General features: G+C 62.0%; 56 protein-coding genes, 1 tRNA gene, 1 pseudogene and 2 riboswitches (1 of these 60 cut by a window edge). Of the genes and pseudogenes, 23 read left to right on the forward strand and 35 right to left on the reverse strand.

What is annotated here, in order from left to right:
- The first annotated feature begins 191 nt into the window (after positions 1-191).
- The 7 genes from V5B39_RS08330 to V5B39_RS08360 all read left to right on the forward strand — a co-directional run bounded on the left by V5B39_RS08330 (position 192) and on the right by V5B39_RS08360 (position 5,390).
- Positions 192-419 (forward strand): helix-turn-helix domain-containing protein, encoded by a 228-nt coding sequence (locus V5B39_RS08330; protein ID WP_332342432.1) that lies wholly within the window; start codon positions 192-194, stop codon positions 417-419.
- Between the two features lie 173 nt (positions 420-592).
- Complete coding sequence (locus V5B39_RS08335) at positions 593-892, forward strand: helix-turn-helix domain-containing protein (RefSeq protein ID WP_332342433.1); 300 nt, start codon at positions 593-595, stop codon at positions 890-892.
- Positions 885-1,757 carry a toprim domain-containing protein gene (locus V5B39_RS08340; protein WP_332342434.1) on the forward strand — a complete coding sequence of 291 codons (873 nt, stop codon included), beginning with the start codon at positions 885-887 and terminating at the stop codon, positions 1,755-1,757. Before V5B39_RS08335 ends, V5B39_RS08340 begins: the two co-directional genes overlap by 8 nt.
- Entirely contained in the window at positions 1,754-3,667 is a 1,914-nt protein-coding gene (locus V5B39_RS08345; protein ID WP_332342435.1) for a DUF927 domain-containing protein, read from the forward strand. The genes V5B39_RS08340 and V5B39_RS08345 overlap by 4 nt, the downstream gene beginning before the upstream one ends.
- Positions 3,668-3,909: 242 nt before the next feature.
- Complete coding sequence (locus V5B39_RS08350; RefSeq protein ID WP_332342436.1) at positions 3,910-4,260, forward strand: hypothetical protein; 351 nt, start codon at positions 3,910-3,912, stop codon at positions 4,258-4,260.
- Complete coding sequence (locus tag V5B39_RS08355; RefSeq protein ID WP_332342437.1) at positions 4,257-4,724, forward strand: hypothetical protein; 468 nt, start codon at positions 4,257-4,259, stop codon at positions 4,722-4,724. The genes V5B39_RS08350 and V5B39_RS08355 overlap by 4 nt, the downstream gene beginning before the upstream one ends.
- 24 nt (positions 4,725-4,748) lie before the next feature.
- Positions 4,749-5,390 carry a hypothetical protein gene (locus V5B39_RS08360; protein WP_332342438.1) on the forward strand — a complete coding sequence of 214 codons (642 nt, stop codon included), beginning with the start codon at positions 4,749-4,751 and terminating at the stop codon, positions 5,388-5,390.
- Positions 5,391-5,535: 145 nt separating this feature from the next.
- On the opposite strand, the pseudogene V5B39_RS22165 reads toward V5B39_RS08360, so the two are convergent.
- The 6 genes and pseudogenes from V5B39_RS22165 to uvrA form a co-directional block, all read right to left on the reverse strand.
- Positions 5,536-5,625 (reverse strand): annotated as a pseudogene (locus V5B39_RS22165) (PEP-CTERM sorting domain-containing protein); the annotation flags it as partial.
- Positions 5,626-5,698: 73 nt separating this feature from the next.
- Positions 5,699-6,700, reverse strand: coding sequence for an HAF repeat-containing protein (locus V5B39_RS08370; RefSeq protein WP_332342439.1), 1,002 nt, complete (start codon positions 6,698-6,700; stop codon positions 5,699-5,701).
- 136 nt (positions 6,701-6,836) lie between these two features.
- Positions 6,837-6,912 (reverse strand) — tRNA-Ala (locus V5B39_RS08375).
- A 97-nt stretch (positions 6,913-7,009) separates the two neighbouring features.
- Positions 7,010-7,606 (reverse strand): hypothetical protein, encoded by a 597-nt coding sequence (locus V5B39_RS08380; RefSeq protein ID WP_332342440.1) that lies wholly within the window; start codon positions 7,604-7,606, stop codon positions 7,010-7,012.
- Between the two features lie 114 nt (positions 7,607-7,720).
- Positions 7,721-8,065 carry an HU family DNA-binding protein gene (locus V5B39_RS08385; RefSeq protein WP_332342441.1) on the reverse strand — a complete coding sequence of 115 codons (345 nt, stop codon included), beginning with the start codon at positions 8,063-8,065 and terminating at the stop codon, positions 7,721-7,723.
- 164 nt (positions 8,066-8,229) lie between these two features.
- Positions 8,230-11,115 carry an excinuclease ABC subunit UvrA gene (gene uvrA / locus V5B39_RS08390; RefSeq protein WP_332342488.1) on the reverse strand — a complete coding sequence of 962 codons (2,886 nt, stop codon included), beginning with the start codon at positions 11,113-11,115 and terminating at the stop codon, positions 8,230-8,232.
- Positions 11,116-11,193: 78 nt separating this feature from the next.
- Between uvrA and V5B39_RS08395 the strand changes: the two genes are divergently transcribed.
- Both V5B39_RS08395 and ssb read left to right on the forward strand, forming a co-directional pair.
- A complete protein-coding gene (locus V5B39_RS08395; protein WP_332342442.1) occupies positions 11,194-12,405 on the forward strand; it encodes an MFS transporter in 1,212 nt (403 codons plus the stop codon).
- A gap of 73 nt (positions 12,406-12,478) precedes the next feature.
- Positions 12,479-12,952: a single-stranded DNA-binding protein gene (gene ssb / locus V5B39_RS08400; protein WP_332342443.1), complete on the forward strand. Its 474-nt coding sequence runs from the start codon at positions 12,479-12,481 to the stop codon at positions 12,950-12,952.
- A gap of 306 nt (positions 12,953-13,258) precedes the next feature.
- On the opposite strand, the gene V5B39_RS08405 is transcribed toward ssb, so the two are convergent.
- On the reverse strand, positions 13,259-15,625 hold the full coding sequence (locus tag V5B39_RS08405; RefSeq protein ID WP_332342444.1) for a methyl-accepting chemotaxis protein: 2,367 nt from the start codon (positions 15,623-15,625) through the stop codon (positions 13,259-13,261).
- Between the two features lie 259 nt (positions 15,626-15,884).
- On the opposite strand from V5B39_RS08405, the gene V5B39_RS08410 reads away from it, so the two are divergent.
- The gene (locus V5B39_RS08410) at positions 15,885-16,523 is read left to right on the forward strand and encodes an FMN-binding negative transcriptional regulator (RefSeq protein WP_332342445.1); all 639 of its coding nucleotides are present in this window, start codon (positions 15,885-15,887) and stop codon (positions 16,521-16,523) included.
- Positions 16,524-16,929: 406 nt separating this feature from the next.
- Here V5B39_RS08410 and V5B39_RS08415 read toward each other — a convergent pair whose 3' ends face one another.
- Positions 16,930-17,637, reverse strand: a complete 708-nt coding sequence (locus tag V5B39_RS08415) for an FCD domain-containing protein (RefSeq protein ID WP_332342446.1) — start codon at positions 17,635-17,637, stop codon at positions 16,930-16,932.
- A 218-nt stretch (positions 17,638-17,855) separates the two neighbouring features.
- Here V5B39_RS08415 and V5B39_RS08420 point away from each other — a divergent pair, with 218 nt between their 5' ends.
- The 5 genes from V5B39_RS08420 (at position 17,856) to V5B39_RS08440 (ending at position 21,657) form a co-directional block, all read left to right on the forward strand.
- Positions 17,856-18,638, forward strand: coding sequence for a (Fe-S)-binding protein (locus V5B39_RS08420; protein WP_332342447.1), 783 nt, complete (start codon positions 17,856-17,858; stop codon positions 18,636-18,638).
- Positions 18,635-19,315, forward strand: a complete 681-nt coding sequence (locus V5B39_RS08425; RefSeq protein ID WP_332342448.1) for a LutC/YkgG family protein — start codon at positions 18,635-18,637, stop codon at positions 19,313-19,315. The genes V5B39_RS08420 and V5B39_RS08425 overlap by 4 nt, the downstream gene beginning before the upstream one ends.
- Positions 19,312-20,751: a LutB/LldF family L-lactate oxidation iron-sulfur protein gene (locus tag V5B39_RS08430; protein ID WP_332342449.1), complete on the forward strand. Its 1,440-nt coding sequence runs from the start codon at positions 19,312-19,314 to the stop codon at positions 20,749-20,751. The genes V5B39_RS08425 and V5B39_RS08430 overlap by 4 nt, the downstream gene beginning before the upstream one ends.
- A gap of 6 nt (positions 20,752-20,757) precedes the next feature.
- Complete coding sequence (locus V5B39_RS08435) at positions 20,758-21,213, forward strand: hypothetical protein (protein WP_332342450.1); 456 nt, start codon at positions 20,758-20,760, stop codon at positions 21,211-21,213.
- A gap of 150 nt (positions 21,214-21,363) precedes the next feature.
- Positions 21,364-21,657, forward strand: a complete 294-nt coding sequence (locus tag V5B39_RS08440; RefSeq protein WP_332342451.1) for a hypothetical protein — start codon at positions 21,364-21,366, stop codon at positions 21,655-21,657.
- Between the two features lie 272 nt (positions 21,658-21,929).
- Here V5B39_RS08440 and V5B39_RS08445 read toward each other — a convergent pair whose 3' ends face one another.
- From V5B39_RS08445 to V5B39_RS08485, 9 genes are all read right to left on the reverse strand, one after another.
- Positions 21,930-22,673: an alpha/beta hydrolase gene (locus V5B39_RS08445; RefSeq protein ID WP_332342489.1), complete on the reverse strand. Its 744-nt coding sequence runs from the start codon at positions 22,671-22,673 to the stop codon at positions 21,930-21,932.
- Positions 22,674-22,803: 130 nt separating this feature from the next.
- Positions 22,804-23,805 (reverse strand): ATP-dependent Clp protease ATP-binding subunit ClpX, encoded by a 1,002-nt coding sequence (clpX, locus tag V5B39_RS08450; RefSeq protein WP_332342452.1) that lies wholly within the window; start codon positions 23,803-23,805, stop codon positions 22,804-22,806.
- A gap of 150 nt (positions 23,806-23,955) precedes the next feature.
- Positions 23,956-24,210: a hypothetical protein gene (locus tag V5B39_RS08455; RefSeq protein WP_332342453.1), complete on the reverse strand. Its 255-nt coding sequence runs from the start codon at positions 24,208-24,210 to the stop codon at positions 23,956-23,958.
- A 141-nt stretch (positions 24,211-24,351) separates the two neighbouring features.
- Positions 24,352-24,930, reverse strand: coding sequence for a DUF2946 family protein (locus V5B39_RS08460; protein ID WP_332342454.1), 579 nt, complete (start codon positions 24,928-24,930; stop codon positions 24,352-24,354).
- Between the two features lie 75 nt (positions 24,931-25,005).
- Complete coding sequence (locus V5B39_RS08465; RefSeq protein ID WP_332342455.1) at positions 25,006-25,488, reverse strand: glutathione peroxidase; 483 nt, start codon at positions 25,486-25,488, stop codon at positions 25,006-25,008.
- Between the two features lie 2 nt (positions 25,489-25,490).
- Entirely contained in the window at positions 25,491-28,403 is a 2,913-nt protein-coding gene (gene gcvP / locus V5B39_RS08470) for an aminomethyl-transferring glycine dehydrogenase (protein WP_332342456.1), read from the reverse strand.
- Positions 28,404-28,421: 18 nt separating this feature from the next.
- Positions 28,422-28,805, reverse strand: coding sequence for a glycine cleavage system protein GcvH (gcvH, locus tag V5B39_RS08475; RefSeq protein WP_332342457.1), 384 nt, complete (start codon positions 28,803-28,805; stop codon positions 28,422-28,424).
- A gap of 46 nt (positions 28,806-28,851) precedes the next feature.
- On the reverse strand, positions 28,852-29,940 hold the full coding sequence (gene gcvT / locus V5B39_RS08480; protein ID WP_332342458.1) for a glycine cleavage system aminomethyltransferase GcvT: 1,089 nt from the start codon (positions 29,938-29,940) through the stop codon (positions 28,852-28,854).
- Between the two features lie 74 nt (positions 29,941-30,014).
- A riboswitch (glycine riboswitch) is annotated at positions 30,015-30,121 on the reverse strand.
- Positions 30,122-30,124: 3 nt separating this feature from the next.
- A riboswitch (glycine riboswitch) is annotated at positions 30,125-30,210 on the reverse strand.
- Between the two features lie 2 nt (positions 30,211-30,212).
- Positions 30,213-30,470 carry a hypothetical protein gene (locus tag V5B39_RS08485; RefSeq protein ID WP_332342459.1) on the reverse strand — a complete coding sequence of 86 codons (258 nt, stop codon included), beginning with the start codon at positions 30,468-30,470 and terminating at the stop codon, positions 30,213-30,215.
- A gap of 60 nt (positions 30,471-30,530) precedes the next feature.
- Between V5B39_RS08485 and V5B39_RS08490 the strand changes: the two genes are divergently transcribed.
- From V5B39_RS08490 to V5B39_RS08510, 5 genes are all read left to right on the forward strand, one after another.
- Positions 30,531-31,247 carry a PEP-CTERM sorting domain-containing protein gene (locus tag V5B39_RS08490; protein ID WP_332342460.1) on the forward strand — a complete coding sequence of 239 codons (717 nt, stop codon included), beginning with the start codon at positions 30,531-30,533 and terminating at the stop codon, positions 31,245-31,247.
- Between the two features lie 158 nt (positions 31,248-31,405).
- On the forward strand, positions 31,406-32,959 hold the full coding sequence (locus V5B39_RS08495; RefSeq protein ID WP_332342461.1) for an MraY family glycosyltransferase: 1,554 nt from the start codon (positions 31,406-31,408) through the stop codon (positions 32,957-32,959).
- A gap of 6 nt (positions 32,960-32,965) precedes the next feature.
- A complete protein-coding gene (locus tag V5B39_RS08500; protein ID WP_332342462.1) occupies positions 32,966-33,406 on the forward strand; it encodes a low molecular weight protein-tyrosine-phosphatase in 441 nt (146 codons plus the stop codon).
- A gap of 58 nt (positions 33,407-33,464) precedes the next feature.
- The gene (locus V5B39_RS08505; protein ID WP_332342463.1) at positions 33,465-34,664 is read left to right on the forward strand and encodes a polysaccharide export protein; all 1,200 of its coding nucleotides are present in this window, start codon (positions 33,465-33,467) and stop codon (positions 34,662-34,664) included.
- A 365-nt stretch (positions 34,665-35,029) separates the two neighbouring features.
- A complete protein-coding gene (locus tag V5B39_RS08510; protein ID WP_332342464.1) occupies positions 35,030-37,234 on the forward strand; it encodes a polysaccharide biosynthesis tyrosine autokinase in 2,205 nt (734 codons plus the stop codon).
- Here the strand turns inward: V5B39_RS08510 and rlmB are convergent.
- From rlmB to V5B39_RS08550, 8 genes are all read right to left on the reverse strand, one after another.
- Positions 37,216-38,010, reverse strand: coding sequence for a 23S rRNA (guanosine(2251)-2'-O)-methyltransferase RlmB (gene rlmB, locus V5B39_RS08515; RefSeq protein WP_332342465.1), 795 nt, complete (start codon positions 38,008-38,010; stop codon positions 37,216-37,218). The two genes, V5B39_RS08510 and rlmB, sit on opposite strands and share 19 nt — an antisense overlap.
- Positions 38,011-38,077: 67 nt before the next feature.
- Entirely contained in the window at positions 38,078-39,145 is a 1,068-nt protein-coding gene (locus tag V5B39_RS08520) for a hypothetical protein (protein WP_332342466.1), read from the reverse strand.
- A 15-nt stretch (positions 39,146-39,160) separates the two neighbouring features.
- Positions 39,161-40,450, reverse strand: coding sequence for a sulfate adenylyltransferase subunit 1 (locus V5B39_RS08525; RefSeq protein ID WP_332342467.1), 1,290 nt, complete (start codon positions 40,448-40,450; stop codon positions 39,161-39,163).
- A complete protein-coding gene (gene cysD, locus V5B39_RS08530; protein WP_332342468.1) occupies positions 40,450-41,379 on the reverse strand; it encodes a sulfate adenylyltransferase subunit CysD in 930 nt (309 codons plus the stop codon). Before cysD ends, V5B39_RS08525 begins: the two co-directional genes overlap by 1 nt.
- Positions 41,376-42,122: a phosphoadenylyl-sulfate reductase gene (locus tag V5B39_RS08535; protein WP_332342469.1), complete on the reverse strand. Its 747-nt coding sequence runs from the start codon at positions 42,120-42,122 to the stop codon at positions 41,376-41,378. Before V5B39_RS08535 ends, cysD begins: the two co-directional genes overlap by 4 nt.
- On the reverse strand, positions 42,119-42,640 hold the full coding sequence (locus V5B39_RS08540) for a DUF934 domain-containing protein (protein ID WP_332342470.1): 522 nt from the start codon (positions 42,638-42,640) through the stop codon (positions 42,119-42,121). Before V5B39_RS08540 ends, V5B39_RS08535 begins: the two co-directional genes overlap by 4 nt.
- A complete protein-coding gene (locus V5B39_RS08545) occupies positions 42,633-44,342 on the reverse strand; it encodes a nitrite/sulfite reductase (protein ID WP_332342471.1) in 1,710 nt (569 codons plus the stop codon). Before V5B39_RS08545 ends, V5B39_RS08540 begins: the two co-directional genes overlap by 8 nt.
- Positions 44,343-44,394: 52 nt before the next feature.
- Positions 44,395-45,171, reverse strand: coding sequence for a sulfite exporter TauE/SafE family protein (locus tag V5B39_RS08550; RefSeq protein WP_332342490.1), 777 nt, complete (start codon positions 45,169-45,171; stop codon positions 44,395-44,397).
- 104 nt (positions 45,172-45,275) lie between these two features.
- On the opposite strand from V5B39_RS08550, the gene cysB reads away from it, so the two are divergent.
- Positions 45,276-46,223, forward strand: coding sequence for an HTH-type transcriptional regulator CysB (gene cysB, locus V5B39_RS08555; RefSeq protein ID WP_332342472.1), 948 nt, complete (start codon positions 45,276-45,278; stop codon positions 46,221-46,223).
- Between the two features lie 184 nt (positions 46,224-46,407).
- Positions 46,408-46,665 carry a hypothetical protein gene (locus V5B39_RS08560; protein ID WP_332342473.1) on the forward strand — a complete coding sequence of 86 codons (258 nt, stop codon included), beginning with the start codon at positions 46,408-46,410 and terminating at the stop codon, positions 46,663-46,665.
- 229 nt (positions 46,666-46,894) lie between these two features.
- On the opposite strand, the gene V5B39_RS08565 is transcribed toward V5B39_RS08560, so the two are convergent.
- Genes V5B39_RS08565 through V5B39_RS08610 form a run of 10 tightly spaced genes read right to left on the reverse strand, consistent with a single transcriptional unit; the run spans position 46,895 to position 55,015 of the window.
- Positions 46,895-47,338 (reverse strand): nuclear transport factor 2 family protein, encoded by a 444-nt coding sequence (locus V5B39_RS08565; RefSeq protein ID WP_332342474.1) that lies wholly within the window; start codon positions 47,336-47,338, stop codon positions 46,895-46,897.
- 1 nt (position 47,339) lies between these two features.
- Positions 47,340-48,095: an SDR family NAD(P)-dependent oxidoreductase gene (locus tag V5B39_RS08570; protein WP_332342475.1), complete on the reverse strand. Its 756-nt coding sequence runs from the start codon at positions 48,093-48,095 to the stop codon at positions 47,340-47,342.
- A complete protein-coding gene (locus tag V5B39_RS08575; protein ID WP_332342476.1) occupies positions 48,092-48,613 on the reverse strand; it encodes a DUF3833 domain-containing protein in 522 nt (173 codons plus the stop codon). The genes V5B39_RS08570 and V5B39_RS08575 overlap by 4 nt, the downstream gene beginning before the upstream one ends.
- Positions 48,610-49,833 (reverse strand): MFS transporter, encoded by a 1,224-nt coding sequence (locus V5B39_RS08580; RefSeq protein ID WP_332342477.1) that lies wholly within the window; start codon positions 49,831-49,833, stop codon positions 48,610-48,612. The genes V5B39_RS08575 and V5B39_RS08580 overlap by 4 nt, the downstream gene beginning before the upstream one ends.
- A gap of 4 nt (positions 49,834-49,837) precedes the next feature.
- Positions 49,838-50,374, reverse strand: coding sequence for a chalcone isomerase family protein (locus V5B39_RS08585; RefSeq protein ID WP_332342478.1), 537 nt, complete (start codon positions 50,372-50,374; stop codon positions 49,838-49,840).
- The gene (locus V5B39_RS08590; RefSeq protein WP_332342479.1) at positions 50,343-51,527 is read right to left on the reverse strand and encodes a cyclopropane-fatty-acyl-phospholipid synthase family protein; all 1,185 of its coding nucleotides are present in this window, start codon (positions 51,525-51,527) and stop codon (positions 50,343-50,345) included. The genes V5B39_RS08585 and V5B39_RS08590 overlap by 32 nt, the downstream gene beginning before the upstream one ends.
- Positions 51,524-52,297 carry a DUF1365 domain-containing protein gene (locus tag V5B39_RS08595; RefSeq protein ID WP_332342480.1) on the reverse strand — a complete coding sequence of 258 codons (774 nt, stop codon included), beginning with the start codon at positions 52,295-52,297 and terminating at the stop codon, positions 51,524-51,526. The genes V5B39_RS08590 and V5B39_RS08595 overlap by 4 nt, the downstream gene beginning before the upstream one ends.
- A 7-nt stretch (positions 52,298-52,304) precedes the next feature.
- Entirely contained in the window at positions 52,305-53,615 is a 1,311-nt protein-coding gene (locus V5B39_RS08600; RefSeq protein WP_332342481.1) for an NAD(P)/FAD-dependent oxidoreductase, read from the reverse strand.
- A gap of 9 nt (positions 53,616-53,624) precedes the next feature.
- A complete protein-coding gene (gene folE2 / locus V5B39_RS08605; protein WP_332342482.1) occupies positions 53,625-54,425 on the reverse strand; it encodes a GTP cyclohydrolase FolE2 in 801 nt (266 codons plus the stop codon).
- A gap of 32 nt (positions 54,426-54,457) precedes the next feature.
- Positions 54,458-55,015, reverse strand: a complete 558-nt coding sequence (locus V5B39_RS08610) for a glutathione peroxidase (protein ID WP_332342483.1) — start codon at positions 55,013-55,015, stop codon at positions 54,458-54,460.
- 107 nt (positions 55,016-55,122) lie between these two features.
- Between V5B39_RS08610 and V5B39_RS08615 the strand changes: the two genes are divergently transcribed.
- Positions 55,123-55,708, forward strand: partial view of a MerR family transcriptional regulator gene (locus tag V5B39_RS08615; RefSeq protein ID WP_332342484.1) — the 5' portion only. The gene runs 323 nt beyond the window's last position; only the first 586 of its 909 coding nucleotides appear in the window; it begins with the start codon at positions 55,123-55,125; its stop codon lies beyond the right edge, outside the window.

Consider the following 55,708-nt stretch of genomic DNA (forward strand, 5'->3'; position numbering starts at 1 on the left):
GCCTGTGGGCCGCCAGTATCGGGTAGATCGCCTCCCATTCTTCGTCGCTGATTTCGAGCCGGTTCACCATCGCCAAAAGGCTTTAACCTTCGCAGTAAACGGTGCTTGTGTCAACAGAACCTAGTCTTCGCTCCATGAACTGCGCTGTGCAGTTCTGAACTGCCTCGTGTGGTTCCCCACTGGAGCGAATGATGACAAGCAAAAACCTCTGCAACCTGATTGCCGCAGGCGCTGACCTGCTTGACGAGCAAGCGGCGGCGCAACTGCTGACCGTGGCACCCGGCACGCTTGGCGTTTGGCGCAGTACCGGCCGCTACAACCTACCCTTCCTGAAAGTCGGCCGGGCCGTGCGCTACCGGCGTGCCGATCTGCTTGCCTGGCTGGAAAAGCGCACCCGCGAAACCGGCGCGACGGCCTGAACCATGGCGACGGCCAGCAAAAAGCCGTGGCAGGCGGGCAACCTGCGCACGGCTTCAAAGACATTCGACCGCCCGAATCATAACCCGAACAGCATCCTGTCAGGCGGATTCTTCGCCAAGCCAAGCCGCATCGGCCGGCGACCAAAACGCGGTTGGCAAAGAGGGGGGCGAGCATGAGCAACGCAAATCACGTCAGGCCACCGATGGTCACCGGGCAGTGCGCCGAAGTCCTGCACTTGCTGCGCACGCTTCAGCCCGTGGCATCCTTCACCCTGACGGCTGACCATGCCATCCCCGAAACGGCGGCGCGCATTCACGAATTGCGGGGCAAGGGGTTCAACATCCTGACGGTGATCGAGCCGGAGTTTGAATTCCGTGGTGTCATCCGGCGCAATGTCGCGCTGTACTCGATGGGTACACCGGAATGGCCGGCGCCTGGCTTCCTTGACGATCAAGGGGGCGGCGATGAATGACCCACTCCAAGAATTCCGCGAAGCGATGCGCCTGGCCGGGCTGCTTCCCTCTGAAGCGATCGAGGCGGACGGGCTGCTGCATCGCTTCCATGCCGATGGCGACCGGAGCGGAACCCGCAACGGCTGGTACTGCCTGCACACCGATGGCCGGGCCGCGGGCATCTTCGGCAGTTGGAAAACCGGATTCCGTTCGACCTGGGCGGCGGACGGCAAGCGCCTGAACGATGCTGAACATGAAGCTTTCGCCGAACTGATACGGGCGGCGCGGACGAAAGCGCAAGCCGAACGGCGGGCCGAACACGAGGCGCGGGCAATCGAGGCGCGGGCGATCTGGGCGGCGGCGGGTACTGCCAACCCGACACACCCCTACCTGATCGCCAAGGGCGTACAGGCGCACGACTTGCGGCAAGCCGGCTGGGCGCTGGTGGTTCCCCTGTTCGACATTCACGGGATGCTGTGGAATGTGCAGCGAATCATGCCCGATGGCGACAAGCGATTCCGGCCGGGCCGGGCCGGCGGGCTGTTCTCGCCAATCGGTGATCTGACGGACCCGGCGCTGCTGCTGATCTGCGAAGGCTGGGCGACCGGCGCGACGCTGTTCGAGGAATCCGGGCACCCGGTGTTGTGCGCGATGAACGCCGGCAACCTGCTGCCGGTGGCGAAGGCGGCGCGCGCTGCCTGGCCAGCTGCGGAGTTGCTGATCTGCGCGGACAACGATCGCAAGACAGAAGGCAACCCCGGCTTGACGGCGGCGCGGGCGGCGGCGAAGGAAACCGGCGCGCGGCTGGCGGTTCCCGAGTTTCCCGAAGGCGCGGCCGGATCTGACTTCAACGACCTGGCGAACCTGCGGAGGGCGGCGCGATGAATGATGAACTTCTCGACGCTTTACCGAATTGCGGCGTATCAGGAGTATCAGGGGTGCAAGCCAGTATTGGCCGGGCTTCCGCTGATACCCCGGCTGAAACTGATGGAGTATCAGGGGTATCAGGGCTGTCTGATCTGCTCGCCAGTGCGGTGGAACCAGGCGAAGGCGAGGCGCAACAGGAGATAATCAAGCCCGTACCCGCGGAAGATCGCCCTTGCTTTCGAGTCTACGACGGATGGGCGACGCTCGACACCGGGCGCAAGTTGAGGCCGGGCGTTTGGCTTCATGCCATGAGCGCACCCAAGAAAGAAGAGCCGTCCGTTCCAGTGGATACCTGGATATGCGGGCCGCTGTACGTTGAAGCGCAAACCTTCGACGGTTCCAGCAACAATTTCGGGCGGCTGCTGCGCTTCAAGAATACGGCGGGCCGCTGGCGAGATTGGGCCATGCCGATGGAACTGTTGCGCGGATCGGGCGAGGAACTGCGCGGCGAACTGCTTGCTATGGGGCTGGAAATCGACCCGAAAGGGCGTTTTACGCTGGCACTCTACCTGCAAGAGCGACCGCCAAAAAAGAAGGTGCGTTGCGCCCTTCAAGTGGGCTGGTGCGGCGCGGTATTCGTTCTGCCCGATGCGGTAATCGGGCCAGATGCGGCGGGCGTGATTTTCCAATCCGGCGAACGCGGGCACGAGGAACACGGGCAGAAAGGCACGCTCGACGGCTGGCGGGCAGAGGTTGCGGCGCGCGCCGTCGGCAATCCCCTGTTCGCCCTGGGCTTGTCGGCTGCCTTTGCCGGGCCGCTGCTGGCGCGCTGCAATGCTGAAGGCGGCGGGCTGCACTTCGTTGGCGATTCGAGCACCGGCAAAACCACGATTCTGGAAGCGGCGGCTTCCGTGTGGGGCGGGGCGAACTACCGGCGCAGTTGGCGGGCAACGGCCAACGGCATGGAAGGGGCGGCGGTACTGTTCAATGATTGCCTGCTCGCCCTCGATGAAATCAGCGAATGCGACCCGCGCGAGGTCGGCAACATCGTTTATTCGCTGGGCAACGGGCGGGGCAAGCAACGGGCAAGCCGAACCGGCGCGGCGCGGCCGGTGACTCGCTGGCAGGCTTTCATTGTCTCGACCGGCGAACGCACTATTGCCACGACGATGGCCGAAGGCGGGTACAGATCGAAGGCCGGGCAATCGGTTCGACTGCTCGACATTCCAACGGCGCGGCAGCATGGATGCTTCGATGTGCTGCACGATCACGCCAGCGGGGCGGCGCTGTCGGATGCGATCAAGCGGGCTGCGGTCACGCACTACGGGCGACCGGGCCGGGCGTTCCTGGAGCGGCTGACGCACGATCAACGCGACTTCGCGGCGCGGCTGGAGATCCTGAAGGGCTTGCCGGACTTCAACCGCCAAGATTTCGAGGGGCAAGACAAGCGGGCGGCGGGCCGGTTCGCGCTGCTCGCGCTGGCCGGCGAACTGGCGACCGAGTACGGGCTGACCGGCTGGCCGGAAGGCGAAGCGGTCAAAGCGGCGGTGATCGGGTTCAATGCCTGGCGATCCCTGCGCGGGCGGGGCAACGACGAGCGGCGGCAAATCCTGCAACGGGTTTCCGACTTCATCGAACGGCATGGCGACGGGCGCTTTTCCGATGCGGACGGAACCCGCGAAAGCCAAACACGCGACCGGGCCGGCTGGTGGCGCGATACCCCAGACGGGCGGCTTTACCTCTTCACGACGGAAGGAATGAACGACGCATTGAAAGGCTTCGACTTTCGGCGGGCGCTTGATGAACTGGAAGCGTGCGGAGTGCTTCCCAAGCCGGGCGCGGACGGCAGGCGGGCACGCTTCGTGCGCATCGGTGGGCGTGGAATGAAACTCTACCCGATCAATGCGGACAAGCTGACAGAGGGCTAAACATGGGCCTTGATGATCTGCTCGCCAAGCTGAAACGCGAAGCTGATACCCCTGATACCCCAGAATACCCCGGCGGGGTATCAGTGAAACCCTTGCCATTGCTGGGCTGCACCCCTGATACCCCTGATACCCCACAAAACAGCAATGCGGGAGAGAAAGCCGAACCGGGACACTCAAGACGGGCGGAAACCGGAAAAAGTCTCACGCGACCTTACCTTGCAGGGGGTTCAGGGGTATCAGGGGTGCAAGCCAGTATTGGCAAGGCTTGCGCTGAAACCCCTGGCGGCAATCATGGGGTATCAGGGGTATCAGCAAGAGGCGAATTGCCGACCCTTGCCGCCGAACCGATCGAGCGCACCGGCGACGACCCCGACGAGCGGCGATTCTGTACGCAATGCCTGAACCTGCGCGGCGGTGCGTGCATCATCGCCAAGCCGGGCGGGCTGGTGTCGGCAATCGTCGGCTATCGGCCGGCACTGCCCGAGATGCTGCAACGCTGCGCGGGCTACTCGCCGAATGCCGATGACCCAGACCAACGACCTGGCCACGAACGCTGGCCGGGACTGAGCAATTACCCCAAGGGGGCGAAATGACGACGAAGCGCAAGCAAGAATCTTTCATCCGCGGTACGGCAGCGCATCGGCGCACCGAAAGCGATTACATGGGGACGCTGCTCGAAACCGTAACTCTGGACGATTGGCGGGACGTGGTAGCGGGCGCACTGCAAGCGGCGAAGGGCGGTGACCCCGCGGCGCGGGCCTGGCTGGGTCAATATCTCGTCGGCAAGCCAGAGACAAAGGCGCCAAGCGCGTTGACCGTCGTCGTTCAGCAATGGAGCGGGGGCGATCCGCTGGCCGAAAGGTTGGCGAAGCCGATCATTCACCGGGCGAAATACCCAACGATGCACGAAAACGACGCCTTGGAAGACACCATCAGGACCATGATTACCGCAGAATTGACGCAAAAATTGCCCGCACCGGAAACTGCCGAAAAGCCAGCAACGGCGGGCGATTCCAGTGAATCGGCGGTGGTGATACCGATGCAACTTGCCAAATGATTTCGGAAAATCTGCGAGGCGACGATGGGCGGATACGGTAGCGGGCGACAGTGGGGAAAGGCCACGACGAGCGGCAGCTATCCGCTTGACGTGCGGCATCTGCAACGGGCTGGACTGCTGACACAGGGCCAGTGCTTCAGCTTGAACTGGTCACGCAACGGTGAACAAGTGGCATCGATCCAAGCGCGGCCGGAAGATGATCGCGTGACCCTGAACTATCGCCACAAGACTGGCGGCGCAGACTGGCAGGCGATGGATTACCCGGTACGGTTGGAATGGACGGCTTGCACCCTGGGCGGCCGGCGGGCGTGGTTTCGCTGCCCTGCGAACGGATGCGGCCGGCGCGTGGCGCTGCTGTACCTGGGCGGCGCCGGCATCTTCGCCTGTCGACATTGCCACCGGCTGGCGTATGCCTGCCAACGGGAAACCGTAGACGATCGAGCCATGCGGCGGGCCGACAACATCCGTGAACGGCTGGGCTGGCCGGCTGGCATTGCGAACCCCAACGGCGGCAAGCCCAAGGGGATGCACTGGCGGACCTTTGAACGGCTGAAAGCGAAGCATGATTCATCCGTCAGGGTAGTACTGGCGGGAATGACGAAGTGGATTGACTTGACGAATCGGCGACTTGCTGGCGTCCATGATGCTCTAAATAGAAACGCTTGAGCGGTGGCGGTTGTCCGATATGCTGGTACTGGTTCTGGAGTCGCTCGACCTGGTACTGTAGATCGCCAAAGTGTTGGAGAACGTAGTCCGGAAAAGACAAACTTCGCCAGAGTAAGGTGGATCAGATTCTTGAAGCAAATACGGCTTACGCGGCCTGTTTCTTGCGCCGGTCGATGACTCCGATGAGGCCAAGTCCAGCGACCATCAAGGCATAGGTTTCAGGCTCGTAGACGGCGAAATTCGGTTCGGGTACGGCGGAAATCAGGTACGCGTGTCCGTCGACGGCGTTAGCAATAATCTGCCCGTGGTCATTGTCGTACTGCGGTATGAAAATAATTCCAACCCCTACCGGGAAGTGTCAACAGCGAATTAAGGTCGGTCATGCCGACCCCATTCGGGCCGGTGATGAAGGCATGACGAGGACCAAGGGGACCAGGAGGAGGGCCGTTGCCGCTGAAAGTTGAATATGCGGTTCCTACCACCTGCCCGAAGGAGTTGATGCCGTAGGCAATGGTTACTGAGGAACTGCCAAGTGTCCCGAGATCGGTCATACCGATCCCATTCGGGCCGGTAATAAAGGCATGAGAGTCGCCGCTGAGTGTACGCACCGTGCCTATCACTTGCCCGGATGCGTTAATGCCATTAGCATTGCTAGATGAACCACCAAGTGTCCCGAGGTCGGTCATGCCGACCCCATTTGGGCCGGTGATGAAGGCATGGAAAGCGTTACCTGTTTGTGCACTCCCCACCACTTGCCCGGAGGAGTTGATGCCGCGAGCTATGCTAGATGAACCACCAAGTGTCCCGAGATCGGTCATACCGATCCCATTCGGGCCGGTGATGAAGGCATGAGAGTCGCCGTTCAGTGTGGTTGCGATCCCCACCACTTGCCCGGATGCGTTAATGCCATTAGCATTGCTAGATGAACCACCAAGTGTCCCGAGATCGGTCATACCGACCCCATTCGGGCCGGTGATGAAGGCATGAGAGTCGCCGTTCAGTGTGGTTGCATACCCTACCACCTGCCCGAAGGCATTGACACTGGTGGCACGACTGAATGAACCACCAAGTGTCCCGAGGTCGGTCATGCCGACCCCATTCGGGCCGGTAATAAAGGCATGAGCGGAGGGTGTAAACGCCGTCCCCACCACCTGCTCGGATGCGTTGATGCCGGTGGCAGGACCGTCAAGGGTAGATCCGCCGAAGGTCCCGAGATCCAGGGCAGACCAAGTCAAGGCGCTGGTCGAGGTGGAAAGAACGAGCCCAACGCTCAGTGCGGCAACCAGGGTCAAAGAACGGCGAGTAGTCATCGAAAAAGACCCCGGAGGATACAGATTGGCGACTATGATTTTCCCGGAAAAACCTGTCGAAGCGCGGCAAATGTAACCCCGGCGTAACCCCGGCAAAAAACAAAAAGGGCAAGATTTTGCTAACTATTTGATTTCTTGGTGGAGACAGGCGGGATCGAACCGCCGACCTTCTGATTGCGAACCAGACGCTCTCCCAGCTGAGCTATGCCCCCAAATACGCTTGCATTCTATTCTGCACGATTTTCTGCGTCAATCCCGTGGATCGCCAAGGGATTGCGATTCCTCCGATCGTGCGGCGGAAAGAAGAGTTTATTTTTTTGCCTTGGCAGGCACAACCGCGACAGCAACCGCTTCAGCAAAGATGCCCTCCACCTGATCTCCCTTGCTGATCAGTTTGAGTTGTTCCGGGTCCCGGATCTTCAGGGTAACCGTCTTCTTCGCGCGTCGTAGCGTCACGGTCCGCTTCTTGAGATCAACCTGTTGCACATCGGCAATAAAGGCAACCTCCTTCGCCTCATAGGCTGCCGGTTTCTGGCCGGCAGCCGCCGAGCCCTGCTGCGAACTGTCGATACGCTCGCGAAGCGCGCCGCCGCCCTTCTTGAGCGTCATCATCAGTTCCTGGGTGTAAGTGGTAACGACCTGGTCACCAGTCTTGATCTGGTCGAAATTCTTGATCTCATCGCCGGCAATGACCTTCATCTGTTCGCCCTTGGCGTTCTTGAGAACGATGCTGCGCGAGGCCTTGTCGATGGACTCTACGACCAGGGTTGCTCTGGCTTCAAGCAGACCGGCGAACTGACCAGGACCGACGGCGGCCATGACTTCGGCGACGGCAGGTTGCTGCGCGGATACGGCAAGTGGCGAAAGGATCAGGGCGACTGCAGCCAGTGCGGCACATATACGCATTGAGGACTCCGATAGTGGGAAATGTAAATGTTTAGTGGGAAATGTTGCGAAGATGGGTGGATCATACTGCTACAGGCCTGCTGACTTCAACGGGTTCCCGAACCCGTTGACAAGTTACTCGTCCTTACCTGCAACCCTGGCCTTGAAGGTTGCGCCGGCGGCGAACTTCGGAACGACGGTTTGCGGGATCAGAATTTTTGCACCAGTCTTCGGATTCTTGCCTTCCCGTGAAGCGCGCTCGCTCGCCTTGAAGGAACCAAAACCAACCAGGGTCACTGCTTCGCCCTGAGCAACCGATTCAACGATAGTCTCGATTACAGCATCCAGCGCTTTTGCCGATGCGACCTTTGACAGGTCGGTACGAGCAGCAATGGCATCAATCATTTCAGACTTGTTCATAGTATCTCCTCTGGTAATGAAGGGTATTCCTTTGGCCGAATTCTGGCATTTAACGGCCATCTAGGGAAGGGTAGGGTCAAGATTGGAAGGCTGTAATTCTGGCATGGATTCCATCGCCGCAAACAAGTTTCTGTGCTTGCCGACGGCAGACAGCGCATCACGAAGGTGAATGGCTTGGTGGAACGACTTCCGTCTGGCACCCAGCAAATGTCGTGGCTGCCCGTTCAGCGGTCGGTTTCGCCGGAGTTCGAAGCTTTCGCTATGGTGCTGACCTGGCGGTAACGCGTGAGCAGCAGATTCAGAAAGCGGCCACTATGGCTGGCCGGCACCATGGCAAGCTGCTCCGGGGTGCCGACTGCAAGGATGCGGCCGCCGCCGGCGCCACCTTCGGGGCCGAGGTCGACCAGCCAGTCGGCCGTCTTGATGACATCAAGATTGTGCTCGATGACCACCACGGTGTTGCCGTGGTCAACCAGGCGATGGAGCACCGTCAGCAGCATCTCGATGTCCTGGAAATGCAGCCCGGTCGTTGGTTCGTCGAGAATGTACAGGGTTCTGCCGGTGTCGCGTTTCGACAGCTCGAGCGCCAGCTTGACGCGTTGTGCCTCACCGCCCGACAACGTGGTGGCCGCCTGGCCCAGGGTGATATAGCTGAGACCGACATCGACCAATGTCTGCAGCTTGCGGGCCACCACCGGTACGGCGTCAAAGAAGTCGCGCGCGACCTCGACTGTCATCTGCAGGATTTCGTGAATGTTTCTGCCCTTGTACTGGACTTCCAGCGTCTCGCGGTTATAACGCTTGCCGTGGCAAACGTCGCAGGCGACGTAGATATCGGGCAGGAAGTGCATCTCGACCTTGATCACGCCGTCGCCCTGGCAGGCTTCGCAGCGACCGCCCTTGACGTTGAACGAAAAACGGCCCGGGCCGTAGCCACGCGAACGGGCTTCCGGAACACCCGCGAACAATTCGCGGATCGGCGTCAGCAAGCCCGTGTAGGTTGCCGGGTTGGAGCGCGGCGTTCGCCCGATCGGACTCTGATCGACGTTGATCACCTTGTCGAAATGTTCGAGGCCGACGATCCGGTCGTGCTCGGCCGGATCGGCCGACGATCCGTAGAGATGCCTGGCCGCGGCCGCGTACAGCGTGTCGTTGATCAGCGTCGATTTGCCTGAGCCGGAGACACCGGTGATGCAGGTGAACAGGCCGACCGGGATGTCGACACTGACGTTCGCGAGGTTGTTGCCGCGTGCGCCGACGATCTGCAGCAGGCGCGCGGTATCCGGCTGGCGTCGCTCGCCGTGCATGCCGATGCGTCGTCGCCCGGCCAGGTAGTCGCCGGTCAGTGAGGCCGGGTTGTCGATGATTGCCTGCGGTGTTCCTTCGGCAATGACATAGCCGCCATGCACGCCGGCGCCAGGGCCGATGTCGACCACGTAATCGGCGCTGCGGATGGCTTCCTCGTCGTGTTCGACGACGATCACCGTATTGCCGATGTCCCTGAGCTGTTTGAGAGTCTTCAACAGGCGTTCATTGTCGCGCTGATGCAGGCCGATCGAAGGTTCGTCCAGCACGTACATCACGCCGGTCAGCCCGGAACCGATTTGCGACGCCAGGCGGATGCGCTGTGCTTCTCCGCCCGAGAGCGTTTCTGCCGAGCGGTCGAGCGACAGGTAGTCGAGGCCGACGTTGATCAGGAATTGCAGGCGATTGCCGATTTCCTTGAGCACCTTCTCGGCGACCTGCGCCTTGTTGCCGGGAAGTTTCAGCGCCAGAAAATAGTCGCGTGCATCCTGCAATGGCTGACGACTGATTTCGTGCAGGGTACGTGCATGGTCTTTGCTGCCGATGCGTACGTGACGTGCTTCCTCGCGTAAACGGCTGCCCTGGCAGGTCGGGCAGGTCTGATTGCTGATCAATCGCGCCAGATCCTCACGAACGGCGAGTGAGTCGGTTTCCTTGTAACGGCGTTCGAGGTTAACCACGATGCCTTCAAAAGCATGCTCGCGCAGGGTCATCTGACCACGTTCGTTGACATAGTTGAACGGCACTTGCACGCGCCCCGAACCATAAAGCAGAATCTGCTGGACGTTCTCGGGCAGTTCGTTGAACGGAGTATCGATCGCAAAGGCATAGTATGCGGCGAGCGAGCAGAGCATCTGGAAGTAGAAGGGATTGCGCCGGTCCCAGCCGCGAATGGCGCCGGCAGCCAGAGACCGTTCCGGATGAGACACAATGCGTTTCGGATCAAAAAACTGGATGACGCCAAGGCCGTCGCACTTCGGGCAGGCACCCAGTGGGCTGTTGAACGAGAAAATCCGGGGTTCGAGTTCGGATAGCGAGTACGAACAGACCGGACAGGCAAACCGGGCAGAGAAGAAATGCTCGCGTTCGTTGTCCATCTCGTAGGCAATGGCGCGGCCATCGGCGTGGCGCAGCGCGGTTTCAAAAGACTCGGCAAGGCGCTGGCGGATGTCGTCACGAATCTTGAGCCGGTCAACGACCACGTCGACGCTGTGTTTGTGTGTCTTGGCGAGTTTGGGAACGGCATCGATCTCGTAAATCTGGCCGTCAATCCGCAGGCGGGCAAAACCCTGTGCCCGCAACTCGGCAATCAGCTCAAGCTGCTCGCCCTTGCGGTTGGTGACCACCGGTGCGAGGATCATCAGCCGGCTCCCCTCGGGCAAGGCCAGAACATGATCGACCATCTGCGATACCGTCTGCGCTTCGAGCGGCTGCTGGTGTTCGGGACAGTACGGCGTGCCGACGCGGGCGAAGAGCAGACGCAGGTAGTCGTGGATTTCGGTGACCGTGCCGACCGTCGAACGCGGATTGTGACTGGTCGCTTTCTGCTCGATCGAGATTGCCGGGGAAAGTCCCTCGATCAGATCGACCTCGGGTTTCTCCATACGCTGCAGAAACTGCCGCGCATAGGCCGACAATGACTCGACATAGCGGCGCTGTCCCTCGGCATAGAGGGTATCGAAAGCCAGCGAAGACTTCCCGGAACCTGAAAGACCGGTGATCACGATCAGTCGGTTGCGAGGCAGGTCGAGGTTGATGTTCTTCAGATTGTGCGTGCGTGCGCCGCGGATCCTGATCTCTCGCATCTCGTCCATGGGGGCTGACCTGAGGGGCTTGGGCAAACCTGTTAATATACGCAATTCCGAAGTCCGGCAGCAAATTCCATGTCCCTCCCCCATACCGACCGCATGAGCAGCCAGGAGAAACGCACCGGCATCAGTCTGGCGGCAGTTTTCGCCCTGCGCATGCTCGGCCTGTTCCTGATCCTGCCGGTGTTCTCGATCTACGCCAGGGAATTGCCTTCAGGGAATGACATGGCGCTGGTCGGCATCGCGCTCGGCGCCTATGGGCTGACCCAGGCCTGTCTGCAAATCGCCTTCGGGGCCGCGTCCGATCGTTTCGGGCGCAAACCGGTGATCGTCTTCGGGCTACTGCTTTTTGTTGCCGGCAGTTTCGTGGCCACGGTGGCCAACGACATCCATGGGATCATCGCCGGACGCGTACTCCAGGGTGCCGGAGCAATTTCGGCTGCGGTCACGGCACTCGCCGCCGATCTCACCCGCGAGCAGCATCTCACCAAGGTCATGGCGATGATCGGCTCGTCGATTGGTCTGGTGTTCGCCATTTCGATGGTCGGTGCACCACTGCTGTACGTGTCGGTCGGCATGCCTGGCATTTTTGCGCTGACCGGGATTCTGGCACTGCTGGCGGTGGTCGTCGTACTCAAGGTGGTGCCTGCAGCACCGAAGGTGCCACGGCAACCCGTGTGGCAGAGCTTTGTCGAAGTCCTGACGAATCGCCAGTTGCTGCGTCTGAACTTCGGCGTCTTCGCGCTGCACATGATGCTCACATCGATGTGGGTGTTGCTGCCGGTCAAACTGATCAGCACGGGAGGCCTGCCGGTTGCCGAACACTGGAAGGTGTATTTGCCGGCGCTACTGATTTCCTTCGTCATCATGGTCCCGGCGATCATTCTCGCTGAGCGATTCGCCCGCATGAAGCTGATCTTCAATGCTGCGATCGTGCTGCTGCTGGCGGTGCAGATGGGTTTCGGCCTGCTTGCCGGCGGACTCTACGGCCTGGCTTTCTGGCTGACGCTGTTCTTCGTTGCTTTCAATATCCTCGAAGCCACGCAGCCATCGCTGATTTCGCGGATTGCCCCGCCGCATGCCAAAGGCGCGGCACTCGGTGTGTACAATACCACGCAGTCCATGGGGCTGTTTCTCGGCGGCCTCATCGGCGGCATTCTGGCCAAGTATGCTGGCGCCGGCGCCGTCTGGCTGGCCGGAGCCGTGCTGTCCTTCGTCTGGCTTCTGCTCGGACTGACCATGTCGATGCCACCACCGCGCAGCCGGCCGGCACCGGTGCCGGCATAAGCCCCTATAATCGCGCTTATCGCCTGTCCGCTCATCTTTTCTCGTCCATCGTACACCAATTCTGGGAGGCAACATGGCTTCGGTCAATAAAGTGATTCTCGTCGGCAATCTGGGTGCTGATCCGGAAACCCGCTATCTGCCCAGCGGCGACGCCGTCTGCAACATCAGGATCGCAACCACCGATCGTATTCGCGACAAGACCTCGGGCGAGTACAAGGAGAGCACCGAGTGGCACCGCATCGTTTTTTTCGGCAAGCTCGCAGAAACGGCCGGCCAATACCTGAAAAAAGGCCGTCAGGTCTATGTGGAGGGGCGTATCCGGACCAATAAGTGGCAGGATAAGGAAGGTAACGAACGCTATACGACCGAGATCATTGGTAACGAAATGAAAATGCTCGGCAGCCGCGAAGGCATGGGTTCGCCGTCAGCCAGCGAAGGCGAATACGGAGGCAGCATGCCATCGGCGCCTGCTGCTGGCGCCAGCCGTCAGGCGCCGGCCAAGAAGACTCCGAGTTTTGAGGACATGGACGACGACATTCCGTTTTAATGTGAAAGTCGCGTCAGCGACTCACGAATCTCCCCCTCCCCACTCGCGGGGGAGGGGCCGGGGGGAGAGGGAAACGGTCATGACTTTCATGATCGGGGGTGCCTGGAAAAGTCATGACCGTTAGGCCTCTGCCTGCCATGAATCCTGTCTGGCTGCCCGAGCGAGCAAACTTCCCCTGACGACCAGTCCACCGCCACCATGTGAAAAGCGCATGAGTGACTGGTGCGGACTGGTTCCGACAGCACGGAATGAAAACCAGTGCACGAACCTTCAGGCTGGAGAGACGTCGTGTGGTGAACCAAAATTTCAGTGCTGGCTGGACTTGTTATAGTAGGCGAAGACGGTCTTCAGATGCTCCCGGTCGTGAGGCGACAGGTTCACGAATTCGATGCCACAGAGCAGACGTTCGTCGTGTTGTCGCTGCCACTTGATCTGCCCCTGCAAGGTCACTGGTTTCTGACTTCGATAGTGTTCGAGGCTCGGTTGCGGAAGATAAAGCGAGAAGCCCACCCGGGCATGTTCCGGCAAGGCGCGATTCAGTACCAGCCGCGCTCCGACGAGACTGAGATCCTGGGTCAGGCAGTCCTGACTGGCACCATCTGCAGTTTCCAGCCTGGCCAGTAACCCACGTTCCAAACGTGGGTAGCGTCGTTTCTCATGCACTCCCCGACTCGTGATGCTGGTATCGTGCCGGAAGCTGAAACCGGCCATGAGATCGTTCAGACCGCAAGAGACCTTGTGCAGATCGACCCCGATCACCGCGGTTGCCTCGACCTTGGTCGAACTCTCGCTGAGCGTGGCGAAGAGACTGTTCAGCGAGGCTTCGAGCTGTTCGAGCTGGGTCATTTGCCGCCGGCTGTCCGCAGCAATGGCGTCGTTGTTGCGTGCCGCGTCCGACACACCGTGCGCCATGGAACTCATCGCCTGGGCGGTTTCTGCCGCTACCCCCTGACTGCCGCTCACCCGATCGACAACGGCCGCCATGGCTTCGCGCAGATACTTGACCCGGCTGGTAATGGCCTCGACGATGTCGCCGACCTGGAGCGACGACGAGGTCGTACGCTCGGCCAGTTTGCGCACTTCGTCGGCCACGACCGCAAAACCGCGCCCCTGTTCGCCGGCACGCGCAGCCTCGATCGCCGCGTTCAGTGCCAGGAGATTGGTCTGTTCGGCGATCTCCCGGATCGTGTCGATGATGTGCGTGATCCGCTCGGCGGCCTTGGTCAGTTCGTTGACCTCGCCTGACGCGCGTGTGACTTCGTTGGTGGCGCTCGCCAGTTCGGCCATGTTCCTTTCCACCGAAACAACGCCATCCTGTGCTGCCTGCTCGACCTCGCGCGTCTTCCCGGCCGCCTCTTCCGCGCGTGACTTGACCTCGCGTGCAATGGCGGTCAGCGCATTCGTCGCTGTCGTCACTTCGGCCGAGCGTGATTCCTCCTGCCGGGTGACATCGGCAATACTCTGCGAAATGGTCGAGATCTGGAAAGCGGACTGTCCCATCTGCTTGCCGCTCTCTTCGATGTTGACGAGAATGCGCGACAGTTTTCCGTGCATCGTTTGCATGGCTGCCATCAGGCTCGTCTGATCGCTGCCAGCCACCTCGATGTCATGCGACAGATCGCCGTCGGCAATCTGTCGCGCAATCTGCACCGCCTGCTCGGGTTCGCCGCCGATCTGTCGCAGAATCTGGCGGATCAGGCGCATGCCGATCAACGAAGTCAGTACCAGAGCCAGCAGCGTCAGGCCGAGCGTGATCATCATGCTCAGCCGAGCCTCGGACAGCCGCGCCGCGGCCAGACCCAGCAGATCGCCGGCAAGGCCGTCCTCGACGGCTTTCAGCAGATTGATGCGCTCGGTTGCCTTGGCAAACCAGCTCCGGGCATCCATGCCAAGCGCCGGGCTGAGCATGTTGTCGATGGCAGTCTGCTTGATTCTGGCCACTTCGTCGACGGCCGCACCCGCTACCTTGTTCGAGAAATCAGCGGCCTGTTGCGGCGTCGCGTAGAGGCGAAAGACCGAAAACCAGGTCTGTTGCGCGGCGGAGATCGAAAGAAAACGGACCAACATCTCGGGCGTAAACCTGTCCGAGCCGAAGACGTTTGAAAGCGTTGCGCGCTCAATGCCAGCATACTCCTTGCCTTGCAACACGGCGTTGTAGGCACTGGCCGCACGCGCCACCTGGGGGTCGCTGGAAACCGAGGACGCCTGTCCGACCACCGCCAGCAGGCTGGCAATCGTTTTGCTGTAGTACGAAATGGCCTCGGAGCCACCGATCGCCAGAGCCGACACGGCGTTGCGCTTTGCCGGCAGATCGGCGAGTTGCTTGCCAATGTCGGCGAGATCGCCCTGCAACTTCTCCCCATATCTCGCGGCGGAAAAGCCGGTCAGTTGCTTGTCCAGCAGCGCCCGTTGCTTATCCACTTCGGCGCGCTGTATGGGAAGATCGTTACCAAAGTTGCTGCCCTTGCTGCCGATGAAACCGGCGCTCATCCCCCGCTCTTTCTGCATTTCATGAACCAGGCTGCCGATCGCGGCAGAAACTCCGGCCACTTCCTGGAGAGCCGTCATTTCCTGCGTCTGGCGTATCTTCTCGAGCGTCGTGCGCACCGAGAAAACGAGGAGGAAGAGCATGGGAACAAAAGTCAGTGCGAACAGTTTATGCTTGAGGCGCATCGGTCCTGTTTCCTGAGAGGGGCAATTCGAAGGGGTCAGAGGAGCATGGAGGGAACGGGTGCTTCAGTACGTCGTATCAATCCGTTTTGTCTCTGGGGAGAATCGGCGCAAGTATAGTTTCACGCATCAATCATCGTCAATTCGGGGGGCGGATGAATGTGGCGCCAAAGCTGTCGGCAACGAAGCAGGTTTGCCCCGTTATTCCACCCTTTTGGGTTCCGGCCTGGCCGGTTTGGAAACTCGTTGAGGCCCCAAGGCAATGTATGTACCCAAACACTTCGCAGAAAACCGACCGGAAGCGCTACATCGCGTAATCCGTGAGTATCCCCTCGGAATCCTGGTTCTGAACGGGGCCAATGGCCTCGACGCCAATCACCTTCCCTTCGAATTGAGCGAAGCGAATGGTCAACCTGTGCTGCTCGCCCACGTGGCAAGGGCTAACAGCCTGTGGCAAGAAGCGAGTGACGGAGACGAAGCGCTAGTCATCTTCCGAGCAGCCAGTGCCTACATTTCTCCGAACTGGTACCCCAGCAAACAGGAGTTCCACAAGCAGGTTCCCACCTGGAACTATCAAGCCGTCCACGTCCACGGAAAGATCAACATCCGCGATGACGAGAAATTTGTGCGAGCCGTAGTTGCACGGCTGACCCGAACTCATGAGACGCGCTCCGGACAGAACCGGCCTTGGAAGATGAGCGACTCCTCGAAAGACTACATCGACCAGATGATTGCAGCCGTCGTTGGAATCGAAATCAGGATCGAAAAAATTGTCGGCAAGTGGAAACTTAGCCAGAACAAGGAAGAAAGAGACCGCTCCACTGCTGCCACCGAGTTGGAGAAGCGCGGTGACAGCCTCACTTCCGCCGCCATGCTCGCAACCCTGCAATCCGGTGCCTGATGCCGCCCGACCCGCCCCTGGAGCGGACACCTCTGTGCTTCTCGCTCCGGCACTACTCAACGGCACATAGGAGCGCCATTTCACAACGCACAACGGAGTGCCGATATGAGAATCGATATCAAATTCGTCGCCCTGGGAGGCATGCTTTCCGTCTTCCACCAAGTCATGAAGTGACGGCCGCCGGTGGGCCGCTGTCACGGGAACGTAGCGCCCATGTCCGGGTACTCTATGACGAGATTCTCACCGAAGGCGAAGCCGCCAACCCACGCTCGCCACCGTCTGGCGCACGCGGGCGCACCAAGCAAAGCCACCAACCTGTCCAAGGGCACGTTTCCCAGCCACGCTTCGCTTGAAACCCAGCCGCACTCCCCGGAGCGGGTACCCGGGTAGTGACCAACGGGGTTGATCAACGCTCGCCGAGGCGTTGCCGGACATAGTGGATATGGGTTTGCGCAGCCAGCCGCGCGGCCTCGGGTCTGCGCTCGACGATCGCATGGTGAATGGCCTGATGCTGCTCCATCAGTTGCCGCCCGGTGTCGGGGTTGACCGCCATCTCCCGGAGGCTGCGCCGGACATGTTCGTGCAGCAGGCGCAGGACGCTGGCCAGAAGGTGTCCGTACAAGGCATTGTGTGCTGACTCGGCAACCGTCAGATGAAAAGCGACATCGGCAGCGACCTGCGCACTCCGGTCTGCGCCCAGATAGGCGGCGTCAAGGCGGGCGTAAGCTGCATCGAGACGTTGCAGGTCCGCGTCGGTGGCCCGCTGTGCGGCCAGCTCGGCTGCCGACGCCTCGAGCAAATGGCGGAACTCGAGCATGTCATCCTGCAGCGACGGGTGCTGATCGATCAATTGTTGCCAGGGATCCATGAAACTGGTGTCGAGCCGGTCGGTGACGTAGGTGCCGCCGCCGTGGCGACTGACCAGCAGCTCGCGCGAGACCAGTTGCTTGATCGCTTCCCGCAGTGACGGGCGGGAGACTCCCAGTTCCACCGCCAGTTCGCGTTCGGCCGGCAGGCGGTCGCCCGGTTTCAGCGAGCCCTCCAGAATGCGCGTCTCGAGTTGGTGGGCGATGGTGTCGGGGATGCGTGGCAGGTTGAGCTTGCTGTAGCCCATGCAGGTCGGTCGATAGGGAGGGTCTGCCCGGGATTATGGCAGGAATTCAGTGGTCTGACCAGTGATCCCGGTCAGGGCGGCCGATCGGCCAGACAGGCTTCGTTGGGCGATTCTCCGGCGCCGAGAGCTGCGCGGAGATTGACAAAACGCACGGGCCGTCTTAGAGTGCGAAAAATTGGTCTTACCACTTTTCCCTGACGCGACGAGAGGAGTCCACCATGGAAGAAACAGGCAGCCGCCAATACCCCGAAAAACCGGCCAGGGTCTATCTTTTTGGGACTTGTCTGGTCGATCTTTTCTGTCCGGAGGCCGGCATCGATACGGTTCGCCTGCTTGAACGCGAGGGAATCGAAGTCCATTTTCCTGCTGACCAGACCTGCTGTGGGCAACCGGCACACAGCAGCGGCTTTCCCGAGCAGACCCGTGCGGTGGCGCTGTCGCAGTTGCGCCTGTTTCCCGAAGCGTGGCCGGTGATCGTTCCTTCCGGTTCCTGCGCCGGCATGATGCGTCACCATTACCCCAAGATCTTCGCTGACGATGCGCGTCTCCTGTCCGAGGCCAGGGCACTGGCCGAGCGGATTTTCGAACTCTCCGAGTTTCTTCTGCATGTCGTCAAGATCCGGCTGATCGATCAGGGCGCCCCCGCGCGCGTGGCGTTACATACCTCCTGCGCCGCCCGCCGAGAGATGGGCACGCACCTGCATGCGCGCGCACTGCTGGGTCAATTGCCGGGAGTCGAGGTTGCCCTGCATGAACACGAATCCGAATGTTGTGGTTTCGGTGGCACCTTCTCGCTCAAACACCCGGCGATCTCGTCGGCGATGGCCAGCGACAAGGTCGATGCCATCCAGGAAACCGGTGCCCAGACCTTCGTGTCCGCAGACTGTGGCTGCATGCTCAACCTCAACCACACCCTGCAGAAACGTGGGGACAGCTTGCAGGGCCAGCATCTGGCCTCTTTCCTGTGGCAACGCAGCGCTGGCGAAAGGGGGCAGCGATGAGCGCGCGCGACCGTATCCTGCAACGCCTGTGCGCGGCAGCACCGGGCATCACCCCTCTGCCGCCCGATGTGCATGCCTTTCACGCCGCCAGTGACGCTGAGCAGCCGGCCAGCAGTCACGCCGCGCGTATCAAACTGTTCTGCGAGAAGATGGCTTTCTGGCACGGCGAAGTGGTGCCGGCGACGCACGCCAACTGGCCGCAAAAGCTGCGCGAACTCTGCGCGGCCAAAGGAGTCCGTTCGCTGCTGCACGCCGAGCCGCATGCAACGGTGCTGCAGGCCGCCGGGATCGGCGGGCTGAAACCTTATGACCGACCGGTCGAGGGGTGGAAAAGGGATCTCTTCGAGAATACCGACGCCAGCCTGACCTCGACGCGCGGCGGCATCGCCGAGACCGGCACGCTGATCATCTGGCCGGACGCCAGCGAACCGCGCCTGATGTCGCTGGTGCCACCGATCCATTTTGCGCTGCTGGATGCACGGCAGCTTTACGACAATCTTTTCGCGGCCATGACCGATCAGGGCTGGAGTGAGCACCTGCCGACCAATGCGCTGCTCGTCTCGGGCCCGTCGAAGACCGCCGACATCCAGGTGACGCTCGCTTATGGTGCGCATGGCCCGAAAGAATTGATCGTCCTGTTGCTGCTCGAAGAGGGCGAAAAGGAGGATCTGCAATGAACGCGACGCCACTACAGTTCGTTCCCGCCAGCGAATTCAAGCAGCGTGCCGCGACGGCGGTCGCCAACGAGCATCTGCGCCGCAGCTTCCGCGGCGCCATGGACTTTCTGATCGGCAAACGCGCAGCGCAATTCCCCGACGCCGCTCTGCTCGAACGCCAACGCGCGCTTGCCGAACACATTCGCAAGTACAGCCTGGCGCGGCTGCCCGACTTGCTCGAACAACTCGAGCGCAAGCTGACCGAGAACGGTGTGCAGGTGCATTGGGCCGAGAACGCAGAGCAGGCCAACCGGATCATCATCGACATCGCCCGGCGACATTCGACGAAGCTGATGGTCAAGGGCAAGTCGATGGTCAGCGAAGAGATCGAGCTCAATCACGCGATGGCCGATGCCGGCATGGAGGCCCTTGAGAGCGACATGGGCGAATACATCGTCCAGCTGGATGGCGAAAAACCCTCGCACATCATCATGCCGGCGATCCACAAGACAAAGGAAGAGATCGCCCGCCTGTTCGCTGCAAAAGTGCCGGGCGCCACTTACACCGATTCGGTCGATGAACTGATCGGTATCGGCCGCGCCGTCCTGCGCGAGAAGTTCATGACTGCCGAGATCGGCCTTTCGGGCGTGAACTTCGCCGTCGCCGAAACCGGCACCCTGTGCCTGGTCGAGAACGAGGGCAACGGCCGCATGTGCACCACCGTTCCCGACGTGCATATCGCCATTACCGGCATCGAAAAAGTCGTCGAGAAACTCGAACACGTGCCGCCGTTGTTTGGGCTGTTGACGCGCTCGGCGACCGGGCAGGCGATCACCACCTATTTCAATCTGATCAGCGGCCCGCGCAAACCGGGTGAAAAGGATGGGCCGCGCGAAATGCACCTGGTGCTGGTCGACAATGGCCGCACCCAGGCGTACCGCGACGAGCAGTTACGCTCGACGCTGCAGTGCATCCGTTGCGGCGCTTGCATGAATCACTGCCCGGTGTATACCCGCATTGGTGGCCACGCTTACGGCACCACCTATCCCGGTCCGATCGGCGAAATCCTCTCGCCGCACCTGCTGGGCCTGGCGGCCACCCATGTCCTGCCGACCGCTTCGAGCCTCTGCGGTGCCTGCGGCGAGGTCTGCCCGGTCAAGATTCCGATTCCCGATCTGCTGATTCGTTTGCGGGCGGAAGCACAGCACGACGTACCTCCCGGGCACACGCCCATGCTCGGCCAGGGCGCAGCAAAGAGCGGACTGATGGATGCCGTCTGGTCAGGCTGGGCGGCGCTGTATACTCGCCCGGCGCTGTATCGTGCTTTCGGCTGGCTGGCGACGCGTTTCCGCGCGCTGACGCCGCCGCTGCAGTCCGGCTGGACGGTCAGCCGCACGCCGCTCAAGCCGGCAAAGCGGACCTTGCACGAGCAGATGGCGGCCAGAGAAAGGCGCTGACAGATCATGACTAGTTCACCGCATGCCGAACCGAAATCTCGTACCCGCATCCGTTACGACGATCTCCTCTCCGCCTTCGAGTGGGTCAGCGCCGCCGCCCCATCCGAGAACTCCGCTTTCGTCTCGCGCCTGACGGGACGCATGCACTGGGTTTCGTCCAGTCACGACCTCGAAGACGAACTGCCCGAGGACATCGACGACGCCTCGCTGTACGTCGCCGTCCCACACAAGTACGACCTCGACCTCGGGAAAGACTTGGTTCGGCGCTTCGCGGACGAAGTTCTCCCCGAATCGTCGGACATCATCGCCGCATTCTTCCACCGTCGCGGCGCGTATGCGCGCTTCAAGGATTTCCTCGAACGGAAAGCTTGTCTGCAAGCCTGGTACGACTACGAGACAAAGGCAACCGAGGCGGCACTGCGGGAATGGTGTGAGGAAAACGGCATGCAACTCGTGCCGTAGGCTGAGGAACCGTAGGTTGAGGTGACCCAGGATTGGGGTTTGTACCTCACTCCAACCTGCAGACCCTGGCGGCAGGGATTGCTATTCGCGTATCGCGGTCTATGATTTTCCTGGCAGGTAGTCAGACAGGATGACTCGCAAGGGATCTGGATGAGACCGAGCGTTGTGTGGTGGTCGGTTTTGTTCCTGTGGCTGGCCTGCGGCGGCTCGGCCGCCGTGGCGGGCGAAGCCGAGTGGAAGGCGGACATGCAGGCCGGCCAGGCGGCCTATGGCAAGGGCGACTACCGTAGCGCGACGGCGCGCTGCGAAGCCGTGCTCAAGGAAGCCGAAGTGGCCTTCGGGCGCGAGCATACCCATACTGCGACGAGCCTTGGCTGGCGGGGCTGTACCAGTCGCAGGGCCGCCTTCCCGACGCGCTGGCGGCGAGACGCCGCCGCAGCGTGATCCTGGCGCGTTGCTTTGGCGAGGGCGCGCACAGCGAAGGCCGCGTCTCCAAGCCATGAATACACAGGTGGCCAGCTTGCTGGAACAGGCAAAAGCATTACCTCCCCCGCGAATGTGCAGAACTCCTGGATCCTTTACTTGATCTGGTGAGCCTGGTCGTGCCCGCATGGGAGAAAGCCTGGGCAAACGAATGCGGGGATCGGATGGCTGCCATCGACCAAGGCGAAATGCACGAGCAGATGGCTGCGAGGAAAACACGGTGAGTGCTTCGATCAGCGGGCTCCTGGGAGCAGGAAGTCGATCGCCTGTCGCCACCAGGCGTCGTCGAGGCGGAAGAACCAGTCGTTGTGGTCGGTCCCGGCGATGACCGACAGGCGCTTGGGCTCGGCGAGCGAATCGTAGAGCGCCTTGCCGAAGCGTGCCGGAATGATCGTGTCGTGCTCGGCAATGGCCACCAGTACCGGCCGGCCGAACGTCGCCAAATGGGTCACGCTGTCGTAGCGGTCACGCAACAGCCACTTCACCGGCAGCAAGGGATAGTGGTGGCTGGCGACGTGTTCAAGCCGGTCCCAGGGCGTGATCAGCAGCAGGCCGGCGATCCTCTCGCGCTGACCCGTGCTGGCTGCCGCCGCGACCCCGGCCCCCAGCGATTCCCCGATGATCAGCAGCGGCTCCCGGTAACGAGCATGCACCAGCGCAATCGTCTGTTGGGCGTCGGCAACCAGGCTCTTCTCGCCGAGTTCGCCGGTGCGCGGTCCGTAAGCCGGGTATTCGGCGAGGATGACGCGCAGACCGAGCTGGCCGAGCACGTCAGCGTAGAACTGACGATCCCCGGCATGGCCTGCGTTGCCATGAAAAACAATGGCCGTGGCACGCGCCGGCGTTTGGGGTTCAGCCAGCAGGCCGCGGAAGTCCTGATCCGTTGGCCAGGGTGAGAGCCCGCTCGAAACCATTTCCTCAACCCTGGCCCGATCCGGGTAGTAGAGCAGATTATCCTGGAACATGCTGATTCCCATGAGTTCGATCAGATAGAAAGCGAGCACGCCGAACACCACGAGCTTCAGAACTCGCCAGCAACGGGGCCACAGTCGCGACCCGGGAATCACCGCTGTGCGCCGGCCGGCAAGCACTGGCCGGCTGTCGTGCTTACTTTCGTCTGAAATAACGGGCATCTTCGAAGAGTGACCTGATTTCAACCTTGCAGATTTCGGGTTTATCCGGCACGACGTAGAGAATCGGCGTGATCAGTTCCTCGAAGATGCCGCGCAGGCTGCGCGCGCCGGTCCTGTATTCGATGGCGATTTCGGCAATCTGCTCGAAGACCCGTTGGCCGATGCTCAACTCGACACCTTCGCCCCGGAAGATCTCGATGTACTGCCGGTAGATCGAGTTCTTCGGCACGCTCATGATGCTCACCAGCATCGCCTTGGTCAGCGGGTGCAGGTTGGCGATCACCGGCAGGCGGCCGGTGAATTCGGGAATCAGCCCGAACTCGAACAGGTCGGTCGGTTTCACCCGCTGGTTCAGCCGATCGAGGATGTTCTGGTTGTCGTCGGTCGAGGTGGCGATGAACCCGAAACCATGCGTCTTGGACATGATCTTTTCGAGACCGACGAAGGCCCCACCGCAGATGAAGAGGACATTGCTGGTGTCGATGTACTGATCGTTCTTCAGTTTGACCGGCGAACCTTCCATGATTTTCAACAATGCGTGCTGCACGCTCTCGCCTGAAGTGGCCCGTGATTCGGCGGGTGCCGTTTTCAGCTTGTCGATTTCATCGATGAAGATGATCCCGTGCTGGGCATTCTCGACGTTTCCGTCGGCCTTCTCGAGCAGCCGTTGCAAGGCCGCCTCGATTTCTTCATTGACATACTTGGTCTGCGCCAGCGAAGTCGCGTCGGCGGTCACGAACGGTACATCGAGCATCCTCGACAGGGTGTCGCAGAGCAGGGTCTTGCCGGTTCCTGAAGGTCCGACGAGAAGCACATTGCTTTTGGCGAATGATCTTTGGTCGTGGGCGAAGGTGGCGATTTTCCGGTAATGCGAGTAGACGGCTACGGCCAGAATCTTCTTGGCTTGATCCTGGCCGATGACGTACTGATCGAGATACCTGACGATCGCGCTGGGCGTGGTTTCTCTGGCTAGCAAAGCGTACTCCGGGATCGACAAACTGATTTGAGAGTTCGCAGCGCCGGCAGACACCGGTCAGCCGATAGCGATTCCCGAGCGACCCGCGTCGTCAGCAGGACCGCGAGATGGGTAGCCGGGCGTGGCGGACTCATTGAGCCCGGTGCAGGTCTACTGGTGTTTAAAGGCAAGAAACATCTTGAAGCAGCGGGCAAAGGCCAGCGGTGTCTCGCAGTGCTCAGCCCATAGCGCGCTGGTCATGGAAAAGGAAACGTCGCCGTCGGCTTCCCGATCCTTCACCCAAACCAGGCGGCGATCACTGAATACTCCGGTGGGCAGACGGCTTTGGATGAATGCCCAGACCTCTTCCAGTCGATCGAAGTTGCCCAGATCCCCTCCGGTGTCGGAGCCTTCCTCTTCTTCCACGAAAACCTGGTAGCGCATCACAAACCTCGGCTAAAAACGTTCCGACACAGGAACGTCGGACCTGCAGTGGGTTGACAGCGTGCAATTATTCGCCAACATGAATCAATAGTCCATCCCATCCAGGACTCTGGCAGTCGCTGCTCACTCCATCGCCGCTTGTGGCGAGGGAACGAAGCCATAGCGTCCGGGCACCTCGGATCGACGTATCGAGACCACCGGCACATGCTGGCCCGCCCAGTCGAGGGTCAGCACGGTCAGGCCAGGAACTGGCCGCGCAATGATTTCGAGTACGCTCGTATCGTCGGCGGACTGGCCATCCGGCAAGCGCAGGCAGTCACGCAGGGCAGGCAGATCACGGTCGCAGAGCAGGGCGATTCCCTCGGGGATCTCGATCAGCAGATTGCCTTCGTCGTCGAGGGTGGCGCCACGAATCTCGCTGACCTTCTCGCCAGTATGTGTCTCAAGGCGGTTTGAAGCAACCAGGCGGAGCACCCACGGCGTGTATTCCAACTCGACAAACACCCGTTGCGGGCCGTTCTGTACAAAGTAGCGGCCGTCCTCCTCATGCGCGTACTGGCGGTTCAGGAAGTCATTGAGGCCGGCATGGCCAAGCACTTCGCCGCGTAGCCGCCAGTGGCCACGCCGGTCCAGTGACAGCCAGCCGTAGCAGGCCGGCACGTTCGGCCAGCGCAGCATGGCGCTGAAGTCAGGCGCGGGCATCGGTCCACGCCTGGCGAGGTCTCGGCAATCCTCGCTGCCACCGTCGACCATCGTGATGCTGTATCCCTCCAGGCTTCATAGCAGTTTCTCGATGTCTCTGGCGATGGATTCCGGGGCGGTTGCCGGCGCATAGCGTTCGACCACTTCTCCCTGGCGATCGACCAGAAATTTGGTGAAGTTCCACTTGATTCCTTCACTGCCAAGCAGGCCGGGTGCGGCCTTCTTCAGATACTGGTAGAGCGGGTGGGCCTCGTTGCCGTTGACCTCGATCTTGGCGAACATCGGGAAGCTGACGCCATAGTTCTTTTGGCAGAAACTGGCAATTTCTTCGGCTTCTCCAGGTTCCTGCGATCCAAACTGGTTGCAGGGAAAACCAAGAACCACCAGGCCGCGTTCCCGATAGCGCTGGTAAAGCGCTTCGAGAGCGGCATACTGTGGTGTGAAGCCACAATGGCTGGCGGTATTGACGATCAGCAGAACCTTGCCGGCATAGTCGGCCATTGACTGGCTGCCTCCTGCAAGGCGCTCGGCGCTGAACTCATGGAAAGGGATTTGCATGCTCATGTCTTTGGAAGGTTGGCGTGCTCGACGATCTCGTCGACCGGTACACAGGCACAGAACAGGTGACGGTCGCCATAAACGTCGTCGACGCGATTGACGCTCGGCCAGAATTTGTTTTCAGCCACCTCGGGCAGCGGGAAAACGGCCTCCTGGCGGCTGTACGGCCGGTTCCAGTGGCTGTCTACGAGGTCGGCCTGGGTATGGGGTGCATGCTTCAGCGGATTGTCATCGGCTGGCCAGTGGCCCTGTTCGACCTGGCGGATCTCGTTGCGGATGCTGACCATTGCGGCGATGAAGCGGTCGAGTTCGGCTTTGGTTTCGGATTCGGTCGGCTCGACCATCATCGTCCCGGCGACCGGGAAGCTGACTGTCGGGGCGTGAAAGCCATAATCCATCAGCCGCTTGGCGATGTCGATCTCGGAGATCCCGGTCATTGCCTTGAGTGGGCGGATGTCGAGGATGCATTCGTGTGCCACCCGTCCATTTCTGCCGGTATACAGAACCGGGTAGTGTGCCTGCAGGCGGCTGGCGATGTAATTGGCGTTGAGGATGGCCACCTCGGTGGCGCGGGTCAGGCCGCGGCCGCCCATCATGGCGATATACATCCACGCAATCGGCAGGATCGAGGCCGATCCCCAAGGGGCCGCGGCGACCGCTCCCTGGCCCGTGTGCGGGCCGCTGACCGGCTGCACACGGTGGTTGGCCATGAAGGGCGCGAGATGCGCTTTCAGACCGATCGGTCCCATTCCCGGTCCGCCGCCGCCATGCGGGATGCAAAAAGTCTTGTGCAGATTCATGTGGCTGACATCGGCGCCGATCCGTGCCGGCGAGGTCAGGCCGACCTGCGCGTTGAGGTTGGCGCCATCCATGTACACCTGGCCGCCATGTTCATGAACAATCGCGCAGATGTTCTTGACCGCTTCCTCGAAGACGCCATGCGTCGACGGGTAGGTGATCATCAGGCAGGCCAGGTTGGCCGCGTTCTGCGCCGCCTTGGCCGCAAGGTCGGCGACGTCGATGTTGCCGGCATCGTCGCAATCGACCACCAGCACACGCATGCCACACATCTGTGCGGTGGCGGGATTGGTGCCGTGCGCCGATTTCGGGATCAGGCAGACTTTGCGCTGGGTTTCGCCACGGCTGGCGTGATAACGTGCAATGGCGACCAGGCCGGCGTATTCGCCCTGCGCTCCCGAGTTCGGCTGCATGCAGATGGCGTCGAAACCGGTGATCGCCTTGAGCCAGGATTCCAGCTCGCCGATCATCTGCAGGTAACCCTGCGCCTGATCGAGCGGGGCGAAGGGGTGGAGGTCGGCGAATTCCGGCCAACTGACCGGGATCATCTCGCTGCTGGCGTTGAGCTTCATGGTGCAGGACCCGAGCGGGATCATCGAGTGATCGAGCCCCAGATCCCGGTTCTGCAGCTTTTTGAGGTAGCGCAGCATCGCGTGTTCGGTATGGTAGGTGTTGAAGACCGGATGCGTGAGGATCGCGTCCTGGCGCAGCAGGTTTGCCGGCAAGGACGGGTCGGCCTGTCGCAGTTGCTCGTCGAAAGGCTTGAGGTCGGCGTTGACGCCGGTCATCAGCTTGATCAGCCTGGCGATGTCCGTCGCCGAGGTTTTTTCGTTGATGGCGATGCCGAGGATGCCTGGGGAAATCTGGCGCAGGTTGTAACCCTGTTCGCTGGCGACCTTGTAGACAAGCAGCGCCCGGCTGCCCAGGTCGACGCGCAGGGTATCAAAGAAGTGCCTGGTGAGAACGCTGATCCCGGCACGCCGCAGTCCTTCGGCGAGGATGGCGGCGAGGCGATGGATGCGCGCGGCGATGCTCCGCAGGCGATCCGGACCATGATAGACCGCGTACATGCCGGCCATGTTGGCGAGCAGAACTTGGGCCGTGCAGATGTTCGAGTTGGCCTTTTCGCGGCGGATGTGTTGTTCGCGGGTCTGCAGCGCCATCCGCAGCGCTCGCCGGCCACGGGCGTCAACGGAGACCCCGATGATCCGGCCAGCCACTGCACGCTTGTATTCGTCCCTGGTTGCAAAGAAAGCAGCGTGCGGGCCGCCGAATCCGAGCGGGATCCCGAATCGCTGTGACGAACCGAGGGCGATGTCGGCACCCATTTCGCCCGGTGAGCGAAGAAGTACCAGGGCCATCAGGTCGGAGGCGACGGCAACGAGGCCTCCACGCGATTTGACGGCAGCAATCGGGCCACGCAGGTCGCTGACTTCACCGTGGTCGTTCGGGTATTGAAACAGCGCCCCGAAGACTTCCTGTTGCGCCGCCTCGTCCGGCGGACCAAAGACCAGTTCAAAGCCAAAGAAGTGGGCGCGCGTCTGCAGTACATCGATGGTCTGCGGGAAGCAGGCCGCGTCAACAAAGAAGAGGTTCGATTTCGACTTGCTGGCCCGGCGAGTCATGCTCATGGCCTCGGCAGCCGCGGTCGCTTCGTCGAGCAAGGAGGCGTTGGCGAGTTCGAGGCCGGTGAGGTCGATCACCATCTGCTGGTAGTTGAGTAGTGCTTCAAGGCGTCCCTGCGCGACTTCTGCCTGGTAGGGCGTGTAGGCGGTGTACCAACCCGGGTTCTCGAGCACGTTGCGCAGCACCACCGCCGGAGTCAGCGTGTCGGCGTAGCCCATGCCGATCAGCGAATGTTGCACGCGATTACCACGGGCAATGGCGCGCAGGGCTGCCAGCGCTTCGCTTTCCGGGCGCGGTTCGGCGAGCGCCAGCGGCTCTGCCAGCCGGATCGTCGCCGGGATGATCTGCTCGACGAACTGTTCCATGCTGCTGACACCGATGCTGGCTAGCATGGTGGCGATGTCGCTCGCACTGGGGCCAATGTGGCGGCTGATGAAGTCGTCGCGCTGTCCGAGTGCTGCGAGCGTCGGGGAAAGAGAAAGGCTGTCCATGGGGTAGCGGTCCTGGGCCTAAGTGGCGTCGACGATCTGCTGGTAGGCAGCGGCATCGAGCAGGGCTTCGACGTTGCTGGCCGCCGCCGGCCGCATCCGGAACAGCCAGACCGCGTAGGCGTCCTGATTGACCGTTTCGGGGGCGTCTACCGCCGCCTGGTTGACGTCGACGATGGTTCCCGCCAGCGGCGCGTAGACGTCGGCGGCTGCCTTGACCGATTCAACGACCGCAGCTTCCTGTCCGGCAGCGAGATCGCTGCCGACCATGGGCAATTCGATGAATACCAGGTCGCCGAGCAGTTCCTGTGCATGCTCGGTAATGCCGACGCTGATGGTGCCGTCGGCTTCGCTGCGGATCCATTCATGACTTCTGGTGTACTTGAGGTCGGCGGGGATGTTCATCTGTTCTCCTGATGAGGGTTGAAGTCTTGCTGTGAGCGATCAGCAATCAAATCAGAATATTGCCATTCCTGACGAAACAGGGTTTGACTATCCGGGCGCTGAGCAGTTTATCGCGAACCGCGACCTGAACCGTGTCAGCGATCGCCACGGCAAGCGGCATGCGGGCCAGGGCGATCGATTGCTGCATCGTCGGGGAGAAACTGCCACTGGTGATTTCACCGTCACCGTGCGCCGTATGAACCTTCTGGTGGGCTCGCAGCACACCGCGGTCGAGCAGCACGAGGCCAAGAAACTGATATTGCTGCGGCCTTGCGAGGAGGGCAGCCTTGCCGACGAAGTCGCGTGCAGAGACGAGGTCGACTGTCCAGGCCAGGCCGGCGTCGAGCGGTGAAACGGTTTCGTCCATGTCCTGGCCGTAGAGATTCATGCCGGCTTCGAGGCGCAGCGTGTCGCGGGCACCCAGACCACACGGCCGGACACCGGCCTCGGCGAGCAGGTTCCAGAGACTCTCGGCCTGCTCGGCGGGGAGGGTGATCTCGTAGCCGTCTTCTCCGGTATAGCCGGTGCGGGCGATGAAATAGTCGCCGACGCTGGTGGCAAAGAACGGTTTCAGGGCGGCACAGGCTGTGCGGCATTCCGGCAGCACCTGCCAAACCCGCTGGTGGGCGTTCGGTCCCTGGACGGCAAGCATCGCCAGCGCGCAGCTGCCCTCCCGACGCGGCGTGAGAGTGGTCGCCAACTGCCAGTCACCGAGGCGAGCATGCATCCATGCGAGATCCTTCTCGGCAGTGCCGGCGTTGATCACGACACGGAAACGGTCGGCGTCGATGAAGTAGGCGATCAGGTCGTCGATGACCCCGCCGGTTTCGTTGAGCATGGCGCTGTACAGGGCCTTGCCGGGGATCTTCAGGCGGTCGACGTTGTTGGCGATCAGACGCCGCAGGAAAACGCCGGCATCAGGGCCCTCGACATCGACGGCGCACATGTGCGAAACGTCAAATACGCCGGCATCACGGCGGACGGCGTGGTGTTCCTCGATTTGTGAACCGTAGTGGAGAGGCATCTCCCAACCGCCAAAATCAACCATTCTTGCACCGCTGCGGCGGTGATTTTCGTTGAGAACCGTTTTCTTCATCGTATTCCGTGATTGCTCAGATTGATTGAAGGGCATGGCGAAAAAAAAGGGGCGAACTCGTATCGAGTTCACCCCCCTGTCCATGTACCTGAGAGATTGTCCGGCTGCCACCGTGCATCGGTGAGTGGCAGCCTGCCCCATCGGTGGGCGCTTTGCCAGACGCGAGCGCCGCTCTCCAGAGTTCAATTCACGAACGGTCCTTGTGCCTGAGCGTTTCCGGGTGGATTGCGCCTTCGGCGGCGGTATGCCGCACTCTTCCATTCGCGCCGCCACTATAGCGCGGTGAGTACTGTAACCGCAAGCCACGGCGAATCTTGATCCGCCAGCAATGCGTCGCCATGGCGCCGGGAGGTGTCGACTTTTTTTACACATGGCCGCTTGCGGTAAGTCAAAAGACAGGCCAAAAAATGACAAATGGCGGCTAACGGGCTGTTTATAAAAAGTATTTGATTTAATGGCCATACATGGCATTGATGTTGCTTTGCTTTGATGGCGAGTTGCCCATGATATAAAAAGGAAATGTTCAACATTGCGGTTGCCTGGCAGAGTGTCAGGCAATGGTCCCGTCACGAGTTTTTCTAGGAGCTACCATGATGAATCTGAAATCAATTTTTGGCCCGGCGCTGTCCATCGCCGGTCTCACCGCGGGGCTCTTGGTTGCTGCGCCGGCAACGGCTGGCATCAAGGGACAGATGATCCTGGATCTGACCGAGGGGTGCTTCTCTTACGGAGCCGCCGGGGCGCCTGGGTGTTCCAACCCCGATTCGGCCTTCAAGGAGTACGCTACTGGCAAGTACAAGTTCGTCGATACCCTGCTAGCCTCGTTGGGTGGTTTGCCGGCCGGGCTGGGACCTCTTTCGTTGAGGCCCTATGGCTACCAGGCATTTGCCAGACTTGAAGCAGGTGCCGATCCGGCACTACTCCCCGACACCATGATTTTCGATGTGACCGGGTCGTGGCCAAACTACACCGCGTTGTCAAGTGATCCGGTCATGCGCCTGGGTCTGTCGATCCTGGCTGCGGTCATGGGGAGTAACCCTGGGTCTTACCTGTTCGACCCGAACCCATCCGTGCCAGGGGACGAGTTCTCCATCCATTGGAAGTTGAATACTGCCGACGAAACCTTCGCCGCATGGTCCGAGCAGGACCTGAACTGGCTGGCACCCTTGTTGGGCCAATCGAGGCTTCCTGCCGATGTCAGCTTCAGAATGCACCTCCAGCTCAATGCCATTCCCGAACCTGCCTCCCTGGCACTTTTGGGCATCGGCCTCATGGGTCTGCTCTTTGGCGGCCGTCGCCTTCCCTGATTCATTCCAAGATTCCAAGTTCCTCGGCGCGACAGCGCCACCGGAAATGCGCAAGCAGAGCCAGCAAGGGTTCTGCTTGTGTAGAGCCTGGTGAAACGATGAGCGTGTGATCCGCCTCGGTGGCGGTGGGGTCCTGGCCGTAAACTATGGAGGTGGCCATGGAATTGGCCGTTCTATTTGGCGTCTGCCTGTTGATATCCGGCGTGGCAATCCGGCTCAGCGCTGTGTTCGCCAGTCGTCTGGGGATCATGGATCGACCCGGTGGGCATAAGCAGCATCAAACCAGCACGCCATTCGTTGGTGGCTTTGGCGTGCTCGCCGTTCTCCTCAGCGTACCACTGCTGGACAACTGGCCTTTCGTGGATTTTAGCTGGTCTTCCTTGTCTGGGCCGTCTGGGCTTCTTGTCGGTGCCGTGATCATCTTTCTGACGGGTCTTGCCGACGACATCTGGTGTCTCGGTTTCAAGCCCCGTTTGATTATTCAAGCCCTGGCTGCTCTATCAATGGTTTTGATCGGCGGAGTCGAACTGAGGTCGCTGGGAGAAATCTTGCCAGGTGGGGCTGTCGATCTGGGTTGGCTGGCCATCCCCATGGCCATTTTCTCGACCATCGGCTTGATCAACGCCCTCAACATGATCGATGGCATTGATGGTTTGTCGGGCTCGGTGAGCCTGGTCAGTCTGGCGCTTGTCGCCATGCTTGCCCATAGTGCCGACAGTGCCGGATATGTTTTTTTCATCGTCGCCCTGATGGGCGGTATCGGCGGTTTCCTCTATTACAATCTGCGCTATCCTGGCAACCCCCGGGCGCGAGTCTTTCTCGGGGACAACGGGAGCATGTTGCTGGGCTTCCTGTTTGCCTGGTTGTTCATCGTGTTGTCACAGGGAGGAGAGGACCAGGAGGCGGTGATGACTCCGGTCACTGCCTTGTGGCTGTTCGCATGGCCGCTGATGGATACCGTGGGTGTCATGATCCGCCGCATCTGGCAGGGCAAGTCGCCGTTTCGCCCCGACCGCCACCATCTGCATCACCTCTTTGTTTGCGCTGATTATCGCGTTTGCGACGTGGTGGCCTTGGCTGTTACCATCCAACTGCTCTTTGGACTGATCGGTATCGGGGGGCTATTGTTTGGTGTGCCGGAGTATCTGATGTTCGGGTTATTCATCGGTGTATGCGGCGTGTATTTCCTGGTGATTCTGCGGCCAGGTCGGATCGTGCCCTGGCTACGGTCGATCAACGGCTGGCTCGGCCTGCCGTCGGTGAAGGTGCGCGGCATCTTTATCGGCTATCTGCGCAAGGAGAAATGTCGGGAAGTGCTCGGCGTGATTTCAGAAGGACTGGGCAGCGACTATGATTACCAGGTGAGTGTGCACCAGATGGCCGCATCGAGCAGCCAAGAACGCAGAGTCTACTGTGTGGTGCATATTCCCACCGAAGGCAATGATCAGTTGATCGGCAGAATCCAGCGCGATGCTCTACGCATCAAAAAGCGTCTCGCCAAACAGCGGGGTATCGAGGTGAGGCTGTTCCTCTCCCGCAACACCGAGAACGACGTTCATTCCGCCTACATTGCCATGACCGGGGGTGGCAGCCGGCGTGCCGATCGCCGTTGTGCGCAGGGCACTTTGATATACTCGAAAGAGTACGGCCAACGCATGATCCGGAGCGAGGGTGCAGGCTTCGAATTCAGCCTCCCGCCTGGGAGTGGGTGACTGGTAATGTTCAACAGGATTCTCACTGTCTGTACCGGCAACATCTGTCGCAGTCCTGCGGCAGAGTTCCTTCTGCGTCAACGCATCGAGAAGGCTGGCAAGCGGATTGAAGCACGTTCGGCAGGTATCGGTGCGCTGGTCGATCATCCTGCGGCAGAAGCGACCTGCGCAATGATGAACGCCCGTGGCGTTGATCTCAGTGCTCACCGTGCCAGTCAGCTCACTCGCGAGCGACTGCGCTGGGCCGAACTGGTGCTGGTGATGGAAACACACCACCGGGACGCAGTGCTGGCGATGGACCCGACGGCGCGTGGCAAGACTTTCCTGCTCGGCCACTGGACGAAAACACAGATTCCCGACCCGTATCGGCGGGGGGAGGAGGCACACGCCGAGGCACTGCAGCTGATCGAGGAAGCACTCGAGCCCTGGGTCAGCAAGATCGTTTGAACGGCTTGGTCGACCGTACGTTCGCGGGAGTGTGAGATATTAGGATATGAACTTCAGCATGAATGTGTCTCTGGTTCCTTTGGCCAGGAGCCGCCAGATCCTGGTGTGTCTCGCCGCGGGTACGCTGGCGGGCTGCATGATCATTCCGGGTAACCAGGCGTACAGTCACCGCGATGAGTCGGACGTACGGCTACCGATACAGCAGGGGGACACGCTGGCTCCCGCCAACGTCAAAATCAAGCCGATCACTGCTGAACTGATCATCGATCTGTTCAAGGCGGCCCGGCCGCCAGTCGGCGACGGGACCAGCTCTGCCAGGGCGGCAGAGAGGAACAATCCTCGCCTGTCAAGCGATAAGCCTGCGGCGGTGCCGGAATACCGACTTGGTCCCGGTGACATCATCTCGATCATCGTCTGGGATCATCCGGAACTGACCATCCCGGCCGGCAGCTTTCGTACGGCCGAGCAAGCCGGCACCGTCGTTGCCGAGGACGGGACGATTTTCTTTCCCTACGTGGGCGTCATCAAGGTTCAGGGCAAAACGACCAGCGAGGTCAGGTTGATTCTGTCGACCAAACTGGCCAAGTACATCGAGAAGGTCCAGCTTGACGTGCGCATGGTGGCATTCCGCAGCCAACAGGTGTACGTTGTCGGTGAAGTGGTCAAACCGGGTATACAACAGGTGACCGACATTCCGATGACCGTCCTCGATGCGGTCAATCGGGCCGGGGGCTTCACGCCCGATGCGGATTTCAGTCGTGTGCTGCTGACCAGGCGGGGTACGACTTACCTGGTCGATATTCAGGCGATGTATGACTACGGTATCAGCGAGCAGAATGCACTGCTTGAGCAGGGGGACATCGTCAACGTCGCTGACCGCAGCTATAACAAGGTGTTTGTGCTTGGCGAAGTGGCCAAACCGGGTTCGCTGGTGATGAACAAGAAACGTTCGACGCTTGCTGAAGCGCTCAGCGATTCCGGCTACATCAATCAGACCACCGCTGATCCACGCTGGGTCTATGTCATGCGCGGCAACAGCGATACGCCAGAGCTGTTCCATCTCAATGCCAGCCTGCCTGACGCGATGCTGCTTGCCGACCGCTTCCCGCTGCGGCCCCGCGACATCATTTACGTCGACACGGCACCGATTGTCCGCTGGCAGCGCGTGATCGCCAACATGCTGCCGACGGCACAGATGCTCAATCTGACCAGTCAGACCTATTTCCCGCTTTTCGGTGGCCGACAACCGTCGCGTTGAACCGGCAGCGGGCCGCTTTTCCGGTCCCAGTCTTGGCCAGCACGTCGAGTGCGATGGCCTGCCGACTCACCATACTTAACGGTCATGACTTTTCCAGGCATCCCCGATCATGAAAGTCATGACCGTTCCCCTCTCTCCCGACCCCTTCCACGGCCCGCGCGGCATCGCGGGCCGGCTACGGCGGCGCGGAGCAGTGTTCCGCGAAACCCCGCCTTCGTTCCCGCAAGTGGGGGGGAGATTCGTGAGTCGCTGACGCGACTTCCACATTAACCGTCAGGCCCGTTGTCGGGCGGCTATGCAACTACGGATGTTAAATGGATAACGACTCGTCAAGACCCGCTGCCAGTGCAAAGACTGTTTCCGGCATGAACGCAGCCGCAACGCAGGCGCTGCCGCAGATTTCTTCCGAAGAGGTGGATCAAGGCATGGCGCTTGGCGAGATCATGGCCGTACTGATCGACTACCGCTGGCTGATTGCAGCGATCAGTCTGCTGGCACTGGCCATTGGTCTGGTCTGGTTGCTGGTGGTCAAGCCGGTGTACCGGGCAGACGGGTTGTTGCAGGTCGAGGAAAAAAGCTCCGGGGTCGGCTCGCTGAAAGCCCTGCAACCACTGCTGGGTGACGATACGACGGTTTCTGCCGAGATTGAAATCCTGGGTTCGCGGATGGTCCTCGGACGGGTGGTGGCCAAGCTCAAGCTCGACATCATTGTCAATCCGAGGACGTTACCCCTGCTTGGCAGCGCGGTTGCCAAGCGTTACGAGGGTGAAGAACCCAATTCACCCTGGCTGGGCCTGGCCAGCTTCGCCTGGGGGGGGGAGCGCATTCAGGTCGATTCGCTCGATGTCCCGCCGGTGCAACTTGACCAGCTACATACCCTGATCGCCGGTGAGGGCGGAGCATTCGAAATCTTCGACGAGGACGATCAACGGGTCCTCAAGGGCAAGGCCGGGACGCGTGCCAGTCATCAGGGCTACGCGATCTTTGTCGCGGAACTGAAGGCACGGCCAGGGACGCAGTTCTGGCTCAGAAAGCTTTCGGCGGAAACGGCGATTGACGATCTGCGTCGCAACTATTCGGTCAAGGAACGCGGCAAGAAGTCGGGAGTCCTTGAATTGAGCCTGCTCGGGCAGGATCCGGCCGAGATCGGTCTGGTCCTCGACGACATCCAGAACACTTATGTTCGCCAGAATGTCGAACGACGGTCGGCCGAAGCCGAGAAAACCCTGAAGTTCCTGGAAACCCAGCTCCCGGCGCTGAAAACGCAACTGGACAGCGCCGAAGCGGCTTATAACAACTACCGTCAGAGCCGCGGTTCTCTCGATCTGAACCTCGAGACACAGGCGATCCTGAAGTCGCTGGTTGACGTTGAAAATGCCGCGGTGCTGCTGAAGCAGGAGCGGGACGAACTGCGTCAGCACTTCAAACCGGAGCACCCGCGGATCGAAGCGATGGAAAACAAGCTACAGCGGCTCAATGAACGCCGCAAGCAGTTCGACGCCGAGGTGGCACGTTTGCCCGATACCCAGCAGACCGTTCTGCGTCTCGCTCGTGATGTCGAGGTTTCCAATCGGTTGTATACCGAGTTGCTCAACACTGCTCAGCAGTTGCGGGTTTCCAAGGCCGGCACTGTTGGCGACGTGCGTGTCATCGACGTCGCTGCGGTCGCCCGCAAGCCGGTTGGCGCTGGTCCGGTCGCCATTCTGAGCATTGCATTGCTCCTCGGCCTGCTGGTCAGCATGCTGGTGATCTGGGTGTTGCGTTCGCTGCGTGTGGTCGTCGAAGACCCGGAAATCATCGAATCACAACTGGGTCTGCCAGTGTACGCGACGGTGCCGCACAGCAAGGCCGAGGTCGAGTTGCATCGCCACGGGCGTGATGGCACGGGCGGACTTCTGGCGGTCGTCGATCCGGAGGAAGACGCGGTGGAGAGCCTGCGCGGACTGCGCACGACGCTTCATTTCGCGCTCCTCGACGCGCAGCGCAACTCCTTGCTGATTACCGGGTCGAGTCCCGGTCTGGGCAAGAGCTTCGTTTCCAAGAACCTGGGCGCCGTCCTCGCACAGCTCGATAAACGCGTCGTGATCGTCGACGCCGACCTGCGCCGGGGGCACCTGCACAAGGAATTCGGCATCGAGCGTGCGCCTGGACTGTCCGAGTATGTTGCCGGACAGGCCTCGCTCGAAGAAATCCTCAAGCCTACGGTGCTGCCCAAACTGCGGGTGGTCGCCACCGGGCAGATTCCGCCCAACCCCTCCGAATTGCTGATGCATCCGCGTTTCGAGGGATTGCTGGCCGAACTCGCGGCGAACTTCGACACGGTGATTGTCGATGCGCCGCCGGTGCTTGCCGTTTCCGATGCGGCGATCATCGGACGTCATGTCGGAGCGACGCTGATGATCGCCCGCGCAGGAAAACACCCGATTCGCGAACTCGAACAGGCAGTCAAACGGCTCAATCAGGCGGGTGTACAGGTCAAGGGCTTCGTTTTCAACGACCTCAATGTCAGCCGCCAGAATTACCGTTATGGCTACAAGGGCTACGTCTACCGTTACTCGTACAAGACTTGAGAGACCGGCGTGGCGGTCGGCGATTTCCTGCCGGTTTGCTGGCCGGCCCGCCGCCGCGCCTCGTAAAGGCAGACGCCGGTGGCCACCGAGACATTGAGGCTGGTCACCGATCCGAGCATCGGGATGCGTACCAACTGGTCGCAGGTTTCCCGAGTCAGGCGGCGCAGGCCGTCGCCTTCGGCACCCAGTACCCAGGCGCAGGCGATTGGCCACTGCGCGCCATAGAGATCTTCTTTCGCCTCGTCATCGGTACCGATCACCCAGATTTCGCGTTCCTTGAGTTCACGCAGGGTGCGAGCCAGATTGGTGACCGTGATGTACGGTACGGTTTCGGCAGCCCCACTGGCCACTTTGACGGCTGTTTGGGTCAGGCCGACAGCACGGTCCTTGGGAGCGATCACTGCGTGCGCACCGACGGCATCAGCGACGCGCAGGCAGGCCCCGAGATTGTGCGGATCCTGAATGCCGTCGAGGACCAGCAGGAAAGCCGGCTCTTCGAGCGTATCGAGCACATCGTCCAGCGCTAACTGGCGCTGAATGGCATCGACGCTGGCGATGACCCCCTGGTGCCTGGCGCCGGGAGCGATCGCTGCAAGGCGGGCAGACTCCACCGGTAGTATCCGTACCTTGGCAAACTCCGCGTGGCCAAGCAGATCGCGCAGACGCGCGTCGTGGCGACCCGCATCGACATAGATCTCGCGCACCGCGCCTGGATCGTGGCGCAGTTTGGCAAGAACCGAATGAAAGCCGAAAATCAGATGAGTGTGGAGGGACATGGCGAGGGTCAAGGCAGAAGAGAGTCGGCGGAAGAGGGTGGAGTTTTCCTGGGGCCTTGAATCTCCCTTACGCGATCGTCTCCAGGGTTCGTGAGCGCCAGTCGAGGACGGCGGTGCGGATGGTCATCTGCTCGCTGAGGTGGGGAAACTCGGCACGAATGACCTCGGCGGCGAAAGTCGAGAGGAATCGCGACTTGAGTTCGGCGCGTGCGCGGTCCACACCGATTTCATCGTAGGGCACCGAGGCCAGCAGCAGAAAACCGTCGTCCGGGATGCGACCGGCCCGCATATTGGCTTCAATGATGCCGGCCGCGCGGCGGATCGGGACATCGAGATTCGGGCTGTAAGGGCCGATGATCAGGGCGATGTTGGGCGTGTGCAGGAAGTCGAAGCCTCGGCCGAGACAGATCATCCACTCGCGGTGTTCGATGTCGAGCAGACGTTCGTTACGGCGAATTTGCGCGCGTACGTCTTCGATATGTGCCAGGTTGCCGTACAGCAGCGGCAGCAGGTCGGCGCGCATGCGCGCCGGCATATCCGGCAGCAGGGCGGCCAAGCGCAGTTCCAGGGTCGCCCGGTCACTCGAAGTCAAGATGGCCAGGTCGAGCTTGTCGCCGGCGGTGCCGTGGATGACCAGCGCATCCTCGTCGGTTTCGAAACCGCAAACCAGCGGATAGACGGTGCCGTGGTCGCTCCCGAAAATGTGTTCGACCTGGTGGCGAATCTCGTAGGTGTGTGCGATCGCCGCTGCCGTATCGTACTGGAAACCGGCGCAGCCGCGCCTGGGGTCGCCTTGCGAATAGTGGTAGGTGACCAGGAAGACGACATGACGGCCGGCACTGACCACGCGCTGCACATGGTGCGCGAGGACCTCGCCGAGATGTGGCCAGCCAAGGTCGAAAATGCCGCCGAGGTTGCGGAAGGGCATCAGGATGCCGACCGGAGTGTTGGTGGCGACGGGAATGTTGATGCGGCCGTCCATGCACTTGAGGACGGCGATCGCGGTTGGGTGTTCGGCCAGATAGCGTTCGCGGGCCAGCCAGGCTTCCGGGCTGCGAAAAATCGTGCTGTGGCGGTCGGCGAGGCCGAACAGCCAGTCGATACGTTCCGCGATGGGTTTGCCGTGAATGTCCATGGTCGATACGGGCGGTCAGACGATCATGCCGGCACCGACGGTGTTGTTCGATGACTCGTCGATGACGATGAAAGCACCGGTTCCCCGGCTTTCCGCGTAGGGGTCGGCGAAAATCGGTTGCGCCAGCTTGAAGCTGACGCGCGCGATGTCGTTCATCACCAGTCGCTCGGCCGTCTCGTGCTGCATGCTGTTGATGTCCACGCGGAAGACGATGCCGGCGAGGAGGGCCTTGCTGTCGCGGGTAGTGTGGCGGAGCAGGTACTTGCGGCGCGGATCGAGCGGCGACTCCGATAGCCAGCAGAGCATCGCGTCGATCTGCCTGGCAACCTTCGGCAATTCACCGCTCTTGACGATCATGTCGCCACGCGAGATGTCGATCTCGTCTTCGAGCAGAATCGTCACCGACTGTTCGGCCACGGCCCGGCCAAGCGATTCGCCGAGCACCTGGATGTCCTTGACGCGCGTTTCCCGCCCGGAAGGCAGCACCGTAACCGCATCACCAACGACCAGTTCGCCCGATTCGACACGGCCCATGAAGCCACGATAATCGTGCAGTTCCGGGTTGGCGGAATCCTGTGGGCGGCAGACGTATTGCACCGGAAAACGGAATTTCTCGGCGTGGGCGCTGTGGATGGCCGGCACACTTTCGAGAATCTCGAGCAATGTCGGGCCGTCGTACCAGTCGAGGCGCTCGCCGCGCTCGACGATCATGTCGCCCTGCAGTGCCGACATCGGGATGAAGCGTACGTCGCTCAGACCCAAACCGGCCGCAAATTCCTGGTAGTCGCTGCGGATTTGTGCGAAGGTCGCGGACGAGTAGTCGACGAGATCCATTTTGTTGACCGCCACGACGACATGCGGAATGCCGAGCAGATGCGCCAGATAGGAATGGCGACGGGTCTGTGTCAACACTCCTTTGCGGGCGTCGATGAGGATGATGGCCAGGTCGGCAGTCGATGCGGCAGTGACCATGTTGCGCGTGTATTGCTCGTGGCCGGGGGCGTCGGCGATGATGTACTTGCGCGTACCGGTGGTGAAGTAGCGATAGGCCACGTCGATGGTGATTCCCTGTTCGCGTTCGGCCTGCAGGCCGTCAGTCAGCAGCGACAGGTCGACGATATCGAGTCCGCGTTTTGCCGAGGTCCGCTGGATTGCATGCAGGGTATCGGCGAGGATGGTCTTGCTGTCGAACAGCAGGCGGCCGATCAGCGTACTCTTGCCGTCGTCAACGCTGCCGCAGGTCAGAAAGCGCAGCAGGCCGTTGTCGGGAACGGCGGCGGTCGGAAGTCTTTCGATCGCAGACATCAGAAATATCCTTCCTTCTTGCGTTGTTCCATGGAGGCGTCCGAAGTCTGGTCGTCGAGGCGGGTCGCACCGCGCTCGGTGATCGTCGTGATGGCCGTTTCGGCGATGATCCTGGCAATGCTGTCGGCTTCGGATTCCACCGGCGCGGTACAAGTGATGTCGCCGACGGTGCGAAAGCGCACCATCAGGTTCTCGATCGTTTCGCCGGGTCTCGCCGGCGTCACTTCGGTGACCGGCAGCAGGCCACTGCCGCGGCGCACCAGCGGGCGACGATGCGCAAAGTAGATCGACGGCAGCGCGAGCTGCTCACGTTCGATGTACTGCCAGACGTCGATCTCGGTCCAGTTGGAGATCGGGAAGACGCGCATGTTCTCGCCCTTGAAGCTGCGCGCGTTGTAGAGATCCCAGAGTTCGGGTCGCTGGTTCTTGGGGTCCCACTGGCCAAATTCGTCGCGGAACGAGAAGATGCGTTCCTTGGCACGGGCCTTTTCCTCGTCGCGACGCGCCCCACCGATACAGGCGTCGAAGCCGAATTCCTCGATCGCTTCGAGCAGCGTCACCGACTGATGCTTGTTGCGCGGTTCGTCGGGTGACTTGAGGACAACGGTGCCACGTGCCATCGAGTCCTCGACCGAGCGAACGATCAGCCGCTCGCCGAGTTCGCGCGCGCGCCAGTCGCGGAAGTCGGTGACCTCCCGGTAGTTGTGGCCGGTGTCGATGTGCAGCAGCGGAAACGGAAAGCGGCCCGGGCGGAAAGCCTTTTCAGCAATACGCAGCATGCAGATCGAGTCCTTGCCGCCGGAGAAGAGCAGCACCGGATTGCTGCACTGGCCGGCAACCTCGCGCATGATGTGAATGGCTTCGGATTCCAGCCAGTCGAGATGGGATAGCTTGACCTGAGTGAGTTGTGAGAGCGTTGCTGTGCTCATGATTGCCTTTCGGGAAGCTCGGTACGCTTGACGTGTAGGCCGCATTCCCTGGATTCCGGGTTTTCCCACCACCAGCGACCGGCGCGGATATCCTCTCCAGGCGTGATCGGTCGTGTACACGGCGCGCAGCCGATGCTCGGGTAGAAACGGTCGTGCAGGGCATTATAGGGAACCTCGTTGAGCTTGAGGTAAGCCCACACCTCGCGTTCGCTCCAGTCAACGAGCGGGTTGAACTTGATCAGGCCACCGTTGGCCGTGTCGACGCTGCGGATCGGCAAACCGTCACGGGTTGGGGCCTGCTGCGCGCGCAGGCCGGTGATCCAGGCTTTCCGGCCAGTCAGCGCGCGCTGCAGAGGTTCGACCTTGCGCACCAGACAGCAACCCTTGCGCAGTTCGACCGACTCGTAAAAGGCGTTGATCCCGTTCGCGTAGGTGTAGGCCTCGACGAGGTCATGACGCGGATAGTAGAGGTGAAGCGCCAGGCCGTAATGCTTCCTGACCTGGGCGATCAGATCATAGGTTTCGACCGGCAGGCGACCGGTATCGAGCGAGAAGATTTCGATTTCGGGAACTTCGCGGACGATCAGGTCGGTCAGCACCATGTCTTCGGCGCCGAGACTGCTGGCGAAAGCCGCTGGCGAGAAGTCGTCGGCGATCTCGTGCAGCAGCGCGCTGGCTGCGTCGACGCGGGCGGCCAGCGCGTCGAGCAGCGCCGGGTCGTCGAGGTTGAGCGGGTGGTTCATGCGGGTTCCTGTTTCGGGCGTCTTTGAAACAGCGGTTGCGGCTGGTCGACCGCCGCCTGATAGGTCTCACTGAAAACCGACAAGCCGGCCAGGGCCTTCTCGATGTCCTTGTCGGCACGCAGCGCGTAGGCGTCGATGCCGCAACGTTGCATGTAGAAGATCTGGTCCTGAAGGACGTCGCCAAGGGCGCGGATTTCCCCGCCATAGCCATAACGTTCGCGCAGCAGGCGGGCGCTGGAGTAGCTGCGGCCATCGGTGAACTTCGGAAAATTGACGCCGATCACACTGAAACGGTCGATGTCGCCGGCCAGCGCTTCCGGACCTTCGTGGCTGTCGAGCCAGACGCCGAAAGGGGCAGCACGGGCGATGATTTCGTCGCGGCGGGCTTGCCAGACCGACAGTGGCAGCAGTACCGGTGCAGCCGGCAGCGGCACCGTATCCGGCGTTTCCCCTGCAGCGAGGGCGAGCACCTGCCAGTCGTCTTCGACGATTTGCCTGTTCTTGATGATCCTAGGCATTGACGACCTCCTTTTCCAGGTTCTCGACCTTGGCGGTTCTGCGTCGATCACGACCGGCGTAAGCACGGACCTTGAACGGATCGATGCCGATCCTCTGCAGGGTGTCGATGAAGCGCTCGCTGCCGGTCCGGTTTTCGAGATAAACGGCGATCAGCGCCTCGATCACCGCGGGGACTTCCTGGGCGTAGAACGAGGGACCGATGACCTTGCCGATCGCTGCAGCATTGCCTTGCTGGCCGCCAATCGTGATCTGATACCACTCCTCGTCGTTCTTGTCGACGCCGAGGATGCCGATATTGGCGACGTGGTGGTGGCCGCAGGAATTCATGCAACCGGAAATATTCAGCGAGATGTCGCCGATGTCGTAGAGGTAGTCGAGGTCGTCGAATTTCTGGTGGACCGCCTCGGCGATCGGGGTCGAGCGCGCGTTGGCGAGCGCGCAGAGGTCGCCACCGGGGCAGCAGATCATGTCGGTCAGGAGGCCGATGTTGGCGGTCGTCAGGCGATGGCTGCGAGCGATCTGCCAGAGTTCGTGGAGATCACGCTGGCAGACGTCGGCAAGGACCAGGTTCTGTTCATGGCTGACGCGGACTTCGCCGAAACTGAAACGTTCGGCAAGATCGGCAACGGCCATCATCTGCACGTCGCTGATGTCGCCGGGAGCAACCCCTGGCGCTTTCAGCGACAGGGTGACGGCAGCGTAGCCTGGCGTCTTGTGGGCATGCACACAACGCCTGACCCAGTGGGCAAAGGCCCGGTCTGTCCTGACCCGGGCGGCGTGCAGCGGGTCTTCAGCCGGCAGCGTTTCCCAGGCGGGTGGGGTGAAATGTCCGGCAAGGCGCGCGAATTCGGCGTCCGGCACGGTCGTCGGGCCATCCTTGAGCTGCGACCACTCGGCTTCGACCTGGCGGCTGAATTCCTCGATGCCGAGCGCCTGCACGAGAATCTTGATGCGCGCCTTGTACATATTGTCGCGACGACCGTAGCGGTTATACAGGCGCAGGATGGCGTCCAGGTACGAGAGCAGATGCCGGCGCGGCAGGAATTCGCGGACCACCTTGCCGAGGATCGGCGTGCGGCCGAGACCACCGCCGACAAATACCCGGAAACCGATTTCGCCGTCGTCACCGAGGACAAGGTCGAGGCCGATGTCGTGCGCACGAATCACGGCCCGATCCACGGCCGCGGCATTGACCGCGATCTTGAACTTGCGTGGCAGAAAAGCGAATTCCGGGTGGAAGGTCGACCATTGCCGCAACAGTTCGCAGTAGGGGCGGGGGTCGGTCAGTTCGTCGGGAGCGATCCCGGCGAAATGGTCGCTGGTAATGTTGCGCACGCAGTTGCCCGAGGTTTGCACGGCATGCATTTGCACGCTCGCCAGTTCAGCGAGGATCGCCGGAGTTTCCTCGAACTGCGGCCAGTTGAGCTGCATGTTCTGGCGCGTTGTGAAGTGCCCGACAGCGCGGTCGTAGCGGCGCGAGATTTCGGCGAGCTTGCGCAGTTGTGTAGCGGCGAGCATGCCGTAGGGGATGGCGATTCGCAACATCGGCCCGTGTCGCTGAATGTAGAGGCCATTCTGCAGGCGCAGGGGACGCAACTCGTCGGTCGTGAGTTCGCCGGCCAGATGACGGCCGATCTGGTCACGATACTGGGTGACGCGTTCGTTGATGATCTGTTGGTCAGTCTTGTCGTAGCGATACATCGCGCTCGTTCCTTGGGTCAAATGAAGCGCTGGTCAGCGCCGGCGCTGCGGCCTATTGGGCAATCAGCTTGCTGCCGACGAGCACCAGCATGCCGGCAAGAATCGGACGCAGAATGCGATCCGGTACTTTTGCGGAAGCGTGGCTGCCGAGCCAGATGCCGGGCAGCGATCCGAGCAGCAGACTGCCGAGCAGTGACCAATCGACGCTGCCGATCAGCCAGTGACCGAGGCCGGCAAGCAGCGTCAGCGGCACCGCATGGGCAACGTCGCTGCCGATGATGCGGATCGCCGGCAGCCTGGGGTAGAGGTAGAACAGCACGGCGACGCCGAGCGCACCGGCACCGACCGAAGAGATGGTCACCAGCACCCCGAGCAGGGCGCCGATGGCGATCGTGATCGGTGCCCGAAATTGCGTGTGTGCGACATCGTCGGCTTGCGCCAGCGCCTGCTGTTGCAACTGGTTGCGAAAGATGATCGCGGCCGCGGTCAGCAGCAGGGCAACCCCGAGCGAGACCGAAATGATCTGCGAGACGGCTGCGCTCTGCTTGGGCAGGAACGACAAGGCCCAGATCGTCAGCAGCGCTGCCGGCATGCTGCCGCTCGCCAGCAGTCGCGTGATGCGCCAGTCGACGTGTCCCTTGCGAGCGTGCACGACGGTGCCGCCGGCCTTGGTGATTGCCGCGTAGAGCAGGTCGGTGCCGACCGCCGTCGCCGGGTGAATGCCGAACAGCAATACCAGCAATGGCGTCATCAGCGAGCCACCGCCGACGCCGGTGAGACCGACGATGGCGCCGACGACAAAGCCCGACAAGGTGTACATCCAGTCCATGGCGCGCCACAACGTAAGGAATGCGCACATGGTAACAGCCACCGTATTTGATCGAAAAAGAATATTCGGTTAGATTCTTATAACCAATTGCATGTGCGATCGCCATGAAACTCCAGCAACTCCGTTACCTCGTCGAAGTCGCGCGTCGTGGTCTCAATGTTTCGGAGGCTGCGGAGGCGCTGTATACCTCGCAGCCCGGGATCTCCAAGCAGATCAGACTGCTCGAAGAGGAACTGGGAGTTACCGTTTTCGAGCGGGGCGGCAAGCGCCTGACGGCCATCACCGAACCCGGCAGGGCCGTGCTTGAAATTGCCGAACGCATGCTGCGCGAAGCCGAGAACATCCGGCGCGTCGGCGAGGAATATGCCGACGGCGACTCCGGCAGTCTGGTGATTGCCACCACGCATACCCAGGCGCGCTACGCCCTGCCGGCCGTCGTCAAGGGCTTCATCGACCGGCATCCCAGGGTCCGTCTGTCACTGCACCAGGGCCATCCGACCCAGATCGCCGAGTGGACATCGAAAGGCGAGGCGGATATCGCCATCGCCACCGAAGCACTCGACCAGTATCCACAGCTGGTGATGCTGCCCTGTTACCAGTGGGTACACTGCGTGATCGCTCCCGACGGACATCCGATTCTTGCCGAGAAGCCGGTTTCGCTGGCCGCGCTGGTGCGCTGGCCCTTGATCACCTACGACTCGGCTTTTACCGGGCGCTCGCGCATCAACAAGGCTTTCGAACTGGCCGAGCTGACCCCTAACGTGGTGCTCACCGCGATCGATGCGGATGTGATCAAGACTTACGTCGGCCTCGGCCTCGGGTTGGGGATCATTGCCCGCATGGCTTTTGATCCGGCACGTGATACCGGCCTGCAGGCGCTGCCTGCCGAGCATCTGTTCGGTTCGAATACGACACGCATCGGTTTGCGGCGGGGAACCCACCTCCGTCGCTATGAATACGATTTCATCGAGCTTTTTGCGTCGCACCTGACCAGGAGGGCGGTAGACATGGCGATGGCCGGCACACGCCCGGCTGACGAGTACCAGCTATGAGACCAGCGGTCGTGAAAAAGTCTTCCGACATTCCAACAGCCAATCCATGAGAAAGGGCGTAACCGTTCACTCCCTCTGCAGATTGGTGGGCAGCTCCACGGCGGGGCCTGCGTACGCACGAAGCCGTTCCTGACCTGCTTGTGCCGGGGCGCAGGCTCCTCGGAGACGAGCGCACAGTGAGCCGATGGAGGTGGCGGTCACCGGCGGAGAAGTCGTCGAGTGCGGAAAGGTACTCCAGGTAGCGTCGGTTACAGCCGAGCAGAATCTCGCGCAAGTCGATGAGGCGGTAGCTCGTCTTCCTGAGAGGGGCGATTTCATGGGTTTCGTGGTGATCCCGATGTTCTCCCTTGCGGTCGTGTTTGAAGAAGGAAACGGCGTTGGTCGTGGTTTCGAGACGCAACACGCGATTGAACTGGTCGTCCATTTTGACCGACGTCGATGATCAGGAGGGACTGTGCGCGTGGGCCAGGGAGGAAGCCTGCTCGGCCCCTCAGTTAGAAGACCCGCCGGTCAGACGAGGGGAGGGCTTCAGAGAGAGGTTTTTCTTGGCGCGTTGAACCGGGGCCAGGTCTCTGCCGGCAGTTTCGATGGCGATGGCAAGCTGACCGACGCAAGGATCGCCGCCCTGATCGGTAGCCAGAGGCAGGCGCTGCCCAGGTGGACGCGCCGGATCAGGATCCGAGGCCAGCGCTCGGGGCTGCCAGTACCCGCCGCAGGCCGCGCATCAGGATGCCGAGAACGGGCAGCTTCATGTAGAGCTCCTCGGCTGCGTCCCAGTAATCGCGGTGATAATTGACCTTGCCGGCGGCGTCGAACCTGAGGTGGGAAACGCCGCGGATGACCTGCTTCTCGCCTCCACCCCGGCGCGCCGTCCGGAAAGTGAAGGTCCAGATCAGCATGGCGCCGTCGTCATCGACCACCTTTTCACTGACCATGAAACGCGGCTCAGCGACCTGCTCGTACATGTGGACGAATATGCGCTGGATCGCGGCGACGCCGCGCACCTCGTTGAACGGATCCTTGAAGTAGGCATCGGCGCCGTAGAACTCGGGGAAGCGGGCGACGCTCTCCGGCGACAGCCCGTGGAAGAAGTCGATCAGGGCATCGAGGTTCATGTCAATTTCCGGTCAGGCGGCGCACCAGGGGAAAATACAGCCCGTAGGGCAGCAGCGCGAGCAACTTCATGACGCGCGTGAAACGCTGCGGGTAGTGGATCTCGAATTTACCCGTTTTCATGCCGGCGACCGTGGCCAGCGCCGCCTCGCCGGGGGTCAGCAGGGCGGGCATGGCGAAATCGTTCCTGGCGGTGAGTTGCGTTGCGACGAAGCCGGGGTTGACGACCCAGACGCCGATCCCCTGCGGCGCGAGATCGAGATGCAGGCATTCGGCGAAGTGGATCAGCGCCGCCTTGCCCGGCCCGTAGGCCAACGCTCTGGGCAGGCCACGGTAGCCGGCGACGCTGGCGACGAAGGCGATGCCGCCACCTGCCCGCAGGTCGGGCAATACCGTCGCGGCGAGGCGCATGGCGGCGTTGAAATTGACCGTGACGACTTTCTCGGCGACCACCAGGTCGAAGTCTGCAGCGCGCATCGGCACGTAATCGCCGGCCAGGTAGATCACCAGGTCGACGCCGCCCCAGGCCGCGAGCAGGCTTGCGCGGGCGCCCGCCAGGCCGGTCGTGTCGGTGGCATCGCAGGGCAGCAGCAAGGCGCCCTGAATGGCGAGCGCGCGCAACCGGTCGACGCTGCGCGCAGAGAGCGCGACGCGCGCACCGCGCCGCGCCAGTTCGCCGGCCAGCGCGGCACCGATCCCGCTCGACGCGCCGACCAGCCAGACGCGCTTGCCGGACCAGTCGACGATTTTCGGGTTCATCGCTTGACGAAGGTCAGGGTGACCTCGCCGAGATTGAAGCCCCACTTGCTCATGAAGGAACGGTTGAGCATCACCTTGTCGTCCATCAGGAACATCCAGTCATCGAAGTCGACGTGGTAGACTTTGCCGTCGACCGGCAGCGCCAGTACGTAGCGCCAACGCAGCGCGTTGCCTGCGACCTCGCCGACCGCCTCACCGACGACGTCGTCGGCCGTGCCGCGCCAGGTGCCGTCTACCTGCCTGGTCAGAGTCCAGACGCGGCGCGAGGTGGTACCGTCCGACCAGCTGAAATGCTCGTCGAGGACGCCGGTATCGCCGGTCCATTGGGCATCGATGACGACATGGAAGCGCTTCTGCACTTCGCCCGAGCGCCCCTGGAACATGCCCCAGGCGTCGAGGGTGCCGTTCAGATAGGTCTTGAGGTCGAGGGCCGGACGTTCGGCGCGGTACTGTTCGACTCCCTTCGAGGCGCAGGCGGTCAGGCCAACGGCGAAGGCGGCGGCAAGGACAAGTTTCATGTCTGGATCTCCAGGGAACGGCGCCAGCGCCAGAGCAGCGCTCCGGCCAGCGCCTTGAACGCCAGCGGCAACAGGGCGTAGGCGAGGGTGAGGAAAGCCAGTCCTTCGCCATCTCCCGGCACGTAGCCGAGCAAGGCGAGGAGCGGCAGCGCCAGGCCGGCGGCCAGCGCCAGGTTGAGCTTGGCAACGAAGTTCCAGACGCCGAAGCAGGCGCCCGCCCGCCCCTGGCGCTCGCCGAGATCGGCGGCAATGGCGGCGGGTAGGGCCAGATCGGCACCGAGCGCCAGCCCGGAAGCGATACAGATGGCGGCGAACGGCCAGAGGTCGCCGCTGCCGAGCAGGCTGGCGCCGGCGAAGGCGATGATCGACAGCAACATCGCCCCGAGCCAGGCATGAACGCGTCCGAAGCGCGCCGACAGCTTGATCCAGAGCGGCAGCGAGGCGGCGCCGGCGACGAAGTACAGGGCCAGCAGCGGGCCGCTCGCCATCTCTAGGTGCAGCACATCGGCGACGAAGAAGAGGAAGAGCGTCGCCGGCAGCGCGGCGGCGATGCCATTGGCGACGAAGACGCCGAGCAGGCGGCGAAAAGCGCTGTCGTTCATGACCAGGCGCAGACTCGGCAGCAAGGCCTGGCCTGGCGTCGGCACCGGCTGCCCGGCGCCGACGCGGCTGAAGGTGGTGGCAGCCGCGATCAGCAGCAGCGGCGGCAGGACCCAGGAGAGGCGCCTGATTCCCTCGCCGAGATCGCTGGCCAGCAACGCCGGCAGGGTGGCGGCGAGGACGACGCCGACCAGCCCGAAGCCCTCGCGAGCCGCGGTCAAACGCGTGCGCTGGGCGGAAGTGCTGCCGACATCGGCGCCCCAGGCTTGGTAGGCGACCGAGGCAGCCGAGAAGCCGAGGTAGGTCAGCGCCAGCGAGCCGGCCAGCCACGCTGCCGCATGGTCGGCCGGTGGGTTGAGCAGGGCGACGAAGCCGGCGGCGAAGGGCAGCAGGGCCAGAGCCACCATGGTCGGGCGCGGTACACGATCGGCGAGCCAGCCCAGCCACGGGTCGATTGCCGCATCGAGCAGCCGCGTGCCGAGCAGGATGGCGCCGAGCAGCGCGAGTTCGATGCCGGTCACCTCGGCATAGAAGCGCGGCACATGGACGTAGACCGGCAGCGCCGCGAAGGCCAGCGGCAGACCGAGCAGGCCGTAGGCAAGCGTGCTGCCGGCGGTCATCGCCTCAGGAGTCCTGGCGCTTGAGCAGCGCGGCGCGCAGATCGGGCGCGCTGGTTCTGGCATCGAGCCAGATGGCGAAGAAGGCCCGGGCAAACGCCGGGTCGTCGACGGCTCCGATGCTGCGGTCGTTGAAGTAGAATCGCGCCGCATCGGGAAGGTGCACGCCGACGATCTGATCGCCGGGACGGACATCCGGAAAGATCTTCACCATCCGTTCGCCCCAGTCTCTGAGACGCGGCTCGTCTGCGGTGCCGAGATTGCGGATCTCCTGCACGCTGGCGTCGGCGATATCGCGCCCGCTGATCTTCCGCTTGTAGGTCAGCTCGAGCGCCAGCGGCGGGCGCAGCGGATCGTCGCTGCCGGTCCACAGGGTCGCCTCATAAATCAGGAGGCCGAAGCGGCGAAATTCCCCGCTGCCCCAGCGCCGGAAACCGGTGGTGGGCGTCTTCGGATCGGTCGTCGCGAGGCCCGCCAGCGGCCACGCGGCGAGGCCCAACAGCAGGCGGCGCCTAGGGATGAACGAGTTCGAAATGGACGACATCGATGTTCCCGGCAAGGAAGCCTGCCTCACAATAGCTGAGATAGAGGCGCCAGAGGCGGCGGAAGTGCTCATCGAAACCGAGCGCGGCGACCTGCGGCCAGTGGGCGTCGAAGGCGCGGCGCCATTCGCCAAGAGTCCGCGCGTAATCGGCGCCGAATGCGTATTCGCCGCGTATGGCGAGCCCCTGTCTGGCCGCCGTGGCACGGAATACCGAGCGCGACGGCAGCATGCCGCCCGGGAAAACGTACTGCTGGATGAAGTCGGTTCCCTTGCGGTAGTCTGCGAACAGGTCGTCGCGGATGGTGATGCTCTGGACCACCGCTCGGCCGCCCGGCTTCAGCGCCTTGGCGACAGTCCGGAAGTAGGTCGGCCACCAGCGCTCGCCGACCGCCTCGAACATTTCGATCGAGACGATGTGGTCGAACTGCTCCCTGGTGTCGCGGTAGTCCTGCAGCCGGAGATCGGCTTGCGGCACCCGCTGCTGCGCCCATTCGAGCTGCGCCGGCGACAGCGTCAGGCCGGTGACCTGCAGTCCTTCCGCAGTCGCGATCTCGGCGAAGCCGCCCCAGCCGCAGCCGATCTCGAGGACGCTCTGCCCCGGGACTGCCTGCAGGCGGCGCAGGATGCGGCGGTACTTGGCACGCTGTGCGCTTTCCAGGTCGCCGCCGTCGCCTGCCCGATAGAGGGCAGACGAATAGCTCATGGTGGGGTCCAGCCACAGCCGGTAGAAATCATTGCCGAGATCGTAATGAGCCATGATGTTGCGCTTGCTGCCGCTCCGGCTGTTGCGGTTCAGCCAGTGGCGCCAGCGCGCCGCGAGCAGGTTGCGCCACGAACCATAGACTGCTTTCCTGAGCACGTCCCGGTTGCGCGCCAGCAGCGCCAGCAGTCCGCTGACGTCGGGCGAATCCCAGCGACCGTCGAGATAGGCCTCGGCCAGTCCAATGTCGCCACGCGCCAGCACCTGGTCGAACATCGCTTCATCATGGACCTGCAGGGTGACGCCGTGCTCGCCCGACCCGAACAGGCGGCTCGAGCCGTCGGGCAGGCGAATCTCCAGCATGCCGCCGGTGATTCGTTCGAGGAGCCCGAGAACCAGGCGGGTATCGCGGGCCGGACTGTCGCCGCCGCGCAGGATCATTGTGTTGTTCACTGGGTCGATTCCTGAAGGGGTTGCTGTTCATGGGATGGGCGCGCCCCGACGAAAGGCACGCCCCTGATCCAGAGCCTGAGGGCCTGCCAATGGATGCGGAAGACGATGCCGGCAGTCAGCAGGGGCATGCGCAGGAAGGCGCCGAGCAGGGCGCGGGTGGACCAGGCCGTCGACTTGCCTGAGATCGAGGTCAGCAGCAACTCGCCTTCGGCGTCATCGTAGTCGATGCGGATGAGCGGACACTTGCGCTCGACAAGGAAGCGGAAACGGTAGCCACCCTCGACCGTGCAGAACGGTGAAACGTGAAAAGTCTTGCCCGCCGTAAGCGTTTGCCCCTCGCGCAGCGGGGCGCCGTCGGGGTGGTGCAGCAGATAGCTGTGGCGACCGCCGAAGGTGTTGCTGACCTCGGCGAGAACGGCGATCAGCTGGCCGTCCCGATTGCGGCAGAACCAGAAGCTGACCGGGTTGAAGACGAAGCCGAGCACCCGCGGAAAGCACTGCAGGGTGACCTCGCCGTCATCGGGCAAGTCGTGGCGGCGCAGCAGCGAGCGGATCCACGGCAACAGCGACGAGCCGTCGCGCGGTCCATGGTCCTTCTGGTGGAAACTGAGCAGGTTATTGCGGTCGACCGAGAAAAGTGGACCATTTACGGCCGCCAGATCGGCCACCGGCAACTGGACGAAAAAGACCGGATAGGTGAAGGCATTGACCACCGGGCGCAGGCGCCGGTGCATCACCTGGCCGATCAGAAGGCGGGGACGGGCAGGCATGGCGATCTCAGGCGCTCGCCAGTGCGCGGACACGCACCGCGGCCTCGCCCTGCCACGGGGCGCGAATCCCCATGGCGTTGGCGACGCGCAGGGCCGACTTGAGGCCGTCTTCGTGGAATCCATAGCTGCCCCAGGCGCCGGCCAGCCAGATGCCGCCCTCACCCTGCGCCTCGGCGAGCCGCTGCTGGGCAGCGATGGCCGGGCCGTCGAAGATCGGGTGGGCATAGTCGAACTCGGCGATGACCCTGGACCGATCGGGCTCGCGCGCCGGGTTGAGGGTGACGACGACCGGCGCCGCGAACGGTAGCGGCTGCAGTCGGTTGATCAGGTAGGAAACGGCTACCGGCTGCTCGCCCGGGGTGCCGCTGCCGGCAGTGTAGTTCCACGCTGACCACAGTTTCTCGTCGCGCGGCAGCAGGGCGCGATCGGTGTGCAGGACGGCGCGGTTGGGCTGATAGCGGATCGCCGCCAGCACTCCGCGCTGCTCCTCGCTGGCGGTGCGGCCGAGAATGGCGAGCGCTTGGTCGCTGTGGCAGGCCATCACCACCTGGTCGAAGTGCTCGCCGCCGCCGGCGTGGGTCACGCGCAGTCCGGCGCCCTCGCGGGCCACCGCGCCTACCGGGCAGGCGAGGCGGATGTCGTCGAGTTGGGCGGCGATCTTGCGCACGTACTCGCGGCCGCCACCCTTGACGGTGCGCCACAGCGGGCGGTCGAAGACTTGCAACAGGCCATGGTTCTGGCAGAAGCGGACAAACGTGGCGAGCGGTGTCTCGAGCATCTGCCCGGTCGGGCAGGACCAGATCGCGGCAGCCATCGGCAGCAGATACCATTCGGAAAACGCCGCGGAATAGCGGCCGGCGCTCAGGAAATCGCGCAGGCTGCGCTGCTTGTCGGGGTACGCGAGCAACCAGGCGACGCTTTCGTGGTTGAAACGCAGGATGTCGGAGAGCATGGTCCAGAACTGCGGGCGCATCAGGTTGCGCTTCTGCCCGAAGACGGTGGCGAGGTTGCTCCCTGACCACTCGATGTCGGGGTTCTCCAGGCTGACCGCGAAGGACATTTCGGTCTCGACGCTGTCGACGCCGAGCAGGGCGAACAGCGCGATCAGGTTCGGATAGGTCTTCTCGTTGAAGACGAGGAAGCCGGTGTCGACCGGGTGCGTCTTGCCCTCAAGCGTGACGTCGACGGTGTTGGTGTGGCCGCCCAGATAGCTGCCGGCCTCGAATAGCGTCACGTCGTGCCGGCGCCCGAGCAGCCAGGCGGTGGCGAGACCCGAGATGCCGGCGCCGACGACGGCGATGCGTTGCCTGTCTTTCACGGTGTCCTCCTATCCGTTCGAACCGGAGATTTCGGCGTAGGCCGAGTGGTTGTGGATCGACTCGAAGTTCTCCGAACTCACCTTCCATTCGGCGATGCGCGGCTCGCTCATCAGGCGCAGCGCGATGTCGCGCACCAGATCCTCGACGAACTTCGGGTTGTCGTAGGCACGTTCGGTCACCCACTTTTCGTCGGCGCGCTTGAGCAGGCCGAAGACTTCACACGATGCCTCCTCCTCGGCCAGGCGGACGAGTTCCTCGATGGCCATCGGCGAACGCAGTTTCGCTTCCAGCGTGAGGTGCGAGCGCTGGTTGTGGGCGCCGTAATCGGAAATCTTTTTCGAGCAGGGGCAGAGGCTGGTCACCGCCGTGGTCACGCGCAGGGTCAGGGTCGAACGCTGCCCTTGCGGCCGTTCGATGATCAGCGTGGCGTCGTGGTCGAGAAGGCTATCGACGCCCGACACCGGCGCCGTCTTGCGGATGAAGTAAGGGAAGCTGATCTCGATGCGCCCGCTCGAAGCATCGAGGCGCAACAGCATTTCCCCGAGCAAGGCGGACAGGCCGTCCTGCGTCAGCGCGCCGCGCCGGCCTTCGAGCAGTTCGACGAAGCGCGACATGTGGGTACCCTTGACTTCGGGCGGCAGGCCGACCGTCATGGTCAGGCTGGCAACGGTATTCGTCACTTCGCCGCTCGCCGTCTCCAGTTGCAGCGGATAGCGCAAGCCCTTGACGCCGACGTTCTGGATGGCCAGGCAGCGGGTGTCGGCGACCGACTGGACGTCAGGCAGGAAGAAGTGTTCGGGTGCGTTCATGACATGGACTCCTTGGGGTTGGGGCGGTTGCTCTATTTGAGAAATTCGTCGATCTTCTTCAGCAGATCCCTGTCATCCGGCTTGGTGGAGCTGGCATAGGCAACGACCTGCGAGGCATCGCGATTGATCAGGTACTTGTGGAAGTTCCACTTCGGCTTGCTGCCGGTGATCTCTGCCAGCTTCAGGTAGAAGGGGTTGGCTTCCCTGCCGGTGACCGTCGTCTTGGCGAGCATCGGAAACTCGACCCCGTAGGTCAGGCGGCAGAAATCGGCGATTTCCTTGTCGCTGCCGGGTTCCTGCCCGCCAAAGTCGTTGGACGGAAAGCCGAGCACGACCAGACCCTTGTCCCTGAGGCGGGAATGGAGCTTTTCCAGCCCATCATATTGCGACGTGAATCCACAGAAGCTCGCCGTGTTGACCACCAGGATGACCTTGCCGGCGTACTGGCAGAGCGGCATCGGCCTGCCGTCCAGCAATGCGGGAAAGGTGTGGTTGAGCAAGGACGGGCAGGCGGCGGCGGAAGCCCTCGGAACGACCCCCAGTGTCAGCAGTCCCGCGACCAGCATGGAGCGTTTCAATGCTTTGATCATGTTCAACCTTCGGTAATTTTGTTCTGGACAAAAAGCGTATTTGTCTATACTGTAAGCACCGAAATCCGAAATGTCAACTGTTTGTCTAATATTTGTTCAGGACAATTATGAATACTCCGAGCTTCAACATTGCTGCTGTCGAACGCGACACAGGTCTGTCCAAGGATGTCCTGCGCGTCTGGGAGCGCCGCTACGGCTTTCCTGTCCCTGGTCGTGACGACCATGGTGAACGCGTCTATCCAGCCGAACAGGTCGAACGCCTGCGGCTGGTCAAGCGCCTGATGGATGCCGGGCACCGGCCGGGGAAACTGCTTGCCACCCCCACCGAGGATCTGAAGGTGCTGGCGCAGCGGCGTCCGCAACCGCCGCGGGCTGCCTCTGACGCTGACGCAGCCGCGGAACTTGACGATCTGGTGGCCTTGATCAAGCATCATGACGGCGCGGCTTACCAGCAGGCGATGCAGCAGCGAATGGCCCGCCAGGGACTGGAACGATTCGTCCAGGACACGGTCGCGCCGCTCACCCGTCACGTCGGGGCAGCGTGGGAGGAAGGCAGCATCGAGGTCTTCGAGGAGCATCTGTTTACCGAACTGACCAAGCGCCTCCTCCGCCAGGCGATTGCCAGCCTCCCCGGCGGCCAGCGCAGCCCGCGGATCGTCCTCACCAGCGTTCCGGACGAAGCGCACGTCCTCG

It is taken from the genome of Accumulibacter sp. (genome assembly GCF_036625275.1).
Classification (GTDB): Bacteria; Pseudomonadota; Gammaproteobacteria; order Burkholderiales; family Rhodocyclaceae; genus Accumulibacter.

Coding starts and splice junctions, on each gene's coding strand:
- V5B39_RS08330 (WP_332342432.1), top strand. CDS start 192: ATGACAAGCAAAAACCTCTGCAACCTGATTGCCGCAGGCGCTGACCTG.
- V5B39_RS08335 (WP_332342433.1), top strand. CDS start 593: ATGAGCAACGCAAATCACGTCAGGCCACCGATGGTCACCGGGCAGTGC.
- V5B39_RS08340 (WP_332342434.1), top strand. CDS start 885: ATGAATGACCCACTCCAAGAATTCCGCGAAGCGATGCGCCTGGCCGGG.
- V5B39_RS08345 (WP_332342435.1), top strand. CDS start 1,754: ATGAATGATGAACTTCTCGACGCTTTACCGAATTGCGGCGTATCAGGA.
- V5B39_RS08355 (WP_332342437.1), top strand. CDS start 4,257: ATGACGACGAAGCGCAAGCAAGAATCTTTCATCCGCGGTACGGCAGCG.
- V5B39_RS08360 (WP_332342438.1), top strand. CDS start 4,749: ATGGGCGGATACGGTAGCGGGCGACAGTGGGGAAAGGCCACGACGAGC.
- V5B39_RS08370 (WP_332342439.1), bottom strand. CDS start 6,700: ATGACTACTCGCCGTTCTTTGACCCTGGTTGCCGCACTGAGCGTTGGG.
- V5B39_RS08380 (WP_332342440.1), bottom strand. CDS start 7,606: ATGCGTATATGTGCCGCACTGGCTGCAGTCGCCCTGATCCTTTCGCCA.
- V5B39_RS08385 (WP_332342441.1), bottom strand. CDS start 8,065: ATGGCCGTTAAATGCCAGAATTCGGCCAAAGGAATACCCTTCATTACC.
- uvrA (WP_332342488.1), bottom strand. CDS start 11,115: ATGCGAGAGATCAGGATCCGCGGCGCACGCACGCACAATCTGAAGAAC.
- V5B39_RS08395 (WP_332342442.1), top strand. CDS start 11,194: ATGTCCCTCCCCCATACCGACCGCATGAGCAGCCAGGAGAAACGCACC.
- ssb (WP_332342443.1), top strand. CDS start 12,479: ATGGCTTCGGTCAATAAAGTGATTCTCGTCGGCAATCTGGGTGCTGAT.
- V5B39_RS08405 (WP_332342444.1), bottom strand. CDS start 15,625: ATGCGCCTCAAGCATAAACTGTTCGCACTGACTTTTGTTCCCATGCTC.
- V5B39_RS08410 (WP_332342445.1), top strand. CDS start 15,885: ATGTATGTACCCAAACACTTCGCAGAAAACCGACCGGAAGCGCTACAT.
- V5B39_RS08415 (WP_332342446.1), bottom strand. CDS start 17,637: ATGGGCTACAGCAAGCTCAACCTGCCACGCATCCCCGACACCATCGCC.
- V5B39_RS08420 (WP_332342447.1), top strand. CDS start 17,856: ATGGAAGAAACAGGCAGCCGCCAATACCCCGAAAAACCGGCCAGGGTC.
- V5B39_RS08425 (WP_332342448.1), top strand. CDS start 18,635: ATGAGCGCGCGCGACCGTATCCTGCAACGCCTGTGCGCGGCAGCACCG.
- V5B39_RS08430 (WP_332342449.1), top strand. CDS start 19,312: ATGAACGCGACGCCACTACAGTTCGTTCCCGCCAGCGAATTCAAGCAG.
- V5B39_RS08435 (WP_332342450.1), top strand. CDS start 20,758: ATGACTAGTTCACCGCATGCCGAACCGAAATCTCGTACCCGCATCCGT.
- V5B39_RS08440 (WP_332342451.1), top strand. CDS start 21,364: ATGAGACCGAGCGTTGTGTGGTGGTCGGTTTTGTTCCTGTGGCTGGCC.
- V5B39_RS08445 (WP_332342489.1), bottom strand. CDS start 22,673: ATGGGAATCAGCATGTTCCAGGATAATCTGCTCTACTACCCGGATCGG.
- V5B39_RS08460 (WP_332342454.1), bottom strand. CDS start 24,930: ATGCCCGCGCCTGACTTCAGCGCCATGCTGCGCTGGCCGAACGTGCCG.
- V5B39_RS08465 (WP_332342455.1), bottom strand. CDS start 25,488: ATGCAAATCCCTTTCCATGAGTTCAGCGCCGAGCGCCTTGCAGGAGGC.
- gcvP (WP_332342456.1), bottom strand. CDS start 28,403: ATGGACAGCCTTTCTCTTTCCCCGACGCTCGCAGCACTCGGACAGCGC.
- gcvH (WP_332342457.1), bottom strand. CDS start 28,805: ATGAACATCCCCGCCGACCTCAAGTACACCAGAAGTCATGAATGGATC.
- gcvT (WP_332342458.1), bottom strand. CDS start 29,940: ATGAAGAAAACGGTTCTCAACGAAAATCACCGCCGCAGCGGTGCAAGA.
- V5B39_RS08485 (WP_332342459.1), bottom strand. CDS start 30,470: ATGTTGAACATTTCCTTTTTATATCATGGGCAACTCGCCATCAAAGCA.
- V5B39_RS08490 (WP_332342460.1), top strand. CDS start 30,531: ATGATGAATCTGAAATCAATTTTTGGCCCGGCGCTGTCCATCGCCGGT.
- V5B39_RS08495 (WP_332342461.1), top strand. CDS start 31,406: ATGGAATTGGCCGTTCTATTTGGCGTCTGCCTGTTGATATCCGGCGTG.
- V5B39_RS08500 (WP_332342462.1), top strand. CDS start 32,966: ATGTTCAACAGGATTCTCACTGTCTGTACCGGCAACATCTGTCGCAGT.
- V5B39_RS08505 (WP_332342463.1), top strand. CDS start 33,465: ATGAATGTGTCTCTGGTTCCTTTGGCCAGGAGCCGCCAGATCCTGGTG.
- V5B39_RS08510 (WP_332342464.1), top strand. CDS start 35,030: ATGAACGCAGCCGCAACGCAGGCGCTGCCGCAGATTTCTTCCGAAGAG.
- rlmB (WP_332342465.1), bottom strand. CDS start 38,010: ATGTCCCTCCACACTCATCTGATTTTCGGCTTTCATTCGGTTCTTGCC.
- V5B39_RS08520 (WP_332342466.1), bottom strand. CDS start 39,145: ATGGACATTCACGGCAAACCCATCGCGGAACGTATCGACTGGCTGTTC.
- V5B39_RS08525 (WP_332342467.1), bottom strand. CDS start 40,450: ATGTCTGCGATCGAAAGACTTCCGACCGCCGCCGTTCCCGACAACGGC.
- cysD (WP_332342468.1), bottom strand. CDS start 41,379: ATGAGCACAGCAACGCTCTCACAACTCACTCAGGTCAAGCTATCCCAT.
- V5B39_RS08535 (WP_332342469.1), bottom strand. CDS start 42,122: ATGAACCACCCGCTCAACCTCGACGACCCGGCGCTGCTCGACGCGCTG.
- V5B39_RS08540 (WP_332342470.1), bottom strand. CDS start 42,640: ATGCCTAGGATCATCAAGAACAGGCAAATCGTCGAAGACGACTGGCAG.
- V5B39_RS08545 (WP_332342471.1), bottom strand. CDS start 44,342: ATGTATCGCTACGACAAGACTGACCAACAGATCATCAACGAACGCGTC.
- V5B39_RS08550 (WP_332342490.1), bottom strand. CDS start 45,171: ATGGACTGGATGTACACCTTGTCGGGCTTTGTCGTCGGCGCCATCGTC.
- cysB (WP_332342472.1), top strand. CDS start 45,276: ATGAAACTCCAGCAACTCCGTTACCTCGTCGAAGTCGCGCGTCGTGGT.
- V5B39_RS08560 (WP_332342473.1), top strand. CDS start 46,408: ATGGAGGTGGCGGTCACCGGCGGAGAAGTCGTCGAGTGCGGAAAGGTA.
- V5B39_RS08565 (WP_332342474.1), bottom strand. CDS start 47,338: ATGAACCTCGATGCCCTGATCGACTTCTTCCACGGGCTGTCGCCGGAG.
- V5B39_RS08570 (WP_332342475.1), bottom strand. CDS start 48,095: ATGAACCCGAAAATCGTCGACTGGTCCGGCAAGCGCGTCTGGCTGGTC.
- V5B39_RS08575 (WP_332342476.1), bottom strand. CDS start 48,613: ATGAAACTTGTCCTTGCCGCCGCCTTCGCCGTTGGCCTGACCGCCTGC.
- V5B39_RS08580 (WP_332342477.1), bottom strand. CDS start 49,833: ATGACCGCCGGCAGCACGCTTGCCTACGGCCTGCTCGGTCTGCCGCTG.
- V5B39_RS08585 (WP_332342478.1), bottom strand. CDS start 50,374: ATGTCGTCCATTTCGAACTCGTTCATCCCTAGGCGCCGCCTGCTGTTG.
- V5B39_RS08595 (WP_332342480.1), bottom strand. CDS start 52,297: ATGCCTGCCCGTCCCCGCCTTCTGATCGGCCAGGTGATGCACCGGCGC.
- folE2 (WP_332342482.1), bottom strand. CDS start 54,425: ATGAACGCACCCGAACACTTCTTCCTGCCTGACGTCCAGTCGGTCGCC.
- V5B39_RS08610 (WP_332342483.1), bottom strand. CDS start 55,015: ATGATCAAAGCATTGAAACGCTCCATGCTGGTCGCGGGACTGCTGACA.